This window comes from Sphingobium sp. BHU LFT2, from assembly GCF_018604485.1.
Taxonomy (GTDB): Bacteria; Pseudomonadota; Alphaproteobacteria; order Sphingomonadales; family Sphingomonadaceae; genus Sphingobium; species Sphingobium yanoikuyae_A.
The window spans coordinates 1-55912 of the sequence record NZ_JAFCGW010000017.1; the positions used below are offsets into that span (position 1 = coordinate 1).

Here is a 55912-nt window from a genome sequence, read left to right on the forward strand (position 1 = left end):
ACCCCGGCAGATTCCCGCTGCCCCCCTCACCTCCGGCTGTTCGCCACGTGGCAGGGCCGATGGCCGCTGAGCCATCGCCCTTCCGGCGATTTGAAAGGAGAAAGCCCATGTTCAACCACCGTCTCGCAACCCGCTTTGGCCGCAATGCCCACCAGATCAGCGGGCGCGAACCGCTCGATAATGAAGCCCTGTTTCGCCACGTCCCGTCGATCTTCGCGCGCGAGGCGCATGACAGCAGGTCCGCTCGCTATGTCTACGTGCCGACCATCGACATTGTGGAGGGGTTGCGCCGTGAGGGATGGCTGCCTTTCTTTGCGGTTCAGTCGGTCCCGCGTGACGGCAGCCGCCTTGGTCATGCCAAGCATATGCTGCGCCTGCGCCGGGATGAAGGGATCGGCAAGGCTGAGGCCGCCGAGGTCATCATCGTCAACAGCCATGACGGCACCAGCGCCTATCAGATGTTCGCCGGAATGCTGCGCTTCGTCTGCACCAATTCCATGATCGCGGGCGACCGTTTCGAGGAAGTGCGCGTCCCTCACAAGGGCAATATCCAGCACGACATCATCGAGGGCGTCTATACCGTTGCCGAGGACTTTCCGCGTCTGATTGAGTCCGCCGAGGTGATGAAGGATACCCCCTTGTCCTTCGAGGAGCAGCGACTGCTGGGCGAGGTCAGCCTAGTCGCCCGCTATGGCGAGGATGAAAGCCCCCTCACCCCGGACCAGATCATCGCGCCGCGCCGCCGTGAGGATGTGGGCCAGAACCTGTGGCAGACTTTCAATGCCATACAGGAAAATGTCATTCGCGGCGGCCTGCAAGGGCGTAAGCGCAATGCCGAGGGACGCATTCGCCGTAGCCAGAGCCGTGCCATCAACGGCATCGACCAGAATGTCACCCTCAACCGCGCGCTCTGGACGCTGGCCGAAGGGATGCAGCGCCTAAAAAGTGGCTGAGCGCCCCGCCCTGCCCCGTCATGCGACCCTGCCTCTTTGCACATGCAAAGAGGCAGGGGAAAAATCGCGTCCCCGGCTAGAGCCGGGGACGAATGTTGATTTGTGCTATCGCAGGATAGCCGAAAAGCTGGTTGATCTGCTCCAGCAGCGGGCCTGTGACATCGCGCAGCGCTCCCGCATGGGCGCGATCCACCATGATATCGAGCGTGCCGCCCGCCCGCCGCCCCGGCGGATAGCGCACCGCCAGCGGCGTGCTGTGCTTGGCAAGGACTGGCCCGACCAGCTGCGGCCATTGCTCGGTGATGCCGGAGCGCCCATGGCCCATCTGGCGCATGGCAGGCTTCGTCACGTCGCGCAGGAGATCGCCCAGCGAGGTGGCTTCCCCGCTTTTGGCGCTGCGCCGCGCGAATCTGTCGCTTCCGTCCATCGAGCCAGCATGCCATTTGCGGGCGGGCGCGTCGAGCGACGCGCCCGCCTCGCATTTGTTTGCATGTGCAAAGAGCATGAAATATTGAAATCATTATTTTGGTGGCATATGGTCTGGCTTCCATGGCAGCGATGCCGCATCGGTTGGCGGGGCAGGATGAGCGGAAACATGCAGCCCGACGCGGAAGGGGACGCCATTGTCCAGATCCGTGTCAGCAAGGCATTACGGAACGAAATCGCGCGCATCGCCCTCGATCAGGGCGGTATGACCTTTCGCGCCCTGATCCTCTCCGCGCTCAAGGACAGCTATGGCCTTGATGTTGCGGAGGCCGATTTGCGCGACCGGCGTGGGCGACAGGCCAGCGAAGGAAGGGAAGGGTGAAAAATGGCTGACTATTTTTCGGCGCATCCCGACCATGCGCTGCTGGTTGGAATGATCGGGATCATCATCTTGTCCATTGTCTTTGGCAATCCGGACGGGGAAGGTCGTCGCCGCCGTCACCGGCGCGAAGACCATGAACGCAGAACTTGGGATAGCTGGCGGAACTGATGAGCAAGAAGGACAAGGCGGCTGCTACTGCGCGGCCGATGCAAACCATCGTCATCAACAATCGCAAGGGCGGGGTCGGCAAGACCATGCTTGCGACCCATCTCACGTGGTTCCTGGCCGAGGAGGGCGCGCGCGTCCTGTTCGTCGACCTCGACGCGCAGGGCAATGGATCGCGCACGCTTTCGGGCGAGGGCAGGGGGGGGCTGGCATCCGACCTGTTCGACCCGGAAGCCACCTTCAATCTGGCAGGCGCCGCCGGGATCACCGTGCTCACTTCGGATGAGCGACTGGATATCGTCGAACTGGACGACGTGCAGCAGATGGTGAAGGCGTTCGGTGCCTTCGCATCGCTGTTCGACTATTGCGTGATCGATACACCGCCGACCTGGGGGCCGCTCAACTTCGCAGCCCTGACCGTCAGCGATCATCTGGTCGCGCCCGTCGAGATGAAGGATTATTCGCTCGATGGCGTCGAACAGCTTCTGAAGACCGTGCATGCCGCCGAACAGAAGGGCAGAGGAGGGCGCAAGATCAACTTCCTTGGCCTGCTCGCGAGCCGCTTCAACAGCCATAGTCCGCGCGAAAAGGAGAATTTCGCGGAGATCGTGCGCAGCATGGGGCCGAGCATCATCTTCAATGGCGTCATCGCCCAGCGCGATGGCTATGAAGATGCGGTCGCGGGCGGCGTGCCGGTCTGGACCCTCAAGAAACGCGCCGCAATGGCGGCAGGAAGTGAAATGCGCTACGTCCTCACCATGATCCGCGATCGGGTCGAAGGACGTCAGGTCAAGGAGATACTGCCATGAGCAAGTTCAGGGAGCGGGCCGCTTCGCTGGGCACCGTCCTTCACGCGCGGGCAGGCGACAGCGGCGTGCAGGAATTGCCGGTCAATGATGTGATCGGCGATCCTGAGCAGCCACGCAAGGAATTCGACCCTGAGAAACTGGCGAGCCTCGCCAAGTCGATCGAACGGCGCGGGCTTCTCCAGCCCATCACGGTGCGTTCGCCCAATGCCGATGGCAAATATGTGATCCGTTTTGGCGAACGGCGCTGGCGTGCATCGAGGCTTGCCGGAAAATCGACCATCCGCGCGATCGTGTCGGACACGGGTGACGAGCGCGGCAATCTGGTCGATCAGGTCATCGAGAATGAGCAGCGCGACGACCTGACCACCAGCGAGATGATCGTGGCGGTTGAGCGGCTTCTGGCGCAGGGCCTCAGCAAAGCCGAGATTGCCGAGGAACTGGCCTGCAAGCCCGCCGACATCACCCAATATGTCACCTTGCCGCAAATGGCCGACCATTTGCGCGCATTGATCGATGAATGGCCGCGCCGCGCCCTCTATGACCTTCATGTCGCAAGCCGCAAATTTGGCAGCGATGTCGAGCAGTTTGTCATCGGGCGCGAAGGGCAGGGGGTTACGACCGCAGCAGTCGCGGCTTTCGTACGCGACCTCAAGGCGCGTGAGGCGGCGCCAGTGGCCCCAGTCGGTACTGCATCGGCTGACGCCGCTGCGCCCGTTGCCGAGCCTGTGGCATCTCCGAAAGATGCAGGCGCGTCACCAACGGCCATTCCGGAGAGTGCCGGCAAGGGCAGGAAAGCGAAGGGGAAGGCTCCATCGGTTCCTGACGCAAAGACGCCCGAAGCTCCAGTCCTGAACGTCCTCGTGGGCGGAAGGGCTGGGCGGCTGATCCTGCCGGCTACCGTGTCCGTTCAGTTTGAAGATGGCGCTGAGCCGGTCACTGTCTCGCTTCACGAATTGAGTTTCGGGACGGCCACTGCCTGAGTGAGCCAGGCCCGGGTGGCAGGGCCTCTTACTTTGCACATGCAAAGCCGCCTTTATGGAAAAGCACCGCTGTTGCGGTAGGCGCGCGCAAGGGTCGATCCCTTGCGCGCGCCTTTTCTTTGGTCGGCTGCCTGGAGCTGCCGGCTCTTTGCATGTGCAAAGAGGATGGAAGGCAAGGGAAGCGGATTAAGGTGATGGCGGGATAGGCTTGCAGCCGGCATCGGAAAACATTAAGTCTATTTAATGCCAGTTTTCGGAGTTCGCCTTTCCGACGATCTAGCCCGCCGCTTCGACAGAGTTGCGGCGCAGTCCGGCGGGCGTGCCGCGCTGATGCGCAAGCTGATCGACGAAGCGGTAGGCGGGGCAGGGGAGGGCGGCACGGACGTGCCAGCCCGAACAAGGCGGCCGCACCGTCTCGAAATTCGTCTCGATGACGAGGACATGCGCCTGATCGGGGCGGCGGCTCTGGAGCGCGGTCTGACGCGCAATGGCTGGGCGGCAGAGGTCGTGCGCCATCGGCTGCGTGTCGATGCGCCTGCAGCGCTGCCTGAGCGCCAGGCGATCGCGGATGCGTGGCGGCAAATCAGGCGCGTTGGCCTGAACATCAACCAGGCGGTCCATGCCCTTCACGCGGCGATGATGAAGGACAGCCGGCTTGATCTTGCGCGGGAGGCGGCACGGGTCGCCGCCATGCGCGGGGACGTGGCCGAACAGACACGGGCGCTGGGTAAGGCGCTCAAGGGGGATCTGTCCTACTGGCGAGGAGATGGCGATGGCGGCGAGTGACGAACTGGCTCTGCCCTCGCTGCTGGAGGCATGGCGCGCGCCCACCGGCGGCAAGCGCGTGCTCAAGGGCTCCTCGCTGCGCCTATCGGCGGGGCAGGGGAGGGGGCAAGGGAGCAAGCAGGGCGGAGATGCCGTTCGCGCGCGGCTCGAGCGGATCGTGCGCAAGGCGCCGGAGGTCATGGTGAAGATCTCCGGGAGGCAGCGTGGCGGCGGCCATGTCGCGGCGCATCTGGAATATATCGGTCGGCACGGAAAGCTGGATGTCGAGACCGGCGATGGCGAGCGGATCACGTCGGTCGCGGGCCTGCGCGCGCTCGCTGCGGATTGGGAGGCGCTGGATGATGCCACCAATAGGGGACGCGCCCGGCCGACGTCGATTTCGATGGTGCTCTCTATGCCTGCGGGCATCGATCCCGACACCGTTCATGATGCGGCGCGTGCGTTCGCGCGCGTCGAGCTGGGCGAATGCTTCAGCTATGCGATGGCGCTCCATACCGACACCGATCATCCCCATGTCCATGTGACCGTTGCTGCCGAAGGGCTCAATGGAACGCGCTTCAATCCCCGCAAGGCTGATCTGCACGCCTTTCGCGAGAGCTTTGCCCACGAGCTGCGCGCGCGCGGCGTCGAATGCGAGGCAACCCCCCGTCGGGCACGGGGCCTTGTTCGCAAATCCGATGCGCCCGCTGTCCGGCAGATTGCACTGCGCGAGGAGCGGCGGCCATCAGCGAGGGGAGGTGAGGTCATTCGCACCCATAGGCGCATACGCAGCGATGCGGTGCGCCTCGCCCGTTCCGATACGCCTGACTACCGAGTGCAGGACGATCAGGCGCTGCGCCGTCAGCGCGCTATTCGCGGTGCCTATGAGGAAGCGGCGCAGTTGCTCGAAAGGTCGGGTTCGGCCGACGATCGCGCACTCGCCCAGAGCGTCAGGAGCTTTGTCGGGGATATGCCCATGCCTTTGTCTCGCTCAGCGGCGATGGCGGTCGAGATCGGGCGGCGCGACCGGGCTGTGGTGAAGGATGAAGGGGAGGGGGATCGCCGTGGCCGGGCGTCGCCGGCGGTATCGCCGCCATCGCGTGCGCCGGCCCCTCAGAAGGGGCCGGATCGCGATCGTTGAGGGCTGGTGCCCGGATCAGCCGTTGAGCAGATCCTTGACGGCCTTTGCCGGCGTGAAAGTCAGTTTTTTGGCAGCCGCGATCTGAATGGTCGCGCCGGTCGAGGGATTGCGGCCTTCACGCGCAGGGCTGTCCTTGACCTTGAACTTGCCAAAGCCATTGAGGCTGATTTCCTCGCCCTTGGCAGCGCCCTCTGCAATCGCGGTGAATACCAGGTCGACGATCTTCTTGGCGTCCGCCTTGGTCGATCCGGTTGCGGCCGCGATCCTGTCGGCGATGTCGCTGTTGTTCATGAAAATTCCTTTCGTTGGGGCTTCGCGGCCCGTCTTAGGCGCATTGCAGGGGCTGCGCCAAGCTACTGCGGTCAATGTTGGTTGTGAGGCATGGACAAATTGGACAAGTTTGCTATATTGGGCACAAAGGAAAGGTGATGGCCCAGATACAGATCACGACCAGGCAGGATGCCCGCGATGCGGTTACATCCTTCTTCGATGCGTTGAGCGCGTCAACCCTGCTCCAGCTGGCGAACATGTTGCAGCGCTCCAGTCCCGACCCTGAAGGGCTGGCCCGCAAGGTGCTCGAAGCGGCAAGCGATGTTGGTAAGGTACGCACTATGCCGGGCACGGGTCTGGGCAACCTTGTCAGCGCGCGACAGGGCCGTGCCCGGCTTGATGCCATCACAATCGATGACGATGGCAGCCAGTGGTCAGATGCCGAGACATTGGGGGCAGGGGAGATGGCGGCACATCTGGGTGTTGCGCGGACCTCTCTCGATAACTGGCGCCGCGCGCACAAGATTCTCGCCTTGCGCAAGGGCGTGCGCAACTATGTCTATCCGGTGAGGCAGTTTGACCGACGGGCTCCGCTCGACGGGCTTGACCGCGTTCGCCATTTCTTCGGTGACGATGCTGCGACGTGGGAATGGCTGGTGACGTCCAATCGCTTCACGGGCGATGCGCAGCCGCTCGAATGGCTGCGCCAGGGTAAGATCGACGATGTCGTGCGCGCGGCGGAAGGCGCGCTGGACTATCAGTGAAGCTCGACCTCCGGCGCATCAAGGCGCGTATTGTTCCTGTTGAACTGACAGGCTGGCCGCGCATCATTCCCGAGCGGCATCGGGCCACCCCTGCGGAAGCCGGATTTGGGTCGAGCCGCTTTTCAAGCCCGACGCTTGCCTTTCGGATTCTCTATGCCGCCCAGGACTTTCCTACAGCCCTGGCCGAAGCCGTGATCCGTGATCGGTTCGAGGGGAAAGAGCGGCGCTATCTGTATCGCCCATATCTTGAAGGCCTCGCGGCAACGGAAATCTCCGCATCCGCCCCGCTCTCGCTTGTCGATATGTCAGGGGCGGCTGCCTATGAGATGGGCATTGATACGGACACGAAGGGCAGTCGCAATCATCAGGCGGGGCAGGCCTTTGCGGAGGCCCTTCACAAGCAAACCGCAGCAGACGGGATCATCTTTTCGTCTCGCCTCACAGACAGTCCCTGCGTCGCGATATTCGACCGGGCTTTTTCCGGGCTGAGCGGCACTGTGCCTGTAGATCTGGTCCGTGTCGGTGCGCTCGCAGGTGAGCTTACCAGGCTTGGGGTCATTGTCAGGCGAGGCCGGGGCCGATGATGGTCTGATGCTGTGACAGGGCGCAAGATGGGAATGGGGCAGGGGGATTATGGATAAGGAGGCGGCCTTTGCTCTGGCGAGGCAATTGATCGATGGCCTGCCCTGCCGACGCGAAGTGATCGATTTTTGGGATATGCCGCGGATCGCGGCGAATGCCGACCGCGTAAAATGGACAGATGCTGCAAGCCAGCTCGCGGCACTGGCCCACGAAGTGCCGGTGGATGTTGCCGTCTATTTTCAGATCTGGGCAAGCGATGCGGCTGTTGGCGCAGGCGACCTTGAAAATGGCCTTGCCCTCCTGCCGCTTCCGGATCTTGGAGGACGGGCGAGCCTGCGGGCGAGCAATAGTCTTGATCTGAAATTGTCCCTGGCAAGACCGCCGAGCGCACGAGACATTACGGCGCTGTTCGGGCCAAAGGTTACGAAGTTCGGGAAAGAAAATCTGAGTGGGGTCGAACGCTATATCCAGATTCAGCTGGACGAACGCGCGACACATGGTGTGTCTCCCAGCATAGGCGCATGGACTGCCGATGCACATGAACACAAGGCAGGCTACAGCCTCTTCAATGGCCATGCGAGCTACATTGTCACGCGCCCACCTGGCGGTTGGGACTTCAGCTACTCAAAAGCAGCCGAGAAAGCGTGCCTGGAATTGATCCGCGACGCCGAGAATACTTGGCGGGAAGAGAGTGATCTTCCTCGCGTAGGAGAGGGCTGGGTATCAGAAACGCGGCTATACTATGAATTGAAAGCGGCTTTCTCCGAGATCGACGTGATCCAGCATCACCGGCCAGACTGGCTTGGCCGCCAGCATCTCGACGTCGCGATTCCTGATCTGCGTATCGCCATAGAGTTTCAAGGCGCGCAGCACGACAAGCCCGTGGCCTTTTTCGGCGGGGAGGAAGCTTTTGCCCGGACGCAGGAACGAGATCGCCGTAAACTTGGGAAATGTGCGAAGCAGGGCTGGCGGATGATCTATGTCCGCGAGGGATATGATTTTGCCGGGCTGGTTGCCAATATAATCGCAACGCCCTGAGCCGTCCCATCTGACAGTTTCGCAACCCATAATCTTGAGCCATGATATGACCGAGACATCTGATCCCAGCCCCCAATCAGATCCGCGCTTCAGGTGCTTCGAGCAACCTGGGCATGAAGAAGCCTTTGATCTTTCCGTCACCAAACTCCTCGCACGTCTGCAGGACCGGTCGCGGCAGATGTTCATCGATGAGAACAACATTTTCCGTATGAATCACGGCGGAAACTGGACCCATTCCGCCCGGGCACCCGAGCCGGACACGGCGATGCATATGATATCAGCCGAATGGTCGATCCCATTCAAGGATATAGCGGAAAACGATCTCAGCCTGATTGGGCGAACGATGCTGCCCTTGAGTGAAGAGATGGAGCGGCAGTTCGCCCTGAATATGTATGGGGTCGTGAGCGCGGCAGCAGAGAAGGTCGGCAACGTAGTGGATGCCAAGGCATCGCCCTCATTCGCGGATTCCATGCTCGAACTTTTCCGGAAGATCGAAATCGGGGTCGATCGGGACGGCAACATCAGCATGCCCCATCTCCATGTGGGGCCTGGAATGGCCGAGCGTATTGCCAAGGAACTGGAGAATGTCCCTCCCGAACTTGAGGCTGAGATCGAACGGGTGAAGGCGCAGAAGGTGGAGGAAGCCTACGCGCGCGAGAATGCGCGCAACGCGAAATTCAAGCGCGGTGCGGCGTGAGTGGGCGCGCGCTGCTCGCCATCGGATGCGATGCCTATGCCGAGCTTGATCCGCTGAGCGGAGCTGAAGCGGATGCTGCTGCCATATTTGCGAGCTTAATTCGCCCCGAAGTCGGTGACTATGACGCTGGCCGGTCGAAGCTCCTGCGTTCGCCGACACTTCAGCAGGTGCGCGATACGCTCACCGAAATGCTGTTCGCCAATGAGTCTCTTGATACCCTGACCATCGCGTTCGCGGGGCATGGGGCGGTAAATGGCGGCAGTTTTTACATGGCGATGAGCGATACCCGAGGGCGGGCCTTGTCTGCGACAGCATTATCGTTGGCAGATCTGTTCAGGATGATCGCGGAGGCGGCGCCGAAGCAGACCTATATCGTCATCGATGCATGCGAGTCAGGCGGGCTGATTTCTGATCTCAATGTCATCCTGAAATCCGAAGTCATGGGAGAACTCGGGACACCTGGCGTCACCTTGCTGGCCACGGCCGCTTCCAATCAGGCGGCAATTGAAGAAAATGGCCATGGTGTGGGGACTGCAGCCTTGCTGGCTTGTATCAGCGGTGAGATTCTCTTGCAGGACAGTATGCCTGCGCTGGACCTTGTGGAAATTGGCAGAGCAGTTTCGGCCCGTGTCGGCGCGGCAGGCGAGCAGATGCCGGTCGTCTGGGGGCTCAATCTCTATGGCCCAGCGGGTTTCTGCAAGAACCCGCACGCCGGAACGGGTAATGCGCCGCTCCGTAGCGTGCTGGCGGGCTGGCCTGATGGAAACACGGCCGCGGCCATTCGCCGTAATCTCCGCCATCTGTGGGAGCCCTATGTCGCGATTTCGAAACGATGGGATGCGCGCAGCTTTGTCGATGCACTGACGCCTCTTTTGCGCGGTGCGGGAGATAGTCCCGGCATGCGGACCGATCTTGCGAGACGCGTGACCGAGGCCTGTGCCGCACAGGCAAGGGAGTCCCGCGACCATTTCAGAGAGGTTGAGGTCCGCGCGGCCTGTGCCGTGGCACTCCTTCCATTCGCAGACGATAGCGACGTCCAGATATATCTTGCCAAGGCATGTGAAGAGATCGCCCAGGCCGTCAGAATGGCGGTGGAAGATGCGACCGCGGCCATCGATACCTATAGCTTTGCTCTTGTGACCGGGGGAATGGGCGACCTGTTCAATCTGCCGATCCGAATTGCGAAGCTGATCGGTTGGGCCGGTTTCGCCACGCATGTTCAATTGGATGGTGGTGGACCCGCGCAGGGCGCTAAAAAGATGCTGGCCGGCCTGATCACGCGCATTTTCGAGACATATTCTCTTTCGCTTGTCGCCATGTCCGACGCGCAGGCACCTTATACCCTTACGGCGTTGACTGCCGCAGCAAGGGCAGGCTTGCTGGAGGAAGGTGAGCGGATTTTAGGCCACCTGTTCTCATCCAGCGTACAGTGCGGCGGACGGGTCGCCCGCGCCGATATCGAGCCGTCCAAGATATTGGGTTTTCTGCTGGCCAGAACCCCGCCAGCGACACGGCTTTCAATCGACATGGTGGCCCAGCCTACGGAGCTGGTTTTAGTCCTGATCCGCGCGTCGAGGCTATTTGGTCTGATGGACGAGGTGGATATTTCCCTTTCGCAACTCGATCATCTTGCCTTGAACGCCTATCTGGCCGACGATTTTCGGAGTTTTGGTGACGAAATGATTTCGGGCGGCCTCAATGCCGTCTTCCACATAGGGCATGATGTGTGGAGTGTAGGCGATATTGAGACAGCTTGGCCGCTTCATCCTTCACCGAACCACAAGGGCACGCGATGGACGGCCGTGCTGGCAAGCCTGCTTTTTCCAGACCGTACGCCATGGTTCTTATTACCCGCCCCGGCAATCATAGAAGCAGGCCATCGAGAGGAGGCGGCGAGGAATTTACAGGCCTCACTGTAAGATTACGTGACCCGTGGCAGTGATCGAGCAAAGCCTATTGTCCCAAAGGCTTCCTCGAAGGTCGCGATCACGTCCGTGACTGCTCCTGATAGCATTTGCAGCGATGCATGGCACGGCTTGCCGGCCAATGGCCCCCCAGGGGCAAACAGGATTTCCGCGCTGAATTCCATATCAACGGCGAGCGCTTCCTCATAGCCGGGATTGACCGGCATGAAGCTTCCACGGCCGTTGCGCCGCACGGATCTGATCGTATCCATCGGCAGATTATTCCAGCCCCCGGTGCGAACTGAGATGTCGACCGATGATTGAACGGCAAGGATAAGACGGTGCTTGTCAAAGCGATCCAGTTCTCCGACCGCTACAAGATGCGGATTGCCTCGGGGGTATGGACGCGCACGCTTCACAAGCTCGGTGGCAAGAGGACCAGCGTCCTTCAGTTTCCACAGGCCTTTAGTGAGATCAGCCTTTTTGCCGCCCGCTTTCACAATCGGAAATTCCGTGCGGTCTTCGCGGCCTCCATTTGCTTTGGCACATGCGGTGATGAGATAATCAAGAGCACATCTCAGGTTATGGACCGCATCGCCGACGTAGAGCGCAAGGGCCTTGTCCGGGAAACCCATCCGATCTCCGACAAGGAAGCCATGGGCCGCTAGCCTCTTTGCGGGAACCATCGATACAGAGGTTGGGTGCTTCGCAAAATGTGCTGCCGCGGCCCGGCGGAATTCGTCGATGTGGTAATTTGCCCTTTCGACCTTACGAACGGCATCGGCAAAGTCAGGCTTCTCAGCGGCTCTCATGGTATCAGATGTGATGTTCAGAGCGCGGAACGAACTCGTTCGCGCTCGATTTTTGGCAGCCGCCTGGCGACGGCGATCAGAAGATCGGTGATGGCGCGGTCATCCGGTTCGCCGGTAGCGCTATAGATCTCGTAGAATTCTGTTGAGACATTAATGCGCATTTTCGCGCTGGGCACCTTGCCATGTTTGGCGAGCATAGCGGTCAGGCCGATCGCCAGTTCTTCATAAAGTGGAGCATCTTCCGAGATCTCCGTGAACCACTGGCTGAGCTGTCGTTCCGTCCGACGGCCGTCCCGTGGATCGTCATCGACATATTCCGCCGCAGTCATGCCCTGATAGCCACAGAATTTTGACGGACCAAAGTGCCAGACATCGTTTTCACGATGCGCATACCACGCACGGGCATATGATAGCCGACTTTGCAGATCGGGGCTTGCGTCCAGTTCATGCGAAAATCGAGCAATATTCCGCACTGCCTGTTTGGCTGTCGTAACGAGGGTCGACATCCCATTATCCTTCATCATCTTCAGGTATGAGTTGCACAATAAACTTTCAAAATCTTATGTCAATTGTACGTGAATGAGATGAATAAAAATAGCTGTTTCCCGATATGGGGAGTCCGCCAGTGTCGGCGCGACGGCTGTGACCTTGGCTCGAGCGGGCAGGGCAGGGGGCGAGTAGCGCTAACGTCGCGGGATTAGTGGGGTGGGTGTGAATATTAGCGGCCGTCACTCCCCGGCAGCAAGATGCTGGTTCATATATGATGTTGCCCAAACAAGCAGGATTGCGACCTAATGATCGAACAGCCTATCGATACGATTGATGAAACGGTCCTTCAGGGTCTTATAGAAAATCAGGTTTCCGAAAGTCGTGATCTGGATTTCAAGCGTGAACTGCCGGGCGGCGGCGATGAGGCGACACGGGAGTTTCTGGCCGATGTGACGGCGTTCGCGAACGCCCAGGGCGGAAATATTGTGTTTGGGATGGACGAGGAGAATGGCTTGGCAGCCCGCTTGACGGGTGTCGAGACCGACGATCCGGACGCGGCGATATTGCGTCTCGAAGGGAAATTGCAAACCGGTGTGGAGCCCCGACTTATCGGAGTCAGGAGCAAATGGGTGCCGCTGGCAAATGGTCGTGGAGCGTTAGTGCTGCGTATTCCAGGAAGCCTCAATGCGCCTCACCGGGTTACGTACAAAGGAGGCGCGCGGTTCTTTGGGCGGAACAGCAGGGGCAAGTATGAGCTGGATGTTCATGACCTGCGGCATGCCTTCACGCAATCGGTCCAATTACCCCAGCAGTTTCGTCAGCTTCACGCTGAGGCGGTAGCAGGAGCGCAAGGACTGGATATGCCGTTTGCCATCGAGCAGGCGCCGACGGCAGTTGTATCTGTTGCACCTCTAGGGCTTTTTCGGGAGGAGCGGCGGGTGGCTGTAACACGCGAAAATGCCGTTGTCCCGGTTCGGCTCGGCGCCTTTTCAGCAATGGACACGATCGAAGGGGTGCTGGTGCATGCGCAGGTCAGCGAGACCGGCCGGGTTAAATCCTACGCACTCAGTCACAGGACTGGGCGAACCGACTCTGCATTTGTCATTGGTGGTGTCCGGCAGAACAATGGCGAGGAGTGGCGAACTGTCTGGCCCGCCACATTTGAGCAGGGGCTGCAATCGATGACCAACTCGACCCAAATGCAGATGCGCCAGTTTGGAATTGAAGGGCCTTGGGTGATAATGGTCAGCGTTTTCGGGGCAAAGGGCTTCCGAATGATATTGGGCGACGGCTATCCTACCAATCTGGCATTTCGCGCTAACGTCCTGCTCGGGCAATTGATTGTCGACCGGATAGACAATGATGCGCTGATGCCGATCGCCAATGCATTCTGGCTTATGTTTGGTGTCCATCGACCGGAGGGTCGGACGCTTGGAGCTGAAAGATAGCGCGGTGAACTGGCGTCAGGTGTCGTAGATCATGGCCTGCGTTTTATGACCGGGATTGGCCGTTTTCGGAATGTCCGATGTGGATCGATGATTATGCCGCATGAGATAACGCGGCCCGGACTATAGTACGTAGGTGTCTCATCCCATCATCAAGCCGGATGGCAGGCGCGTTTTTGGGTACCGTAACGTGGCGATATGAGTTCGCGATCTGACGTAGGCGCGAATAAATTTTACTATCGCTGACGTAGCCATCCAAGAGCCGCTGGCCGCCGACCAGGAGCTCCGCAAACTCTAACGTCCGGTAGACATCTTCCCAGGTCCTCGACCTAACCAGTTGACTCAGCAATCGCCGGACTTTCTCGACCTTTGGCAGATTTTCAAAATCGTCCTTCCCCATGGCCTGAGTGATGTTCGGCCTCACTGATGGAAGCGAGCTCATCGTGGAGACACGGTACCTCGTTCCGGCGCCATCGTCCTCGATACGATCGACCGTAACGAGGGCGATGGGCAACGTCGCATGAGATAGCGCCATTCGCACGTTCAGTTCGTCCAGCAGAGTAAAGGCTGCTTCGCGAACGTCATTCTCGGTCGATGCGACGTCAAACTGTTCGCTTGTTAAAAACCATGTGTCATGCTGCCTTGCAAAGACCTTTGCATCGCGGGAATCTGCAAGGGCGGTTAGCCATGTCTGTAGGTCACTGGCCTCTCCATGGAGGCTTACATACCAACCGACTGGGAGATTCCATCCGCCACCCATCATGTCCGTACCTCATCTCGCTGATCACTTGGGCGCTAAATATCAGAGGCGACATACGCCGGCGTCATTGCGCGCGCTGAATTTGAGAACAGCATGTTGAGGAAGCCGTTCCGAGGACAAGATATTTAGGGCGTCTACGGCTTCGAAGGTGCCTTCGCCATCTGTTCGTAGCCAGCAGGCATCAAGTCGCCCAGATGCTTGTATGTGGCGAACGGTTTTTGGGGCGTGGTAGCCGTCTGATGGGCTAGAGCGCCGATCGCCTGCATGGCTGCGCTCTGGTCACCCGCTGACTTGAAAATGAAGTGATAGGCAGTTCCGGAGATCGTCTTGGTGCCGCTCTTGGCTTTGCACGGCAAGCTCGTAACCGACCAATCGTCGGTCGCTATTGCCGCCACAGTTTTCAGGAGGACCGAGCGGACTGGGGCAGGTTTCTTTCCATTCGCATCAAAAGGTTTCAACTTCAGGAATGAGCGGATGCCGACACCATGACCCGTTTTGTGCATATCGACGAACTCGTTCCAATCCATCTTCTTCATAACTTTACATCTCCCCCCCGGCTACCCGCCCTCGCAGAAAACCAAGCTAAATCGGCAGTCGCGACGCGATAGCGACTGCCACCAGCGCAGGCCACCTTTTCCTCACGGGACCATAGATAAGAGCTTGGTGCCGCCTATCGCCAGGTTGTCTGCTCATTGATCGCGCTGATTTCCAGTTGAAGGCCTGGAACGGACGCACCCTTCCGGTCTGATCAGGTTGGGGGAACAGGCCCCAACCCTATTCCTCCACAGATCACCCGCGTCGTAAACCGGCAATATCTGACGCAGTTCCTGCACGGCAGCGCGCGCTATCTGCTGGCCGAGGACGATTTCCTGAGCGAGGATCTCGATTGGGCAGGCTATGCGTTCGAGACGCACACCACCCGCGGATTTCGCTATCGAAAAGTCACGCCCCCGACGCAAACCGGCAAGCTGGACGGCGCCCTCTAGCCTCCCGCCCCAGGCTGGGGGTCACGATCGACCAGATCAACCAGCTTCCATCCCTGCGCCTGCGCCTCGGCGAGGAAAGCGCCCGCATGGCTCTTGCGGACCGCCAGCGCCAATAGCTCCCTTGGTCGGGTGACGCCGACAAAGACATTGGTTGCGGCGGTCAGCGCCACCCCCTCCAATGGCTGAGGGGCGACGCCGAAGGCGCGCGGCAGCACGGTGCTCAGATCGATGCACTGGTCCTTGCCCGCGACGCCCTTCCAAACTTCGCTCTCGACGACGAGAATGCCGTCCACGCTCTTGCCCTTGACCGAATGGATCGAGCCCAGCCGAAGCGTCACCTCCCCGATCCGCACCTGCTTGGTCGAGCGGCGCTCCGGGTCGGCGGCCTGGGTCTTCTCCTCGGCGACGAACGCGCAGAAATCGGCGATGCTCTGCGCCGCTGCTTCGGGGTGCGGAGCGAAGTGCGGCAGGAGCGCTTCGAGGAGGTCCAGCCAAGCGGCTTCGTCCCAGGCGGCTGTCCCGACCAGCACTTGGTCGCGAAGCAGGCGGCGAACCGCGCGCGGCGTCGCCGGGTCGCGATGCCCGAGCGCGGCCCAGATATTCTGTGTGGTGACCGGCCGATCATCGGCCGCCTTGATGTCATGGGCGCGCGCGAGACCCGCCATCGCCGCGGCCAGCATCTCGGCGACCTCCGCGGGCTGGCGGCCGGCGGCATGGTGGAGCGCGGCCTTCTGGAGCTGGCGGCACAGGAGATTGGCCTTGGCCCGCGCGCCACTCTCGCTGCGGTAGTCCGGATGATAATCGACCAGGCTGCGGGGCAGCCATGCGCCCTTCTTCTTAGGGCGATTGTGCCGCGAGGCGACCGCCCAGACATCGCGCGCGCCGCTATCGGCGCCCCAGAGCGCCTCGGCTTCCTCGGCGAAGGCGCCCAGCACCCCGCCGATCGTCGCCTCATCGAACAGGACCATCACGCGCTGGCCCGGCCTTGCACCCACCCCGACGATGGTCTGGGCCTGGCGGACGGTCAGCTGGCTCGCGAAGGCGGCGATCTCGCCTCCGAAGCGCCTGCTGGTGTCGAGCGGAATGCAGCCCGGCCCCGGCTGCCAGTAGACCGGGGCGGCCGCATCGTTCTCATAGAGCGTCTGGTTGCTGTCGCCCAGGCGCTGGAACGCCGCGTCGTCATGCTTGAAGATATGCTCCAGCAGCCGCAGCTGGTCGCCGTGCGTGTCCTGCGCCTCGTCGAGGATCACGAGCGGGAAGCGGTCGCGCAGCCGTGCGGCCAGCGCCGGGGTTTCGGCGAGCGCCCGCCAGGCGAGCGCGGTCATGTCGGCATAGCGATAGAGACCACTCTTCGCCATCGAGGCCTTGAGCTTCGCCAAGGCCTGTCCGCAAGCGGTGTCGGCGCCGTGCTGGCCCTTCAGCCGCTGGACGGCGATGCTGTCGGGCTGGCTTCCCTCCGCATCGAACGCCGGATCGAGGGTCAGCCTGGCGACCCAGCGCTCGACCGTGGCGCCGGCCTTCTTTGCCTGGTTCTTCAGCGCCCAGAATGACGGATAGCGGCGCAGCGCCTCGGCCTCGAACGCATCGTCATCAACCTGGCGGAGGTTCCAGCCAAGGCCGCGCAGATAGGGCAAGGCCAGATACTGGTTGATGAAGGCGGTGACCGTGCCGGTAAAATGCGGATAGGCCATCAGCCGCGCGGCCGTCGGATGGCGTGCGATAAGATCTTCCACTTCAGTGCGCGCGGCGTTGGTGTGCGAGATCACGCAGACGCCGCGCCGCGTGGTCGTCCAGTTGCGTGAGAGCAAGGCGAGCTTCGCCGCCAGCAGCGTCGTCTTGCCATTGCCAGGCGCGGCCTGCACGTCGCAAGCTGCGGCATTGGCTAGGAAGTCCACCTGGTTTTGATCGGTGAAATCGCAGCCGCCAAGCTCGTCGCCGAGCGCGGCGAGCAGCTCCGGGGTTAGCGGCAGTATCTCGAACATCGCCGTCAGGCTCCCGCCGCCTCTTCGCCGGCAACCCCGACCTCGCCATCCTCGTCGCTCTCTTCCTCCGCATCCGCCGGATTGGCCGGGAAAGCGGGCGCGCCCGCGACATAGCCGCCGGTCACATAGTCGATGGCGCGCACCAGATAGGCCGGCAGCCGCTCGCGCATCTGCTCGGCCGTGTCGGTGCGCTGGCGCAGGATCGCGGCGAGCTGCTCGGCGACCTCGGCCTTGGAGGCCTCCTTGTCGTGGACGGGCTGGTAGATCTTCACCGCGATCTCGGTCGCCGACAGGCCCGCCTCGACCCAGCCTGCATAGGTCTTGTCGGCGCTCTCCACGAGTTTGGCGAGAAAAGCGGGTTTGCGGCTGCTGGTCTTGGCCAGGCGGACCGCGCGGTAGACGCTCTGGGCGAGCTCGGGCTGGAGGGCGAGATCGAACTCCAGCGTCCAACTGTCGGCGATGAAGGCGTCGACCGGATCGCCGATGTCGCGCGTGAGCGTCTTCAGCCGCGCGGCGATTTCCTCGGGCTTGAGCTCATTCTCGGTCTTGCGCTCGCCGACCAGCGCCTTGGCCTCGGGCGGTGGGATGTCGCGGTCGGGTATCAGCGCAACCGGGACCGGGATCGCCTCGCCGGCGAGGCGCTGCAGGATCCGGCTGTAGCGGAACAGGCCGCGATGGCCGACATTGACGATCGAAACCCCGTGGGCGCTCAAGGGCCGGCCGAGCTTCTCGGCGATCGCAGGCAGGAGGAGATGTTCGCCATCGCCCTCGACGACGATCAGCGCGCGGGCGAAGAACAAATTGGCCTTGGTGGCGTCGAGGAACCGGCGCAGGAACTCATAATCGTCGACGCCCAGCCGAGTATGGGCGGCGCCGAGCGGAAACGCGCGATGGTCGACGATAATCGTCATGGTCTCGAGGTCGGCGCCTGCGGCCAGCTGCGGGCTGTGGGTGGTGAGCAGGACCTGGACCTGCTGATGGGTCTCGCCCTTGGCCAGGTCCGTTTTGGCGGCGCGCGCGGCGAGCACTTCCATGAACAGGGTCTGGTGCTGGGGATGGAGGTGCGCCTCGGGCTCCTCGATTAGCAGAAACGGCACCTGATCGGGATGCGACTGCAGCAGCAGTAGCTCGGCGGCCATGAACAGGAGATTGTTGTAGCCCAGGCCGCGCTGCACCCGCTCGGCACCGACCTTGGCGTTGAGGTAGAGCTCGAAGCGCTCGAGAATTTGATCGAACGAGCCGCCCGCGCCCAGATCGAGGGTCGCGACAAGCGGGTCGTCGACAAAGGACAGCTTGTCGAGAAAATCGCTGTTGACGCTGCTGGCGACGCCCCCGACCGCCGGATTGGCCCGCACCTCAATGTCGGCGGCGGTCAGAGTGTCGTGCAGTGTGGCGGGCGCGCCAAACGCCGCCGGCTTGTTCTGCGCGCCCATCGCCGGCATCGCGCCAAGGATGCGCGACAGCCGCGAGCGCCTGCCGGCCCGCATCTCGCGTTCGGCGTCGCGCAGCGGCTTGAGATAGGTCGCCTTGAGATATTCGCGCAGCTCGCCGTCGAGCGGCAGGCCTCCGCCCTCAGCGCCCGCGCGGTGCTGGCTGGAGATGATGCTGCCGCCGCCAGGGGAAATGCGCCGCGACCCGCGCAGGCAGACATGCAGTCGCAGCTTGCCCTTCTCATTTGTGCACCATTCGAGAAAGCGGGCTTCCTCGTCGGGGCTGAGATCGTCGAAGGTGCAGCGCACGACGAAGTCGCAATCGCGCGTCCCATCGGCCGCCACATGGAAATCATGCAGGTCGGGGCGGATATAATCGTCGCCGCGCGTCCACAGGACATAGCGAGCCGCATCGATGATCGCGCTCTTGCCGGCGTCATTGGGCCCGACCAGGATGTTGAGGCCCGATGACAGCTGAATATTCAAAGGTCGCGCTGCGCTGAAACACCGAAAGCCGCTCGCATGGATTTCCGAGATGTACATGTTTTCGCCCCCGCGACTCGTCGTCGTTCGCTTTCGCTCTATCGTATCAAGAAGATAGGCTTGTAGCGGCACCGACCGCCAAGGCCAGAGTCTTGGGTCGACGAACGGTTTTCCATGGCCTGTTCAGGTCTCGCCGGATCAGGACTGCGCTTCGCCCAGCGGATCATGGCGCTCGAAATAGGGCTTGATCGTATCGGGCAGGGGCTCGCCGGGGCTGATCATCGTCAGCGCGGTCAGCGCATGGCCGATCACCCTGGCCGGATCGATGTCGTCCTCCTCCGGCGTCGCCAGCGGATCGCGGTCGGCATGTCCGAAGAAATTCTACGGTCTGACGATATTGTCGAGGAGCCGCCGCTGCTCGGCGGCGCTCAGGGTGATGACGAGGTCGGCGGCCTCGCGGACGGCACCCGCCTCGATGCCAGCGATCACCGTCTCCTGGCGAGAGCTATCGTTCTGGAACGCCAGGATTGTCCCAACCCCAGTCTTAGGCAGAAGGTCCGCTGATGGGCGCACTGATGTCCGAGTCGAACGGCAATGTTGGGCGCATTACTGACGATCTGGCTCGCCAGGCAGCAGAAGACCATTTAGCACTTAGATAATTGCGATCGTTAGGAGTGGCTATGTGGAAGTGGCTGAGAAAGCGTCCATTGATTTCAGATGACCAAGCCATCGCTTTGGTCAGTCCATCGCTAGAAGCCTACTCTCTTGCTGTAGCTGTTGCCGAAACAGTGAGAGATTATGTGGGGGCGGTCAAAGCAGGCAAGCTTTCCTACCCTGCGCATCGCCGCGAGGCCGCGAGCGTCGTTGAAGTCTGGGGCGATCTGCGCGTGGAAGCGCTGCACAAGCTGTTCAATTTCGGTCGCAGCGATCCGCTGATGCTGGCCGACATTAAGTGGCAATCCGACCTGTTGACCGCATTTCTGGATGATCGAGTGCATCTGAGGCTGCCGCAGCCTCAGGGCGCGATCGTGCCCGATACAATTCAAGCGGTATGGCAGGTTTACCTGTATCTTGATGCCGCAGGATCGGAAGTAGCGGACCGCGAAACCGACCGCGAGGGCTTAAAGCTGGAGGAGCGGTCGATCTTGGATCGACTGGAGGGCAGCTGTCTCGATGCGCGGCGTCAATGGGCATCAGTGGGTGCGGGGGAACCGAACGGCTCTCTGCCATCGACGATGTTCGAGCTGCTCTATGCGGATGTGACCGCCAAATCCAAATCGATCGCGCTGTCGAAGGTGTTCGGTCCCTATTACGAGGGTGGGATCAAGCATGTGGAGCAGATGCTAGCCCGTCAAGGCGACGGCCTTTCCGAGTTTCAGGCGATGATGAAGCGGGTAATGGGAGCAGACGATCCTGATAGACTTTCCTCGACATGACCATGTGCAAGCGCGTCAATCCCCTGTCCGATAACTTTTATTATCGGTCACAAGATTGACGGGTCGCACGGGTGCATTTAGGGTTGCTGCCATGGCCTCTGATCCGCCCAAAGACGACATCCCTTTGCTAGTGGCGCGACCACAACTGATGTTGCAGGACACGCTGCATGCGGAGATCGAACGCGCTGCAGATTATGCCAGAGCGTCGCGATCTGCCGCGACGCGCCGGGCCTATGAAACCGACTGGCGCATCTTTATCGCTTGGTGTGACGCGCGCGGGATAGAAAGCCTGCCAGCGCGGCCCGTCGCGGTCGCGACCTTTTTGTCCACTGAGGCCGACAGCGGCATCAAACCGGGGACCGTGCGCCGGCGGCTTGCCGCCATTGGCTATTTCCACCGTCAGGCCGGTTTCGATCCGCCGCAGAAACAGGCGGGCGCTGGTGCAATCCAGGATGTCGTGGCCGGCATCACCCGCGAAAATGGCGCGCGCCCCACGCGCAAGCAGCCCGCCGATGCCGATGCGTTGCGCGAAATGCTGCGGACCATCACCACCGATGATCTCAGAGCCGCTCGCGACCGCGCCGTGTTGGCGATCGGCATGGCGGCAGCGCTGCGGCGTTCCGAACTGGTTGCCCTCGCGGTGGATGATGTCGAACTGCTGCCCGAGGGCCTGCGTCTGCTGATCGGCCGCTCCAAGACCGATCAGGCCGGTGAAGGCTATGTCGTCGCCATCCCCGAGGGGCGGCGGATTCGGCCCAAGGCGCTGCTGCTCGCGTGGATCGAAGCGGCGGGGCACAAGGGCGGCCCCCTCTTCCGGCGGCTGACGCGCGGCGGCGCGCTGACCGGCGATCGGATGTCCGATCGTGCCGTTGCACGGCTCGTGCAGCGCTGTGCGGCCGAGGCCGGGTTCGATCCCACTCAATTTGCAGGTCACTCGCTGCGCTCCGGTTTTCTGACCGAAGCCGCTCGTCAGGGAGCGAGTATCTTTAAGATGCGTGATGTCAGCCGGCATAAGTCAGTGCAAGTCTTGTCCGACTATGTGCGCGATTTCGAGATGTTTCGAGATCATGCAGGAGAGAAATTTTTATAGCTTAGCCATCGCCGATTGCTGGCTCCATATGCGCAGAGCCTAATAAATTATTCCACTATAGAAAAGCATTTGATAAGACGCTCGCGTGCAATTTCTATTTTGCCGATCGAAATATCATTTTCATAGTAATTAGTTAGCTCGTCTTTTTTCAAGACACCTATTAAGAACAATTCTCCATAAGTTAGATTTTGGTCATCTGGGTGGCCTATATCAAGCCCATAGAATAACAATTTTGCCAAAAAATATGATACATTGGCAACATTATCTGACGTTCCGCCGTTCTGCAAAAAAAGTTGATATGATTGCTGCCGATGTTCTGACGAGGAGCAAAGTCCTCTTATAACTTTTAAAAACGTCCTTTGACTATAGGTGCACGTGATTATTTTATGAAATTTCGATTTATCGCGCATCGATAGTTTATCACCGGAGGCTGCAAAGTTGATTTATTGATCATGCCAAATCGGGAGTTTCATATTGGCATAGTCAGTTTATTAAATTACGGCTAGCTTGGAATATCAAAATGCGATATACCGGTGTAGCGTCAATGCGGATTCCTTACTTTTACGTATCAGGTAGAGTTTAGACTTTGCCGTAAAAGTGAGGAATTTCTTTTGGATAGGCGCATACTTATACTTGGTGCTTCTGGGCAAGTCGGAAGCAATCTGGCCAAAAAGCTGTCTGAGCGGCCTGACGTTATGCCAATTTCGGCCGTCCGACGAGTTGATGCTGTTGTGACCGGCGAACAATCGAATTCCGTATTTTTAGATTTGGACAGGCCGGAAACGATTGCCCCTGCTCTGGACGGCATAGATTCGATCTTCCTATTGACCGGCTATACGGTCGATATGCTCCGCCAAAGCAAGTCGCTGATCGACGCAGCCAGGAAGATGTCTGTCAAACACATCGTTCACCTCGGCGCCTGTGGCGACGATGATACAGACGTCGCCCATTACGGCTGGCATCAATTTGTCGAGCGCTACATCGAATGGTCCGGTATCCCTTTCACGCATCTTCGTCCCGAAGTTTTTCTCGAGAACCTCCTTGGCTACAGCGGAGTGCGGACCGTCAGCGATGGCGTCATTCGCCATTATGTGGGCTCGGCAAGGCAAGTGTGGGTGGATGTGGACGATATTGCCGAAGTCGCTGCCGTGGTGCTGAGTGAACGCGATCAGCATCTAGGTAAGACCTATCGGCTAGGATATGAACTCCGGAGCCTTCATGAGATCGCTGAAATCATGTCGAGGGTAATGGGCAAGCCTTACCGCTACGAAGCTCGACCGCCGGAGGAATTCCTGAGAAATGTTCTCGAAGCCGGCGCCGAGCCCGCTTACATGGATTGCGCCTATCGCAGTTTCATTCGTCTCGGGACCGAGGGCATTCCAGGGTCTGAGGAGGTTTTCGACAATTTCGAGCAGTTGACGGGGCGCAAGCCGACGTCCGTCGAGGATTTTATTCGCAAGCACGCAGCCGAGTTTGCCTATTGAAAGCAAACCCGGCCACGGGGAGGAGCAGTTACTGCTCCTCCAAGCCTTCTACGATCATCACGGAAAACCGAGCCGCTTGCTTGCGGATTTTCGCAGCCTCTTGATACTCAGGGCTGTCGAACCACTGCATTGCATCGTCTTTTGATGGAAAGCGCAGCACGACTATTCCGTCCAGCGGATCTCCCTCCAATACCGTGTGCTCTCCGTTGAAGGCGAGCGCGGTGCCTTCCGATCGCTCGAAGGTGGGAAGCCCTTTCGCAACATAATCTGCCAAGAGGGCCTCGTCGAACGTCTCATGCTTCAAAAACAGCATATATACGGCCATGGTAATCTCCTGTGAGAAACTAAGTCACGCTGCATCGTAGCGATAGCGATCGAGCCAATGGGCGTAGGGTGGCGGCAATGTCCGCATTCCAGGTTCAGAAACTCCCAGCGCTTTGGCAGCGGCATAGGGCCAGTGAGGATCGGCCAGCATGGGTCGGGCGAGCATGACCAGATCGATCTTGTTCTCGGAGATCGCTTCGTCGGCCATCCTGGGTGAGCTGATATTCCATCCGGTGCTCGTCGGCAGTCCGGTTTCGCGACGCACTTGTTCTGCAACCGGAATGAGAAAACCATTGCCGGAAGCTGGCCTCGAAGCTCCGGTGGTGAACCCCAGACTGACGTCAACAAGGTCGAGCCCCTTGCTCTTGAGACCGTTTAGTACGTCGATGGCCTCGGGAAGAGTCTGTTCATCCTCACCGTCGAAGTTCACGACGCCGAAGCGCGTGGTGAGAGGAAACGCCTCTGGCCAGACGTCCCGCACCGCGTCAAATGTCTCGAGCATGAAACGGCTGCGCCCTGCTGCAGTCCCGCCATACTGGTCGGTTCTCAGATTGGAGTGCGGCGAGAAGAAGTTCTGGGCGAGATAGCCATGAGCGAAATGGAGGTTCAGCCATTCAAACCCGATATCGCGGGCGCGCTGTGCGGCCGCCGCGAACGCGGCGCGCACTCGCTCGATATCACTTAGCGTCATCTCACGCGGGACGCGCCCGAGCCCGCCGCCTTGAGCAACGGCCGACGGCGCTATCGTCTCCCACGACCCTGCATCGCCTAGCGGAATATGATCGTCGCCTTCCCATGGGCGATTGGCGCTCGCCTTTCGTCCGGCATGGGCGATCTGAATGCCCGGCACTGCTCCGTATCGCTTAATCTCCTGAACGATCGACGCAAGCGCCTCGGCCTGCTCGTCGTTCCAGAGACCCAGGCAATTGGGGGTGATTCTCCCTTCAGGCTCGACTGCGGTAGCTTCCACCACGATAAGCCCAGCACCACCGCGGGCTAGGCCTGAGAGATGTGTGCGGTGCCATTCGTTTGCGACACCATCGGTCGCGCTATACTGGCACATGGGCGATACCGCGATGCGATTTCGCAACGTGACGCTTTTCAATTCATATGGATCGAACAATCCCACAGCATATCTCCTGCTAAGTTCGCGATATGCTGTAGGCGTGAAGCGGATTATGCAGTAGTGAGGTTCACTGAGCCACTAGTATACTATTTTGCGATATAGTCGTCTTTGTCAGAGGACCTTTTGCAATTCGGTCAAGAACATCCTCACCTTCGGCGGGATAAGCCGCGTGGTTGGGTAGACGGCCCAAATCGCGAGTGGTTCTGGCTTGCCATCATTAAGCTCTATCCGCTTTAGCCGGCCGGCCGCGAGTTCTTCCCGCACGTCCCACGGTGACAGCAGCGCTATGCCCAGATCAGCGAGACAGGCAGCATGAAGGCCCTCCATTGAGCTTGCAGTAAACGCGCCTGACACTCTCGCCCGCATCGGCTTGTCTCGCCCAGCAAATGTCCAATGCGTGATTTGTGGGAACGTGAGGCATTGGTGCTCCTGCAAATCCGCCATGGAAACGGGCGTGCCATGGTGAGCAAGATAGGCCGGCGTGGCGTAAAGCGCACGAGGGTTGTCGGCTAACTTTCGGGCGATGAGGTTGCTATCGCGCAGGGGCGCGATCCTTATTGCGAGATCGATGCCAAGCCCGACGATGTCGAGCAAGGTGTCTGAGATCGTGAGTTCTATCCGTAAGGCCGGATTGCGCTGCATCATCTGCGGGAGTGCCGGCACGATCATTTTGCGGGAAAAGGCTGCAGATGCTGTCACCCGAAGAAGACCGGTAATGTTCGCGGATGAAGGCGCCAGCGCACGGCGGGCGTCGCCCTCATTCTCCAACATAGCCTGAGCGAAGGGAAGAAATTCCTCGCCCTCTGGCGTCAATGCACTGGCAACCGTTGTACGGTGCATTAGGCGTGCTCCAACGTCCGTTTCAAGCGACGCGAGACGGCGGGAAGCCACCATTGGGGGAATGCCAAGCCGCCGCGCAGCCGCAGCCAGCGATCCAGCGTGAGCGGCTTCAACGAAGACTGCGACATACCGAAGGTCCATTCTACTTTTACCTCACCAATATCGCCAAACGTTACACCCGTGCCACCGGATGGGCAGCTATATCACATCGCAGCATGCGCCTATCAAGTGGCGAGGCGTTCGGTTGTCGGCCGCCGCGAGAGTATTCAGCTCATGGCATCATCATTGCGAGATTCGCGAATTTCCGCGCTGACGTTCCCCGCGATGGCGGTCGCCTGCGGCCTCGCAGTGAGCAATCTCTACTATAATCAGCCGCTCCTCGGTTTGATTGCCCGCGGCTTTCCAGGCTCGTCTGCATCCATCGTTGGCCCATCGACCCAGCTAGGCTACGCAATCGGACTGTTGAGCCTTGTCCCGCTCGGTGACATGTTTGACCGGCGCAAGCTTGTTGTTGTCCAGTTCCTGGCTCTCGCAATCTGCGCGACCTTGGTCGCATCAGCACCCAGCGCCTCCGGGTTGGTCGTTGCCTCCTTTTTGCTGGGGGTTTTTGCGACGGTCGCACAGCAAATTCTCCCATTGGCCGCCCAGCTGGCTCCCGAGAAGGAGCGCGGCGCGATCATGGGTAAAGTTATGGCAGGATTGCTCTGCGGTATTTTGCTCAGCCGCGTCATATCGGGAGCGATTGGCGAGGCTTTAGGCTGGCGCGCGATGTTCTGGCTTGGAGCGAGCCTCTCGCTAGTCGGCGCAGCACTGATGGTAGCGACGCTTCCTGCACAGCGGAAGCCAATCGCAATATCGTATCCCACCCTGCTACGATCATTGAGGCAGATATGGATCGACCTTCCCGAGCTTCGGGTCACTGCGATCTCGCAGGCGCTTCTATTCGGCTCCTTCTGTGTTTTCTGGAATGTCCTGGCCTTTCACCTGCAGGAACCAACGTTTTCGTTGGGACCGCAAGCTGCCGGAATGTTCGGCGTTGCGGGAGCCGCGGGAGTTCTCATTGCACCTTATGCCGGGAAATTTGCCGATAAGAGAGGTCCACGCTCTCTTATAATCGCTGGAGCCTTCGGTATCATGTTCGCTTGGATCATGTTGATCGCATGGTCGCGGATCGCCGGAATGATTGTGGGCGTGGTTCTGCTCGATCTCGCCTATCATTGTACGGTCATAGGAAGCCAGCACATCGTCTATGCCCTGCGGCCTGAAGCTCGCAGCCGCGTTAATACACTGTTTGTCGGTGCCATCTTCATGGGTGGTACTTCGGGGGCAATCATCGCGCAGATATCGTGGAATGCGGGTGGTTGGGTTGCAGTTGGAAGTGCCGGCGTCGCGCTGTGCGCTTCATCGCTCCTCTGGCAATACCAGCATCGTTGAGATTTGAGACCGAGAAACGCCGGTGCGCCCGACATACCTACATGACGGTGACCGCAGCCCAACTTTGGCTTGTTTCATAATAATTCGGAGATTGCGGGCATGGCCACACTGCGCCGCTTAGCCACTACGCGGAACCTGTTGCGAGCAGCAGGTGTGGGCATCATCTGTGTAGCCTTTGCGCTGGCGTTGACGTACCGGCCCTCAATTGCGCCGATCGATCCACCTAATCCGGGCAGCTTTACCGAGGCAGAAGTGGCGCGCGGGGCGGTGCTGGCGACGTTGGGTGATTGCGCCGTATGCCACACCGCGCCCGGCGGAAGTCCATTGGCCGGCGCCCGGGCCCTCGCTACTCCATTCGGCACCCTTTATTCCAATAACCTGACGCCAGACATACAAACTGGAATCGGCACTTGGTCCAAAGTCGCTTTTCGGCGAGCGATGAGAGATGGCGTTGCGAGGGATGGTAGTCATCTTTATCCCGCGCTGCCCTACGAGCACTTCACACATGTTGCCGACGCAGATCTCGATGCGATTTATGCCTTCCTTATGACCCGAAGGCCGGTTCATCAGGCCGCGCCCCCCAATAAGCTGATTTTCCCGACCGGCTTTCGGCCAATCTTGGCCGGTTGGAAGATGATGTTTCTGCACAAGGAGCCTATCTCGAACGATCCTACCAGGACGGACGAATGGAACCGTGGTGCCTATCTGGTAGAGGGGCTTGGTCACTGCGGTGGTTGCCATACGCCGCGAAATATTGCCGGTGGCGAGATAGGATCACACGCCTATAGCGGCGGCGTCGCGGAAGGCTGGCGCGCACCTGCATTAGACAGCAGCAATCCGGCGGTGCGAGCCTGGACTACCGCAGCGCTTTATCGCTACCTGCGGACTGGCGTATCGCCCAACCACGGCGTTGCGGCCGGGCCGATGGGCCCCGTCGTCGAAGGCTTATCCAAAGCGCCTGAAGCCGATGTCCGCGCAATCGCGACATATATTGCTTCAAAGATGGCTGGCCGCTCCGGGCGTATGCCGGTTTCGCACTTTCCCTCAAATTCACAGAGGGATGCCGCCAGTTCGTTCCCCGAAGGAGCCACATTGTTCGCAGGCGCCTGCGCCGGTTGTCATGCTCCCGGAGCACCAATGCTGGGCCAAGGCCGCGCGTCACTCTCTTACAACTCCGCTCTTAGGGATAGCGAGCCGGTGAGCGCCGTGCAGGCAATCTTGCAAGGTATAGAACCACCCGTGGAAGGACGCGGCCCAAAAATGCCAAGCTTTGCATCTAACCTGACTGACCAACAGATCGCACAGGTCGCGAACTATGCGCGCGCCCGCTTTACCGATCAGAAGCCTTGGCGAGATCTTGAGCGCGATGTTGCGCAGGCCCGCAAGGACGGAGCAAAACCATGACTACTGTGCTGAAGGTAAACGGCGTCTCCCGGCGGGTTGACGCCACGCCGGAGACGCCGCTGCTTTACGTTCTTCGCGATGATCTTGGTTTGAATGGTGCGAAGTATGGCTGTGGCCTTGGTCAGTGCGGCGCTTGTACAGTTCAACTCGAAAAAGAGGCCGTTTTTTCCTGTATTACGCCACTGGCAGCGGTCCAGAACCGCGAAGTGCGGACGGTGGAAGGGCTTGGCACAATTGACGCGATGAGCCCGTTGCAACAGGCGTTTGTCGATGAGCAGGCTGTTCAATGCGGGTACTGCATAGCAGGGATGATCATGCGGGCGCAGGCGTTGTTGGACGTCAACTCCAGTCCGGATGACGAAACCATCCGCGCCCACATGATGCCCAATCTATGTCGTTGCGGGACACACCAGCGCATCCTGCGCGCGGTCAGGCGAGCGGCGGATTCCTTAGCAGCCGGACGCCGGTCATGAACGACCTTTATGTTAGTCGGCGCCATGTGCTCGGCGCGGGGGGACTACTCGTGCTATTCTCGATCGCTTCGCCTCTACTTGCCGATCAGGCCGGGGGCGGCGAGGGAGGCGCGGGGCCGAGCGTGTTAAGGCCGGATCTAGCGGGCAGCCTTCGCTCCTCGCCGCGCCTGGAATCCTGGATACAGATCAGCCCTGATGGTCATACAACGGTCTTCTCCGGTAAGGCTGAATTGGGCCAAGGGATTCGCACAGCGCTATTGCAGGTAGCGGCCGAAGAGCTCGACATGCGCCCAGATCAGATCGATTTCATCACTGCGGACACGCGCCGAACACCCGATGAAGGGTTGACCGCGGGCAGTCACTCGATGATGGATGGCGGCACTGCACTGGCGAATGCAGCCGCGAATGTGCGCATGCTGCTTACGCGCGAAGCTGCCAAGATGTGGAACATCGGGCAAAATCAGGTCAGCACCAATGGTGATGGTCACGTAATTGCGGCTGATGGTCGCAAGCTGCCGTATGGCCTTCTGGCGGCTCGTTTGTCGCTGACGGCTGAGGCGGTAGCGAATGCTCCGAGGCGCAAACCTTCGCAGTATCGCACCGTGGGACGGGACCTCGCGCGGGTAGACATTCCGGCAAAGGTGACTGGTGGCGAGGCCTATGTGCAAGACTTGCGACTGCCCGGAATGCTGCATGCGCGGGTCGTCCGTGGCCCCAGTTACGGCACCCGGCTGACCGCACCGCGGATTGATGAAGCGCGAACCATGCCAGGTGTCGTTGCTGTAATCGTCAAGGGCACGTTCATTGCGGTCGTTGCTCGCAAGGAATGGCAAGCGATTCAGGCGATGAGGGTCGCTCAGCAGTCCGCCTTCACGCGAGAAATTGCTCAGCTTCCAGTAGCTCAGGGAGTCCACGCTCTGCGGTCGCTGCCGGCGAAAGAAATACAAGTTCTAGATAATCGCAGCGCGCCCAAACTATCGACCAGAAGTGTTTCTGGTACGTTCAGCCGTCCTTGGTACAGCCACGGCTCAATCGGACCTTCCTGCGCGGTCGCGTGGGCCAAGGATGGCGAACTCACCTTATGGTCACATAGTCAGGGCGTCTTCGACATGCATCGCGCCGTTGCCGAACTCGTAGGCTTGCCCCCCGAAGAGGTTCGTTGCATCCATTCGCCTTCTGCGGGCTGCTACGGTCAGAACGGTGCTGACGATGTCACTGCCGAGGCCGGGATCATTGCAATGGCCCTGCCAGGGCATCCGATCCGGCTGCAATGGATGCGAGAGCAAGAATTTGGGTGGGAGCCTTGCGGATGCGCGATGGTCACCAAAGTCGAGGCAGCGATCGGACCCGACCACAAGATCGTTCATTGGGATTACGATGTGTGGAGCAACTCGCACAACAACCGTCCGGTTCACGCAGGCGGTTACGCCGTAGCTCAACAGGTGGTGCCCTCGTTTGAAATGCAGGAGTCCAAGCCAATTCCGATGCCCGAAGGCGATGGTGATCGCAATGCCAACCCGCTCTACGCCTTAGATAACATGAATATACGATACCACTTCGTCCCTGAAATGCCGTTGCGCGTGTCGGCACTGCGGTCATTGGGCGCACACCTCAACATCTATACGCTTGAAAGCATGATGGATGACCTGGCAATCGAAGCCGGTATTGATCCGCTCGATTTTCGTTTGGCGCATATGAAGGATAACCGGGCGCGGGATGTCATGATCGAAGCAACCCGTAAGTTTGGCTGGGCAAATCGCCCTGAAGGCGATGGTCGGCGGGGCTGCGGCCTGGCTTTTGCCCAGTACAAAAACATCGGCGCTTACTGCGCCCTCGCGATGGAGATCGAAGTCGAGAGGGAAACTGGTGTCATCACAGTACACCGGGTCACTGCAGCGGTCGATGCCGGGCAGCCAGTGAACCCGGACGGGATCCGCAATCAAGTCGAAGGCGGCATCATTCAGTCGCTGAGCTGGGCCATGTTGGAGGAGGTGACTTACGACGAAAGCAAGCGCACTAGCTTCGATTGGGGCAGCTATCCTATCCTGCGCTTTGATCAAATACCGCGATCGATTGACGTTCACGTGATGAACCGGCTGGGCGAGCCTTTCCTAGGAGCCGGTGAGACAGCTCAAGGCCCGGCATCGGCGGCCCTAGCTAATGCCATTCGGGACGCGATTGGGGTCAGGCTGCGTGAGATGCCGTTGACGCCGAAGAAAGTAAAAGGGGCGATCGGATTTATGGCTTGATGAGTAGAGGTTCTAGGCGCCGAGGTGAGGCTTCAGCCCGGCCGGTAAATGCGTGGACACTGTTGGCCGCCCGATAAGGCGGGACGTTCATGAATAGCTCCGAAATCGGGGGAATTCTAGCGTTTCTGTCGCTTGCGAAGAGCGCATGTCAAAAGCCCGGGCGACGTTTCACACTCTGCCTTCGATGAACTGACCCAGGATTTCATTGTATGCGGCGGGCTTTTCAACCATCGCCAAGTGACGAGCTTTGGGGATGACCCTTAGCACGGAGCGCTTGATCGCGGCGTGCAGCCGTTCGTGACAGTCCAGAGTCACTTCGTCCCATTCGGACGTGAGGACCAGCGTCGGAACTGAAATAGAGGAGAGGCTGCCGCGCCCATCCCATGTCTGGAGATTGCCCGTCACACTAAATTCCGATGGGCCGTTCATGACCCCATAGTTGCGCGAGCTCGCGATGTTTTCGAAGGTCCGCAAGAGATACTCAGGAGGCTGGTCGACATGGACAAGAAAGGCATCATAGAACTTTTGCACGATGTTCTGGTAAGCTGGCGACGCGGTCTGCCCTGACGATTCCAGTTCCCGCCGCCTTTGATCGAGATTACCCGGCAATCTGCCCAGCAGCCTCGCAGCGCCATCTGCGAATTCGGCAACGCTTCCCGACGGTGAGGCAAGGATGAGGGAGCGGACGCTTCGGGCATTCTTGCCGCTACGCATATATTCTTGAGCAAGCCATCCGCCATAGGAATGACCGAAGAGCAGGACTTCGCGCAAATCGAGGACGTCGCGCAGCTCGTCGATCTCGCGAACGAAGTAATCCATGGTCCAGAGGGATTGATCTTCCGGTTTGTCCGACCGGCCGCATCCAAGTTGATCGTAGAATATGACAGGCCGGACCCTTGCAAGATCCGCTAACGGTTCAAGATAGTCGTGCCCTGCGCCCGGTCCGCCATGAAGGACCAATAGCGGCGTCCTGTCGCTACTCCCAACCCGGCGCCACCAGACACGTCCTCTGGAAAGAGTGGCAAACCCTTCGGATGTACCTTCGCCAGATGCTTTCAGAACGGACGGCATCAGCAGCGAGGCTGCGCCTCCTGCAATCACTGAACGGCGGGCAAATTGCATTTGGAGAGCCTTGATCCTTTGATGAGCGAGGAGCACCGCTACAATCGATCCGGGACACCTTGTTTCGTGGCAGCGCGCGTGCTCAAACCATTGCACCGTCGTGTTGACTTCCAGCTATCTCGCAAAACGAGACACCAGGTATGCCGCAGTGCGGTGTAGCGGTAGCCGTTTGCCACTGCATAGGCAGCTTGAAAGGCTAGATTTTATGAACGGCTCAGAACTCGACGATATCCTGGCGTTTCTGTTCGTTTATGAAGAACGCAGCTTCACAGCGGCGGCAAAAATACTAGGACGCGACGCGTCTGTCCTCTCGCGCCGTGTGACAGGGCTTGAAGCACGTCTTGGAGTCCGTCTCATCGAACGCTCGACCCGGCACATCGCCGCGACGGAGGCTGGTGACCTCTATTACCGGCGTATGAAAGCCGCAGTGACGGCTATGGAAGAAGCGGAGGTGGAAGTCGCGGATGCCAGTGCGGCGGCGACCGGTACCTTGCGCGTGGCCATGCCGGCAACGTTCGGAAGACGCTGGATCGCGCCTCATCTCCCGGAGTTTCTCACCCAATGGCCGGCCCTTCGACTGGAGGCTGAATTCTCGGACCGTTATGTCGATCTCATTGAAGAGCGGTTCGATCTGGCGATCCGGATTGGCGAACTTAATGACAGCCGGATGGTCGGGCGAACCCTTGCTCCCAACCACCGCATTTTGGTGGCCGCTCCTGCTTATCTCGAGGCAAAAGGATCACCTGTTCGCCCTAAGGACTTGAGCGAACATGTCTGTCTCGCCAACTCGCGTTTCCACGCCCATCTGGACTGGGCGCTCGTCCGGGGGGCGCAAACCGAGACGGTGCGTATTCAGAGCCGAATGACCACAGACGATTCCGATAGTCTACTCGCTGCTGCCGTGGCGGGCCTCGGGATAATGGTGTGCGCTACGTGGCTTTGCGCAACCGAGCGCGCGGAAGGACGGCTCGTCCAAGTGTTGCCGGAATGGAGCTATGGCAAAAGCGGCAATATTCATCTGATCCGCCCCTCGGCCCGCTATACTGCAGCGAAAACCCGTCATTTTGCCGACTGGCTGGCTGGCAAGCTGGCTGCCGCGCCTTGGAGATGAACTCATTCATGCGCCCGGTGCAAAAGACATCTTCGAACTACTCCCATTATAACTGTTGAGCGCATCGCTTAGCTAGGTCTCGAACAGCCCGCAGAACAGAACTGCGGCTCTGCTGGAGCCTAAAGCACATGCCCAACCATGCCCATGCCATCATTCTCGCGAGCCGTCCCGAGACGATTGCGTCAGTCGACAACTTCGCAGCGGTGGATCTGCCTATCCCAAGTCTGGCCGAGGGCGAGGTTCTGACGCGCACACTTTGGCTGTCGCTCGATCCCTACATGCGCGGACGAATGGTCGATGCCCCCTCTTACGCCGCACCGGTCGGTGTCGGAGAGCCGATGACGGGCGAAACGATCGGGGAAGTTATTGAGTCCCGGGATTCTACCATCAAAGTTGGCCAGATCGTGCTGGGGGCGCGGGGCTGGGCGACACATCTGGCGTCTCCCGCCTCGCAGCTTACTGTGCTGCAGCCGGGCGCGCCTTGGCAAGCCTATCTTGGGGTTCTTGGCATGCCCGGAGCAACTGCCTTCGCAGGACTGCGCGATATCGGACGCCCCAAAGCCGGAGAAACCATTGTTGTCTCCGCTGCTTCTGGAGCAGTCGGCTCGGTCGTCGTGCAGCTGGCACGCGAAGCGGGTGCGCGGGTGGTCGGCATCGCCGGCGGCGCCGATAAATGTAATTGGGTTCGTGACGTCCTGGGTGCGGATGCCTGCATCGACTACCGCGCTGAGGCGGACCTGGCCGCAGCCTTGCAGGCTGCCTGCCCATCGGGCGTCGACGTCTACTGGGAGAATGTCGGCGGCGACATACAGAAGGCCGTATTCCCGCTTCTGAACGATTTTGGCCGAATGGTCATGTGCGGAATGATCGCCGAATATGACGGCCACACCGCGCCCGGGCCGAACCTCATGGCGGCTGTCACCAAAAGACTGTTGATCCAGGGTCTGATCGTGCTCGACCGGGCTGCCAATTTCCCGGAATGGCGGGCGCTTGGAGCGCGGCTGATTGCCGAAGGAAAGCTGCACTATCGCGAGCAGATCGTAGAATGCCTCGACCAGGCCCCTGCCGCACTGATCGATCTCTTCAATGCGCGCAACGACGCCAAGATCGTCGTCCGCGTTGGCGAGCCCTCGCTCGCCTGAACCCCATGCATTTCGACAAGGAGGAACTGCCGTGTCTAACTACCGTACCCTCAATCCGGCTGACGGAAAGCTGGTCCGCGAGTATGCCCAGCATTCGTCGGACGAGCTCGAGGCCGCACTTACCTTGGCAGATTCGGTTTATCGTTCGGCGGAGTGGCGCGATGAAATGCCGCGTCGGCTCGACGTCTTGCGGCGCCTGGGAGATCTCCTCACGCGTGATGCTGACCGCGTCGCGACGATCATCACGACGGAAATGGGCAAACCCAAGGCCGAGGCGCTAGGCGAGGTCCAGCTCTGCGCCCAGATTGCCCTCTACTATGCTGAAAACGCAGAGCATGTCCTTGCCCCGAAAAAGATCGAGTCACCCCTGGGTGAGGCATGGATCGAAAATCATCCGGTCGGGGTTCTCATCGCCGTCGAACCATGGAACTTCCCGATCTATCAGCTGATCAGGGTTGTCGCGCCCGCGATCGCGGTCGGTAACACTGTCCTCATGAAGCACGCGCAGACCACACCGGAATGCGGCGTCGCATTTCAGGAACTGTGCCGTGAAGCGGGAGCCCCCGAAGGCGCTGTCGTCAACATCTTTGCAAGCAACGAGCAGATATCCGATCTGATCGGCGATCCCAGAATTCAAGGTGTGGCACTGACAGGTTCCGAACGCGCCGGTGCTGCCGTTGGCGCCCGCGCGTCGCAGATGCTCAAGAAGGCTGTGCTGGAACTCGGCGGTAACGATGTCTTCGTTGTCCTCGATGACGCGGATGTTGAGAAGGCCGCCAAAGCTGCGGTCTCTGCCCGCCTCTTCAATGCCGGACAGGCATGCACGAGCGCCAAGCGCTTCGTTGTGCAGAAAGCGGTCGCGGAGCGCTTCACAACACTGGTACGCGAAGGCATGTCGGCTCAGTGGCTCGGCGATCCGTTCGATCCGCACACGACCATGGGGCCCCTTTCGTCCGAAGGTGCCCGTGATACGCTCGAGCATCAGGTGAACACCGCGATCGAGCACGGTGCGCGATTGCTCCTCGGTGGCAAGCGGCTCGACCGTCCCGGCTTTTTCTTCGAACCGACACTTCTGACCGACATGACGCCCGATAATCCGATGTACGGTGCGGAATTTTTCGGCCCGGTAGGCCAGATTCACATCGTCGACACCGACGAAGATGTCGTGACACTGGCCAATGACAGCCAGTTTGGTTTGGGCGGCGCGATATTCTCAAATAATGAGCAACGCGCGCGCCGCATCGCATCGCGCATTGAAAGCGGGATGATGCACATCAACACGCCTTCGACCTCCCGGCCCGAACTGCCCTTCGGTGGCGTCAAGCGGTCTGGCTTTGGCCGGGAGCTGGGGGAGCTTGGGCTTTCCGAATTCGTCAACAAGAAGCTGATGGTGGTCGCGCGCTAAGCGCGACCCTCCCCCAACGGAGTTGAGAAGATGGCGACGCAGGTCAGCGATGATGTCGTGCAACTACGGCAAGCGGGCGTAGAGGAACCGCCGGCAACCACCAGTTCCGGCAAGACGCGGCGTCGCCATGTTTCGCGCCGCACTTTGCTCGTGTCGGCCGCTGCCTTGGCAGCAGCGATCGGGGGAGCCTTGTGGATCAGTGCCGCACCATCCACGGAAACCACCGACGATGCCTATGTTGCGGCTGACGCAACCACTGTGGCGCCCAAGGTCCGTGGTCTTGTAGGGGAGGTGCTAGTCCGCGACAATCAGGCAGTGCATGCCGGTGACCCGCTCGTCCGGATCGATCCCGAAGAGTTCGATGCCCGCGTCGAAAGCGCCAGGGCGGATCTGGCTGATGCCATAGCCGGCGTCGCTGCGGCACGTGCCGCTCTGATCAGTCTGGAAGCGGAAATCCGGGCGGCGCAGGCTAATGTCGTCGCGGCGGGGACTACGATCCGCTCCACCCGGGCCGAAGCAACGCGCGCAGAAGCGGATCGCAAGCGATACGAGGCGCTGGTGGCGAGTGGAGCGGTTGCAGCCCGCGACGCCGACACCTATCGCACCGCCGCCATCGGTGCCGAGCAAGCTGCCGCGCGCGAAGCCGCTAACCTTGCGGTATCGCGCCGGGACGCGGATGTAACACGATCCCGCCGTGCAGCTCTTGATGCCGCCCTCAGCAAGGCACTCGCAGCTGAGACCAGGGCACAGGCTACGCTCGATCTGGCGCTGCAGGATCAGCGACATGCTCTCATTCGCGCGCCGATCGATGGCACGGTCGGCAATCGGCAAGTCCGCGTGGGCGACTATGTGCAGGCAGGCAGCAGGCTGATGACGCTCGTGCCAATGACGGCGCTCTACGTCACTGCAAATTTCAAGGAGACGCAGACCCGCCACATGCGGGTCGGACAACCCGTCACGATCGAGATCGACGCGATGGACAAGCCTCTGACGGGCCATGTCGATAGCCTCGCGCCCGGATCGGGCTCGACATTCTCGCTGCTTCCTTTCGAACCAGGTACAGGGAATTTCACCAAGATCGTCCAGCGCGTACCGGTCCGCATTCGCTTCGATGGCGCGCAAGGGCTTGCCCCCTCCTTGCGTCCAGGCCTTTCGGTCACCGCGAAAGTGCGGGTTGCATCATGAACGCTATCCTTGCCATCCTGCGAGAAGACTGGTCGGCAAATCCGAGCGGGTTGCCGCGCCAGGCCAAGCTTTTCGTTCTGGGCATCATGGCGCTTGGACTGTTCATGGCGCTGTTCGATATCCAGATCGTGGCAGCCTCCCTCAAGGATGTCCAGGCAGGCCTTGCCGCGGGCCCCGACGAAGTAAGCTGGGTACAGACGGCCTATCTCATGGCAGAGCTCGTGATGGTGCCGCTCTCTGCCTATCTCGCTCAGGCCATGTCCACGCGGTGGCTATTTGTAAGCTCGGCCACGCTTTTCACGGTTTCAAGTCTCTTGTGCGGCTTGAGCTGGAGCATCGGCTCGATCATCGCGTTTCGAGCTCTCCAAGGTTTTACCGGCGGCGCCATGGTGCCGCTCGTCTATTCGGTCGGGTTCATGATGTTCACCGGCAAGGATCGGGCGCTGGTGCCCGCCGTTCTCGGCGCGGTCGGGGTTTTTGGTCCCACACTCGGCCCCAGTGTCGGTGGCTTCATCACCGATACGATAGGTTGGCGCTGGCTCTTTTTCGTGAACATCGTGCCCGGCTTCGGGATGGCGGCCATTTCCGCCATGGTTCTTAGGGTCGATCGCGCAAATCCAACGATGTTTGGCCGTATCGACTGGAGCCATTTCGTTGCCATGGCAGTGTTCCTTGCCGGTCTTGAATATGTGCTGGAAGAAGGCCCGCGCCATGACTGGTTTGGCGATACGGGCATCGCCATCGCCGGATGGGCATCTTTGGTCGGCTTTGCTCTGTTCGTCGAGCGCTGCTTCTTCTCGGCCAATCCGCTTGTGAGCCTGTCACCACTAAGGCGCCCAACTTTCGTCATCGCCAGCCTGTTCAATTTCATCATCGGCATCGGAATGTACACGTCGATCTATCTGGTGCCGCTCTATCTTGCGCGGGTTCGGGGATATGACGCAATGCAGATCGGCAGTACCGTCTTCGTCGTCGGTATCGCGCAGATGACGAGCCTTGCACTTTCAACATGGCTTAGCCAGCGTATCGATGTCCGCTGGATGTGTGCGGCAGGTCTGGGACTTTTTGCGGGAAGTCTGTGGTCGACATCGATCCTGTCGAGTGATTGGGGCTTCTGGGAATTCGCAACGCCCAATCTGTTGCGCGGCCTGGCGATGATGTTGTGCATCGCGCCGAGCGTGACATTGGCCCTGTCAGGTTTTGCTCCCACCGAACTTCGTTACGCCTCGGGGCTGTTCAATCTCCTGCGTAATCTGGGCGGAGCGGTAGGAATCGCGCTTGCCAACACCATGTTGCAGGACCACAGCCGCATCGCGCAGCTGCGCTTCGGCGAGGCGCTGGCGCAGGGCGGCGGAGCCGCTCAGGAATGGGTTAGGCGCACCGCTGGAGCCCTGCATGCGGCAACGCCCGACCCAGCCCATGCTATGTTGATGGCGCGTGGCCTGTTCGGCCGGCTCGCTGGTCAGGAAGCGCTGACACTAGCCTTCAACGATGTCTTCCGGGTGATGGCCTGGCTGTTTGTTGCCGCCCTCATTCTCGTCCCCTTTTGCCGGCTGCCCGCCAATGGCGCCCCAGCCCCGACGGATAGCCATTAAGGAGTATTGCCATGCGCAATATGCTACTTTTGAGCGTTTCAGCCCTCCTCGCTGGGTGCGCGGTCGGACCCGAGTATCACCGGGCGGATATGGCGCTCAGCTCCGGTTTTCACGCCGGAGCCATCTCCGCTGAAGATGGACGCGACTGGTGGTCGCATTTCAACGATCCCCTGCTCGACAAACTTGTGGCGCAGGCCCTTGCGCAAAACCTCGACGTGGCTGCTGCTGCGGCCCGTATCGCACAGGCCCGAGCTGCGGTGACCCGGGCCAATGCCGATCTTTTGCCCAGTGTGTCTGCAACCGGCTCAGCGCAGCGTGATCGCACGTCGGCAGATACGCCAAACGGCGCGGTAGCGGACAGGTTGATGTTCCCACTCAGCTACTCGCTGTACCAGATCGGGGCCGAAGCAGCTTGGGAAGTCGATCTTTTCGGCGAACTGGGCCGCAGACAGGAGGGCGCGCGAGCACAAGCGGCGGCAGTCGTGGCCGACGCAAACGCTGTCCGTCTGAGCGTCGCGGCGGAAACCGCGGACACCTATCTCCAGCTTCGCGGTCTGCAATCGCGCCTCGCGGTCGCTGAACAGCAGCTTGCGAATGAAAAGCAGCTGTCGCGGCTCATCGAGGAACGGGTGGCGCAAGGCCTTACTCCGCCGCGCGAGTTAAACAGGGTATCGGGCGAGGTGCAGGAACTGGACGCGAACTTGCCTCCGCTTCGCGCAGCCATCTCAGCGCAGATCAATCGTTTGTCAGCGCTGACCGGAAGGCAGGCAGGCCCGATGTATGAGGACCTCCAGCTGCCGGGCGATATTCCGCTCGCTCCCGACCCTGCGGGAGACGCCGATCCTGCGGCGCTCATGCGACGCCGTCCAGACCTGGTCGCCGCAGAGCGCCGGGTTGCTGCCAGCAATGCCCGGATCGGCGAAGCGATGGGCGAGTATTACCCTCACTTCTCTCTTGGCGGCCTTCTGAGCACCGCGACGTTGAGCACCGGAAATCTCTTCGCTGACCGGACGACGCAGGGGACCGGTTTCGCCGGGTTGCGGTGGCGCCTGTTCGATTTCGGGAGGGTCGACGCCGAGGTGGCTCAGGCAAAAGGAAAGAATGCAGAAGCTCTCGCCCAATATCGCGGTGCGGTGTTGCACGCCACGGAGGAGGTCGAGAACGCTTTGAGCCAACTGGCTGAAGGACGAATGGAGATCGCCGCGCGCGAACGGGAAATTTCAGCTCTGAGCCAAGCTCGAGACCAGGCTCGCCAAGCCTACTCGGGCGGGGTGATTGCTCTTGTGGAGGTCCTCGACGCTGATCGTGCGTTGCTGAACGCCTCCGACCGCCTCGCAACTGCCCGTGCTGCGGCTGCCCGGGCCTCGGTCGCCGCCGTTCGCGCCCTCGGTGGCGGGTTCGGTACCCCCTCTCATGTCAACGGAGTTCAATCATGACCAGCCCGCACATTCTCATGGTGGCGACATCCGCCGCTCAGATCGGCCGCGCGAAACATACCACGGGCCTTTGGCTGGAAGAATTAACCTCGCCCTATTACGCCTTTGTCGATGCAGGCGCGCAGGTGACCGTCGCTTCGATTGCAGGTGGTGCGATCCCGGTCGATCCCAACAGTATTGACGCATCGAACCAAGACCATCCCAGCGTCAAACGATATGGTGTCGATCTTGTGTTGCAGGAGCGACTTTCTTCGACATCCGCTTTCGCCGTACTCGACTCCGAGGATTTCGACGCCCTCTTCCTACCGGGCGGGCACGGTACGATGGCCGATTATCCCGGCAACGCAGCTCTTGCCAAACTTGTCGCCCGTTACGACGCTGCCGAGAAGTTGATCGCCGCCGTCTGTCACGGCCCCGCAGGGCTGGTGAGTGCCCGGAAAGCCGATGGATCTTCCGTTTTGCAAGGACGCAAGGTCACTGGTTTCACCGACAGTGAGGAACGGGCCGTTGGTCTCGCCGACATCGTACCGTTTCTTCTCGAGACCCGGTTGCGAGATCTCGGCGCTGAATTTCACCGAGGTCCCGATTTCGAGCCCTTCGTGGTGCGCGACCGCAATCTCATCACCGGACAGAACCCGGCGTCTGCCGCGCCGGCTGCTGCCACGTTGCTGGAAGCCTTTCGCGACCCCGCCTGAAAATCTTGGAAAGGATAACTTCATGCGTCTTCCCCTGATCGCACCCGCTGAAATGGACCCGTCTCAGCGCGCCCTCTACGATGATATCATGGCCGGCATCGGCAAACGCTTTACTGCGTTCCAGACTACCGATCCTGCGACAGGAGCGCTGATCGGTCCGTGGAATGCGATGCTGCACGAGCCTGCAAGCGGCGCCCCGATGTGGGCACTTAGCCGCGAAACGGCAGCGGCATCCCTTCTTCCTGCAAAAGTGCGTGAGGTCGCGATCCTGGTGGTGGGCGCGCATTTCAACGCGGCTTATGAGCTCTATGCCCATGCGGCCGTGGGTAAAAGCGTGGGCCTGACCACCGAGCAGATCGCCATGCTATGCGCAGGCCAGAGACCACATGATCTGGCCCCGCAAGAAGCGGTTGCCTTTGATGCCGCGCATTGCTTGCTTAATGGCGGGCCGCTGCCGGCAGCGCTCTATCATGAGCTCATCGCAGTTTTGGGCCGGCGGGAAACCAATCAGCTTTTCTTCCTTATCGGCATATATTGCTCTGTCTCGATGCTCTTGAACGCCCACAACGTCCCGGCCCCGGAATTGGCGTGAAAAAAATTCACAGCCGCGATGGAATAATTGGCGCGGCTCATCGTCCTGACCCTGACCACGCCAATCCAGGAGGATGTGGATGCATAGTTACAAATACATCGCCACGACGGGTGGTTTGCTGATTGCCAGCCTGGCAGCCGCGACTGCCCTGGCTGCTGTGGCCGATGACGAAGCGCCTTATCTCGCTGATATCAAGGTTGCGATGGACACCATGATGAGCGCGATGGATGCGCCACCGTCAGGGGATGTCGATCGAGATTTTGTCGCGATGATGCTCCCACATCATCAGGGTGCGATCGATATGGCGGTCGCTCAGCTGCGCTACGGCAAGAACCCTCAGCTCAAGCGTATCGCGCAGGAAATCATCGTCGACCAGCAACAGGAAATTGCAGCCATGAAAATGGCGCTCGGTGATCCCCTGCCCGCCCCCGGGCCGGTACCCACCCAACCATTGTCGGCTTCTGACAAGAAGCCTTCACCCCATCACAATATGTCCATGCATGAGGAACATCGCCCATGACCCGTCTCACCTTGGCCACGGCCCTGGCCATGTCGCTATGTTCCGTTCCGGCCTTTGCGCAGCAAGCACCGTGGAGCGAGCAGGACGTCGGCATCTCGCACCATGATCGCATCTACGCCGCCGAGCAGTTCTCCAACACCGTCTCGGTGACGGATCCAGTCGACAACAAGCTGCTCGGCGTCATCAAGCTCGGCGATCCACAGCCGATGAATTTCTCGCCGCTCTACAAGGGCCAGGTGCTCGTGCATGGGCTGGGATTCTCGCCCGATGGGAAGACACTGGCCGTCGTTTCGATCGGATCGAACTCGGTGAGCTGGATAGACACGGCGACCAACAGCGTGAAGCACACGACCTACATTGGACGCAGCCCCCATGAAGCGTTCTTCACGCCCGATGGCAAGGAAGTCTGGGTCACTGTGCGCGGCGAAGACTATATCTCTGTCCTCGATCCGGCGTCTTACGAAGAGAAGGCGAGGCTCAAGACGCCGGGCGGCCCGGGTATGACGATCTTCTCCCCCGATGGAAAGTACGGGTATGTGTGCTCGTCTTTCAATCCGGAACTGGTGGTATTTGATGTCGCGAGCCACCGGAAAGTCGGCTCGGTTACCCAGCCAAGTCCATTCTGCCCCAACATTGCGGCAACACCAGATGGCAAGCAGGTCTGGTTCACGCTGAAGGACGTCGGGAAAACTGTGGTATTCGATGCCAAGCCGCCATTCTCTATTCTCAAGGTTCTCGACACCGGTCCAATCACCAACCACGTCAATTTTGCCCGCACGAAGCGTGGCATCTTTGCCTACGTAACCGTGGGCGGCCTCAATGAGGTCAAAGTCTTCGATGTTCATAGCTTCAGCCAGATGGCGGCGGTGCCAGTGGGAAAGCTTCCTCACGGCGTTTGGCCGTCTGGCGATGGAACACGGATTTATGTCGGGCTAGAGAATGACGACAAGCTTGCTGTGATAGATACGAACACGAACAGGCTTTCCGCCAACGTCCCTATCGGCCAGGCGCCCCAGGCCATCGCCTATGTACCGAATGCCGTCCGTGAAGGCGCTGCCACCGACAGTCTTCAGCCCTTGGGGCAGGCAGGCAAAGCTCTCCAGTTGACCCTCGCCCCCACCGGCGCAGTCGGTACGCCGACCAGCATCAGCCTCTTCGATCAAGGCCTCATCCAGATCGTTCAAGGTTCCGTCACCGGATTGAAGCCCAAGCAGAAATACACACTCGCGCTGGCGACCAATGCAAATGGCTCCGGGCCGCTTCAACCCCTTGCGGCGTTCATGACCAACCCTGCCGGGTCCGCCATCGTTAATGCGGCCGGCCCGATACAACAGGTTATCCAGGGGCAGGAAGGTGCGCGTCGCTGGCTGGTGATCGCGGAGAACAGCGGCGATACCCCGGGCGTCGTTGTACAAGTCCAGAAAGACTGAGCGCTGTGGACCCGCTTGCGGTAGCGATAGAGCCGTTGATCCCGGGCCTGCGCCGATACGCGCGGGCCTGGCTTCGCGGCGATGCCGCTACCGCTGACGATCTTGTCCAGGATGCCTTGGAGCGGGCAGTTGGAAGCTGGCGGTCAAGGCGCGGAAACAATCCTCGCGCCTGGGTCTATGCCATCCTGCATAACCTCCTTGTCGACCATTCGCGCAAAGCGAGAAGACGACCCTCAATGCCTATGGACGCAGTGAAGGAAGCAGACATAGCCGACGCGCCTCGACAGGAAGCCGGACTTCATCGCGAAGATGTGTTGCGCGCGCTCGACGATTTACCCGAGGAACAGCGAGCGGTAATCCTTCTCGTCACACTGGAAGACATGTCTTACGCCGAGGCAGCGGCAACGCTGGCCATCCCTGCCGGGACCGTCATGTCGCGTCTCGCCCGGGCACGTGATCGGCTCGCCGCCCATCTCGACCTTGGCGTTCGGCCTCGATTAAGGAGAGTGCAATGACGGCGCCTATCGGTGAAGACGATCTGATGGCGTGGATCGACGGGCGCCTGCTGCCCGAGCGGCGCGTGGCCGTCGAAGAGTATCTTGCCCGTCACCCCGAACAGGCGCGCAAGGTTCGCGAGCAATCTGAACATCGCCGCCTTATCTCTGAGGCATGGGGACCGGTCGCCGAGGAGCCAATCCCGGCCTCCATGCGGATCACGTCCATCCGCAAGCGTCGAGGACCGGGCTGGCTCGCGCCACTTGCGGCATCGCTGCTGCTCGGGATCGGCTTTGCTTCGGGCTGGTCGGTGAAACAGGCGACTATGCCGCCACGTGCAGGCATCGCCGCCCTGGCCAATGAGGCCGGTGACAACTTCCGGGTCTTCGCCGCCGACACTGTCCAGCCCGTCGATATGGGCCCCGAAAGAAGGGTTGCACTGAGCGATTGGGTCTCCCGGCGCCTTGGCTCTCGTATTCAGGCCCCGGAGCTGGAAAGCGCCGGTTATGCCTTTGTGGGCGGGCGTCTGGTGGCGACATCTCATGGACCAGCGGCGCTCTTCCTCTACCGTTCGGCAGATGGAGCACCTTTGGGCGTATTCATCCGTCCGATGAAGATCGAAAAGAATGCCGACATACAAGTCCACGAAATCGGCGGTCTTCGTGGTTTGACATGGTCGCGTCGCGGGATGGGCTTTAGCGTGACCGCGCCTGAAGGATCAAAATCCCTCGATGGGTTGGCCGATACGGTGATGAGGACTGCGACATGAACCGCCCAGCTTTTGAAGTCATCCGAACAGATGTTCTTGAGATCGCCTGTCTCCAGGGCGGACCGAAAGATGGCTATCCTCTTATGCTGCTGCATGGCTGGCCTGATGATGTCACGGGGTGGAAGGACGTGACCCCCGCTCTGGAAGCGGCCGGCTATCGCTGGATCGCACCGTGGCTGCGTGGCTTTGGTGAGACCCGATTTCGATCGGAACGTTCGCCACGGGACGGGAGCACAGCGGCATTGGCACGCGATGCGCTCGATCTGGCCGATGCCTTGGGTTTCGAGCAATTTTCAGTGGTCGGACACGATTGGGGCGGCCGCGCCGCCTATGCAATGGCCGCACTCGCACCTAAGCGTCTCCATGCTCTTGCGGTCCTAGCCATCGGCTATTCCCCGCGCGGTCGCTTTGAGGTTCCTTCCTGGGATCAATCGGCCCGGTGGTGGTACCAGTGGCTGATGACCTGCGAGGCGGGGGTGAAGAAGATCGAGGCGGATCCCATCGCATTCGCGCGGTGGCAGTGGGACAACTGGAGCCCTCCCGGTTGGTTCGACGAAACCGACTTCGTGCAAGCAGCGCAAAGCTTTCGTAATCCCGACTGGCTGGCGATAACGTTGCATGGATACCGGCATCGGTGGCAGAGCGAGCCTCTCAATCCGCGTTACTCCAGCGACAGAGCGCGAATCGAGGCGACGGAAAAGCTGGGTGTTGCGACGCTCATGATCCAAGGCGGCGAGGATCACTGCGATCCGCCCAGTGAATCCGAGGACCAGGCAAGCTTGTTCCTAGCGCCATACCAGCGACTGGTCCTGGACGGAGTCGGACATTTTCCCGCTCGTGAGGCACCCGCTGCCGTCACGGACGCACTCTTCAAATTTTTCAAAGAAAGAACACGATAACAATGAACGGACTTGTGACCGAGACAGGCGTGCTCGCTGCGGGGAAGTGGCGCAAGACGCGTACTCTCGCCTGGATGGTGGCACTCGCCATCGCGGTGGTGCTCCCTCTGCCCCTGCAGGCCGTTGCGAAAGGCGTCTTCAATGCCGGGCCGGCCATGGTCGCTGTCGTGGGTTGGTTGGTTCTGTTGGCAGCGTACCTGATCTACGCGGGACTGGTTACCAAAGTCGAGAAACGCCCCCCTGGAGAGGTCGCTCTCGGTAGCCTTCCGCGCGAAATTGGTATCGGAGCCGCGATCGGGATCGGGATGTTCCTCATCGTAATAGCCTCACTACGCATCTTTGGCCTCTATGAGATAACGCCGGGCGCCTGGACTGACTGGTGGGCCGATATCCGCAACGCTTTCTTGAGCGGATTGCTGGAAGAATTGATCTTTCGCCTGATCGTGTTTCGCCTGTTGCTGCAAGCCTTTGGTCGGTGGCCGGCGCTTGTGGCATCTGCGGCCATCTTCGGTGCTGTCCATCTAATGAACGCACACGCATCCTGGTTTGCCGCGCTTGCCATTGCCATCGAGGCTGGACTCGTGCTGAGTGCAGTTTACCTCGCTACCGGTCGTGTCTGGACATCGGTAGGGCTTCACGCAGGATGGAATTTTGCGGAAACCGCGCTTTTTGGCGCTGCGCTTTCGGGACAGGCAGCTGAGGGAAGTTTGTTTGAAAGCCGTCCTCTCGCAGGTTCAGTGGAAATCCTCACCGGCGGCAGCTTTGGGCCCGAGGCTTCCCTTTCCGCGGTCATCGTGGGACTTTGCGTTTTTGCCATTGTGATGCGGCAAGCGGTGTATCGCCTCCCCTCTGCTACCACACCCTAACAGGCTAAGCCCCAACTCAGGATTTGCGTAGGATCACATCCGCCATTTTGTTGAAGGGGGCTTCCAACCCATGCTTTTCGGCCAATCGTGCTATTACGCCGTTGCGGGCATCCGCTTCGGTGGGCCGGCCGGAAAGCCGATCAGCATGGATCGAATTGATCGAATCTGCCGGCGATGAGCGATAGCCCGCCACCACTTCCTCGACGAGGGTATCGCTCAGTTGTGCGCCCTCCGCTCGCCCGACAAGAATGCACTCCCGAACGAGACCCCGCATCAATTCGGCGATCTCCTCGTCGGCCGAAATAGCTGCGGGCTTGAGAGTCAGGGCATTGACGGCACCGGCGCAATTGATCGCAAGTTTCTTCCATGCCGCGCTCGTCCAGTCGGTACTGGTCGCGACCTCTATCGGACTGTGCGCAAACAGATCGACGAAGGCTAAGCCGGCGGCCCCCTCCGGCACGAGAATGCTTCCATTGCGCCGTTGAACGACATTTCCCGGGCTATGCCGCTCTGCTGGAATATCGACGATCGCAGGTAAAAGCTGCTCACGCGCCAGTTGAGGAAACCGAACCATGTGTTCGACACCATTTTGAAGGATGGCAACCCGCGTATCTTTCCGAACCAATCTTTCCAGCCATACTGATGCGCCGATGGCGTCGTAAGTTTTGGTGGCGATCACGACCCAGTCGACGGGCGTCGCGTCACTCGGATCCGTTACTACCCGCGGATCGCTTTCAAGGAGCTGATCGGGGGTCTGGACACTGAGATGATCAAACGGCGTTCGAGCGCACAAGGTGACGTCTGTCTTATCGCTATCGATCAACCAAGCAGCGATAGTCGATCCGATCGCGCCAGTACCCACAATTGCAACCGTTTTCATATGTTTGTTGTTCCGTAAGGTAATATTAATTGGGCGAATATGGTTCGAAAGCGGGCATTAAATATTCGTAATTAATGCAAAAAAGAAGGATATTTAGGAAATTCGGTCTCGCGTTCTGTCTTTTACCTTATGGCCCGGAGTCTTTGCGTTATTCGCTTGCTGCCTAACTCCGCGTTTCAAACTGAGGTCGTGCTCGGCTCTGACGCGCACCGGTACAATATATCTTCCGTTCGCAAGGTGAAGAGCCATTTGCTTTCGCGCGTACCGCATGACGCGATCGGCCGTATCGGTAGAGCCAGGAAATGCAGCACGCACGACGGTATCCATAGCCCGCAGCTGACTCAGAGCGGCTCGTTCACTGCCATTGCCGCGCTTGGTCGCTGATGTCGTTCCGCTAGATAAGGCGGGGGCATCAGGGGCTTTGTTGCTTCCCCGATCGACCTTTCCTCTTGATGACAAAAGTTCGCGTATTAGCCGGGGTTCGCGTGCGTCGCGCTCCACGTACCAGTTCCCGACCAGCGCCATGTCGTAATAATGATTGTCGGCAATGGCCGAGGCGATCTGCGCATGTGTCGGGGATTTGGCGGCGAATTCTCCAATGGCCTTCAGTGCCTTCTGGACGCTTTCCTGGCCCCTACTCCGGACATGCCGGTCATCGGAATATGACCACGCCCAGTCCGCGCCAGCATAGGCACGATTGACCTCTCGAACTGCTTCGGGATCGATACCTGCTCGAATGGCGACTACGCCGAGCCCGCGATCCAGCGCCTGGCCGGACAGACGCTCCGACCCTTCCGGAGGTGCCGGCAATGAGCGATTGGCCGTCGCAGGCTTGTCCATGGTCCGGGGCATCGGATCGCCAGGATGGGAGGCACCTGCCTCCTGCTGAGATCGGCCTCTTGCGTCTCTTTGCGGCGCAATGCTGTTCCGGGACTTGCTCTCGGTGATGCGGTCGAGTTCCTGGAGATCACGCTGCGTGGGCTTATATCCGCGCACTTCCACACCCTGCTCCATGCCCTCGAGCCAGACTGCGCGCCGGAAGCCATCGCTACCGGCGACCTGGATACGGTCCCATCCTCTATGCAGGGCAACCGCGACAAGATCCTTGACCACCTCCCGGCTTTCATTGTCGGTGACGAGCCGATCGCCCCGATCACGGAAGGCAGGCTTTTCCGCGCTCGCCGTGCTGAAATAGGCCGGCTCGCCGTTCCATCGCGAGGATTGGTAATAATAGCGGCGCTGAATGGCGTCGGGCATGTTGCCAGCCTCGAATGAGGGGCCACGCTGCTGGCTGGTATCGCCCGGACCAGCGGCATGCGCCTCCGGAGCGTTCGGCTCCCGGCGGAAGCGGCGCGCCAGATCGGTCCAGATGCGATTGCGCCGACCCTCGTCGCTGTCTGCCATTATCCTGTCTCCTTCATGCTGCCTCCCGGCCGCTCACCGCACGGCCGATCATCTGGTCGACGAAAGCCCTCGCCTCGCTTTCAGTCGCTCCCACGCGCGGAACCTCTATGTCGTCTAATGACAGCGCATCGGCGGGGATCACGATGCCACCGGAAATTTCCGCATCGGTCATGTCCCGATCCGACTGAGTGGATTCCATTTCCGGCTCAACATCTGCGGGGACAGGGCCAACGCTGTTGGCGGTATGGCTGGGCGCGTTGGCCAATGAGGGCGTCTCTTCTGGCCGGGGGACTGCGGTGCTGGCCGAGGGCAACGGATGCGCCGCGATTTCAGGCGGTGGCATGATCCGCCGCTTGAAGGCCGACATCTTGTAATAAAGCAGCTTGCGGGCGCGGATCGGTGCAATGCCGCCGCGCAGGATCATCATGTCGCTGCGGGCCATCTGCATCAGCTCCTGCGGCATCATGAGCGCGCGGCGCTGATCGCTTTCGGTTATGCTGCGATTGGCGATCAGGCCGTGGATGGTCAGGCTCCGTGACCGCGCCTTCAGGCCATAGAAGCCGAGCCGTTCCGACAGTTCCTTGGCGACATCGAGTTCCTTGGGCGTGAAGGCGACCTCCACGCCGCAATTGGTGATGATGGAGCGCGCCACCTGATCGCCGTACAGCGCCCTCAGCTGGGAACGGGCCTGGATCACCGGCAGGAGCCTGAGCCCGTAGCCGGCGATATAGGAAAAACTGTTGGCGATCGTCATCGCGCGGCCGAGCTGGGCAAATTCGTCCAGAACCGCGAGCACCTGGACCTTCAGGCTGCTGTCGTTCTCAGGAAGCGTCCGGGTGTTGAGATCGACCAGCTGCTGTAGGAGCAGATTATAGACCGGCGCGACCCGCTCCATATTGTCCGGCGATACCCCCAGATACAAGGATATGCGCCGCCGCCGCAGGTCGCGCAGATCAAAGTCGCTGGCGGTTGTCGCGGCATCGACATAGGGGTTAAGCCACAGGCTGAGCTTGGACGTGATGGTCTGGCGAATACCGGCAAATGTGTTGTCCGAGCCCGCCGTGAAATCCGCGATGGCATTGACGCATGCTGCCGATAGCCTGACCCCCTCGCCTGCCGCCGCCTCGATAAGCCTTGGCAGGTTCGCCTTGGGATCGCCTTGTGTCATCGTGCGGTAGATTTCGCCGATGGTGAAAGGCTGGTGCGGCATCGCGGCGACATAGGCGCCCGTCCCGATGAACCCGGTCCGCGCGGATTCCGCCCAGAATGGATCTCCCCGCTCCGGATTGGGGAACAGCATGACGGCAATCTTCTGCAATTCGTCGATGACCGAAACCTGGTCCTCACGGTCAATATAGCCAAGCGGGTTATAGCGCGCCGTGCGGCCATCTGTGGTCAGGGGGTCGAACAGCCAGACCTCCTGGCCGCCGGCCTTGCGGAATCCTGCCGTCAGGCCCCAATTTTCCCGCTTCACGTCGAGCACGACGACCGAATCCGGCCAGTTGAGCAGATTGGGTATGACGATGCCCACGCCCTTGCCCGATCGCGTCGGGGCTTCGAGCAGGATATGCTCAGTTCCGCCAAAGATGAGGAAGCGGCCGCCCTTCTTGCCGAGGATCACGCCATGCTCGGCGCGCAGCCCTTCGCGCACGATCTCCCCTTCGCGGGCAAAGCGCGCGGCGCCGTGAAGAGGATCGCGCCTGCGCAGAATGACGAGAAGGGCGATGGCGCCGACAAGACCGGCCACGCTATATCCCCGCAAGAGCCAGGTCTGAAGTGCGGGATCGCCCCGATAATACCAGAGCCAGGCGGGCAGCACGCTCCAGTCGAGCCCGGCGCGAAGCTGATGTAGGCCAGCAAGCGCGATGAGGATCGCGATGGCGCTGGCGATCAGCAAGGCCGCCAGTGTACCGATACCGATGAGGACGGCCCTAGTTGCTGACAACATCTCCCTCCCCTTGCGGCGCGAAATAGACCTCGTCGACCATGAAGCGGCCCGCCTCCTTGCGGGTCTGGACGATCACGTCGATCAGCATGCGCAGCAGCCCGCGAATATCGTCGCGGGCGAGATCCCGCCCGCCCTCCGATTCCTTCACCAGAAGCGTCAGCTGCTCGATCGCGCCGGCGGCCGATCCCGCATGGACTGTCGTAATAGAGCCGGGATGGCCTGAATTGACGTTGCGAAGATAGAAGAAGGCGGTCCCGTCGCGCAGCTCCTGGAGCAGAACCCGGTCGGGCCGCATCCGCAGCGCGCTTTCCAGCAACTGCTTGGGACCGACCCTGGCGAGCCCCTGACCGTTATTGGCATAGACGAGATGTACGGTGTTCCGGTGCGGTACCACCAGTTCGCGGGTATCCTCTATGGTAAGCAGCCGTTCCTGTTCGGGGATGAGCTTCACCAGCGCCTTGGCCAATGTCGTCTTGCCCGAACCTGTCGCGCCGCTGACGAGGATATTCTTGCGGGACTGGACCGCCAGACGGAAGAAATCGGGCCATTGCGCCTTGTCGCGCATGGCCAGCAATTCGCGGTCCGCATTGGAAAGCCCCTTCCCGCCCACGCGGGTTGCGCCGAACAGACCGCCCTTGGCCAGATCGTCGATGCCAAGCGTCACCATGGATGGCTTGCGGATGGTGAAGCTGGGCGCACCGGCAGGCGCGACCGGAGGGATCACGATCTGACATCGCTCGCCGCCCGGTAATATGGTGGAGCAGATCGGGGCGGATGGCATGATATCCTGCCGCGTATGCGCTGCGGCCGCAGTGGCGAGCGTGGCGAGCCATTCCGGGGTCAGCGCGGGAACGTCGATCCAGTGCCAGCCATGTCGGTCCTCGATACCGACCTCACCGGGACGGTTGATGACGAGTTCGGTGACGTCAGGCGGCTTGAGCAGTGCGGCGATCGGCTCCAGATAATGCAGCAGGACCGCAATGTCCGCCATCACGGTTTCCGGCGAAGCTGGAGGCCATAGACATCGGCAAAGTTGAAATCCTTCGCGACGAAAATGCCGACTTCCTCGCCTTGGTTTTTCTTGAGGACCGGCTTGATCTGGAGGCTGTTCTGAAGCGCGATGCCTGCGGCGTCGGAGGGCACGCGCACCGTGTTGTCGGCCTGGCTTGCCCCTGCAATCCGCTGTCCCGCGATATAGGACGCATCATCCACCAGCGACATCAGGAGGGCGCCGCCGAAGCGTGCCCAGAAGAAGGTATCGACAGCGCCCGCCAGCCCTGCCCGCCCGAGCGCATCCGAACCCGGCGATGCCAGATCGATCCTGACACCCTGGGGCGTTACGGCCCGCGTCCATAGCACGAACAGCCGGTTCTGGCCTTGCTGGAGGCCACCGCGATATTCCCCGAGGATCTTCGTGCCCTTCTCCATCAGGATGACACGGCCATTTTCCGAAAACACATCGCGCGGGACGAGGCAGGAGACATAACCGGGCTGGGCCGAGTTCATCGCCGTTTGCAGGATGCACGGGATGAGCGTCCCTGCGGTGATGAGGAAATTGCGGTTCGGCAGCATCGACGCGCGCGCTTCACCGATGGCGGATGACTGACGCAGCAGGTCGAGCGCACTGGGCGTCGCTGACCCGCCATCTGCTTCTCCCGGCAGATCGGCCGCGCGGGCAACAGCGCTACCGGGCTGGCTCATGGCGGCTGCGTTCGGAAGTGCCTGCCCCCCAAAGGCAACCAGCGTGGACCGACGGCTATTGTCGGCCAACGTAACAGCCGGATTCTGGCTGCCGGTCGTTTGCCCGCTGGTTGCCGCGCCAGGATCGATGGCAGGCACGGCATGGCCATCGGCAGGCGGGACCAGCTGGGGCGGTCCAGCCCCGGCAGCGCGGTCTTTGTCGCGTGGGGCCTCATAATTGACCAGTTGCCGCGCGCGCGCATCGGGCCGGTCCGCGTTCACGCCTTTTACCAGGGCCGTGTCGGCATTGGCATCGCGCTTCTCGCCCGAATTCACCCAGATGATGCCGACCATCATGGCCGCACCGGCAAATGCAATGGCGCCGTTGCGCCGGGCAGGCGTCATTGCAGCGACCGGCGTAATGCCGCGATCGATCTCTGCCGCCTCCGGCGTAACATCGAGCGTGGGGCGAGCATTGGCTGCGGGTGAGGATATGTCTGTCATCAGTCGTTCCTCTCGCGCATGGTGCGATCGACGTGGGAGGATCCGGTATTGGTGCCATGGTCGAGGCCCCATGCGGGCGGCGCCTGATTATAGATGCACAGCACTTCGGAGCCGCGCCTCAGCCGGAATTGCTGCGCCACCATATGCACGACCGCGAATTCATCGCGCACGTCGAAGGGGACAAGCGATTCAGAGCCATCCTCGCGCACCAGATAGATGGCGGGGATTTCCTGGTTGGCGGGAAAACGCAGCACGGTGAACTGCCCGTTGTCGGAGACCTCGGACGGTTGCAGTGCGGCCGCCCCCTGCACCTTGTAGGCAAGATTGCGTGTGCCCTCGAGGACGCCCCGGTCCAGCGCACCCTTGATCGCCGCGCCCTCCAGCGCGGCAAGGCGCATCGCGTCCTGCGCCGCGCTCAGCCGGACCGCCTTGGCACGCTCATCGGCGGGATAGCGGAAACGGACCTGAAAGAAGGTGTCGGGTGTATTGCGCGAAATCGGTCCCGCACGGGCGCTCAGCTCGAAGGTATAGTTCCGCAACACGCCGCCGCGCGCGGCAGTGACGATCAGGTTCGTCGCTCCCGCCTTCTCGCGCGGCTTCAGGAACAGGATATGTCCTGCGACTGCCACTTCCCATGACACCGTATCGCCCAGCGCCACATGCTCGATGGTTTCGTCTTCACTGAGCAGTATCTGGGTTGCCGACCGGAACGCCCCGACGATCCGGTAGACTTCCTGTTCGTCATAATTGACCCATCTGACGCGAGGATCGGCAGCGACAGGATGCGGGGTTTCCGCCGCGTGGAGGGCCGTTGTCGCGCAAAGCGAGGCCGCTATTGCAAGCGCGCGCGCGATCATTGGACCACCTCCGGGTCCGCACGATAGGTCACGACCTGAAAGCCCAGCGGATTGCGGTAACGGTCGCCTTCTTCCATCGGCGCATTGGTGTAGGTAAAGCCGATGGTCGCGATCCAGTCGCTCGGCGTGGTTTCCGTCTCGTTGCGGACGATCCGGGTGAAACGGACATTGGCGACTTGGCCATTGATGAAGCTGATGTTGCGCACGCGCGCCTCCACCGTGACGCCCTCCCCCCACTGGCGCCGAGCGCTCTGCGGGTTCGATGGACTGGCCGCCTGCTGCCATCTCTTCTGTTCCGACGCGGCGGAGAGGATTGCGACCTGACGAAAGCTCTCTTCGGCCGCAGGCGCCAGCCAGCTTTCGCGTGTGCGCACATACTGGGCGAGGAAATATTTTGAGACGGCCTCTTCATACCGGATCGGCCTCGCATTGGTGATGGCAGTCTGCACATCGACCGCGCCGGTCGTCTGGTTCACCCGGATGACATAAGGGATCACCGTTTTGAGCGGCGAAAGCATGGCCACCGCCAGCACCGCCGCACTCGCCACAAGGCTGGCGCTGCCGGCGATAATCCATGCCGCGCGACGCGATTTGACAGCGTCGCGGACCCTGTCCTGATCCCAGCTGCGTGCCTGACTGAAATAGGCGGCAAGCCCTTCGGTCTCGATGCCATCGGCCATCATGCTTTCTCCCGGCAGGGCGCGAGCGAGGCGAGCCGTTCGGCTTGCGCACGTGCGGAGGGTGCGGCCGCGCCCTGCTTGGACGCAGCATCGCCGGAAGATTGTCCAGACGGCTGAGGTCCGGGAAGCACCGTGCCATGGACATTCACGTCCCGCAGATGCTTGCCGTCGCAGACCGGAAGGCGGGCCAGCCTGTTACCGGCGCATCCCGCCAGCCCCGGCAGAATAATCGCGGAAAGCACGAATGCGCCGCTGGTTTTCGCGAATGTCATCAACGCTCCTCTCATGATGCCGTGACCGATCCACCAGATCTGGCCGGAGCCGGGGTTCTTGCCGTCATGCGCTTCGCGCCCTGGCCGATGGACCGTCCTGCCCGTCCGGCGCGGGCATATCCGGCGGTCATGTTGCCCACGAAATCGCCGACGCCGAGCGCCGCGCCCATGGTGATGCCCGCCGCGATCTGCGGCGCGAGAAGGAAGAAGAACGTGCCCAGGATCAGATAGGCGGCGAACAGGGTGGCCCCGACCGTGACATCGGCAATGCCGCTCGCCTGGCTAAGCGCGGTGCCGCCAAGATCGGTGATTAGAGTCGTCATCGCAATGATGACCGCGATCAGCACCAGATAGTTGAAGGCCTGATTCAGCCATCCGAAGAACATGCGCCGCGTCGGCTCGAACAGCGCGAGGGCAATGAACATCGGGCCAAGCGCGATGACGATCGCGAGGGCGACCTTGGCGAAAATGGTGATGGCAAAGCCGATGGCGGCCGAAAGGCCCGCCAGCACATTGAGCGCGAGCGCGACCAGATAGAGAACCAGCTTCCACGGGTTTACGTCATAATAGGTCGCGGCCTCTTCGCGGATGCGCAGGATCAGCTCGTCCGCCTGCGCATAATAATCATCGAACGCAGCGCCCACGCTGTCGATCGTCTTTCCCGCCAGCGCCTGCGCGATAGCATCGGGCATCGAGTGGAACAGCGGCTGCGTGATCCACTCGGAATAGGCCACGCTGGTTGCAGCCAGATAGAGGATGCACAGCTTGGCCATGCGATAGAACAGCTCGCCCCATGGCTCGGAGATCACCCCGCGCATGACGGCATAGCCGTAAAGGACGATATAAATCGTCAGGCCCACCGCCAGCGGTCCCCGAATGACATCCACCATGTTGCTCAGCCGTTCGTTCAGGAACAGGTCGAGCTTGCCATCGATATTGGTGTAGATGCTCTCGAAGAGCGTGCTGGCCACCCCTGCCCCCTATTTACCGAGTGATCCGCGCGCCTTGCGCAGGATGTCGAGGTCGGAGGCGTTCGAGCATTCCTGCGGAATGTCGTGCGTGCCGTTGGCGCAGGCCTTGAGAATCTGGGCCAGTTCGTCGGGATGGGCGGAGAGATAATCCTTGCCCCGTGGTTCCTGCGAGCAGGCCGCGAGCGACGCGAGCGCGACGGTAATGGCGATCGCCGCCAGTCCCGCGCGCATCATTTGCCGAGGCTTTCGTGAGCCTGCGCGAGAATGCGCTCGGATTCCTGTTGGGCGCGCAGCTTCTCGCCGGCGGCCTGTCGCATCGCGAGCGCCTGCA

58 protein-coding genes (1 of these 58 cut by a window edge) are annotated in these 55912 nt (G+C 60.7%); 35 read left to right on the forward strand and 23 right to left on the reverse strand.

The genetic code is table 11. From position 1 onward, the window contains the following. The first annotated feature begins 107 nt into the window (after window positions 1-107). Complete coding sequence (locus tag JQK15_RS22330) at window positions 108-953, forward strand: DUF932 domain-containing protein (RefSeq protein ID WP_214868056.1); 846 nt, start codon at window positions 108-110, stop codon at window positions 951-953. A gap of 76 nt (window positions 954-1029) precedes the next feature. On the opposite strand, the gene JQK15_RS27060 is transcribed toward JQK15_RS22330, so the two are convergent. Further along, window positions 1030-1458, reverse strand: coding sequence for a DciA family protein (locus JQK15_RS27060; RefSeq protein ID WP_251007966.1), 429 nt, complete (start codon window positions 1456-1458; stop codon window positions 1030-1032). Window positions 1459-1548: 90 nt separating this feature from the next. On the opposite strand from JQK15_RS27060, the gene JQK15_RS22340 reads away from it, so the two are divergent. From JQK15_RS22340 to JQK15_RS22365, 6 genes are all read left to right on the forward strand, one after another. After that, complete coding sequence (locus JQK15_RS22340; protein ID WP_251007967.1) at window positions 1549-1761, forward strand: hypothetical protein; 213 nt, start codon at window positions 1549-1551, stop codon at window positions 1759-1761. A gap of 3 nt (window positions 1762-1764) precedes the next feature. After that, window positions 1765-1929, forward strand: coding sequence for a hypothetical protein (locus JQK15_RS22345; RefSeq protein ID WP_214868060.1), 165 nt, complete (start codon window positions 1765-1767; stop codon window positions 1927-1929). Next, entirely contained in the window at window positions 1929-2735 is an 807-nt protein-coding gene (locus JQK15_RS22350; protein WP_251007968.1) for a ParA family protein, read from the forward strand. Before JQK15_RS22345 ends, JQK15_RS22350 begins: the two co-directional genes overlap by 1 nt. Continuing rightward, window positions 2732-3715: a ParB/RepB/Spo0J family partition protein gene (locus JQK15_RS22355; RefSeq protein ID WP_214868061.1), complete on the forward strand. Its 984-nt coding sequence runs from the start codon at window positions 2732-2734 to the stop codon at window positions 3713-3715. Before JQK15_RS22350 ends, JQK15_RS22355 begins: the two co-directional genes overlap by 4 nt. Before the next feature lie 243 nt (window positions 3716-3958). Continuing rightward, a complete protein-coding gene (locus JQK15_RS22360; RefSeq protein WP_214868063.1) occupies window positions 3959-4501 on the forward strand; it encodes a mobilization protein in 543 nt (180 codons plus the stop codon). Beyond that, window positions 4488-5621, forward strand: a complete 1134-nt coding sequence (locus JQK15_RS22365; protein ID WP_214868065.1) for a relaxase/mobilization nuclease domain-containing protein — start codon at window positions 4488-4490, stop codon at window positions 5619-5621. Before JQK15_RS22360 ends, JQK15_RS22365 begins: the two co-directional genes overlap by 14 nt. Before the next feature lie 15 nt (window positions 5622-5636). Here the strand turns inward: JQK15_RS22365 and JQK15_RS22370 are convergent, their stop codons facing one another. After that, the gene (locus JQK15_RS22370) at window positions 5637-5912 is read right to left on the reverse strand and encodes an HU family DNA-binding protein (RefSeq protein ID WP_214868067.1); all 276 of its coding nucleotides are present in this window, start codon (window positions 5910-5912) and stop codon (window positions 5637-5639) included. Window positions 5913-6049: 137 nt separating this feature from the next. Here JQK15_RS22370 and JQK15_RS22375 point away from each other — a divergent pair, with 137 nt between their 5' ends. From JQK15_RS22375 to JQK15_RS22395, 5 genes are read left to right on the forward strand one after another with little or no spacing between them, the layout of a single operon-like run. After that, the gene (locus JQK15_RS22375) at window positions 6050-6655 is read left to right on the forward strand and encodes an antitoxin Xre/MbcA/ParS-like domain-containing protein (RefSeq protein WP_214868069.1); all 606 of its coding nucleotides are present in this window, start codon (window positions 6050-6052) and stop codon (window positions 6653-6655) included. Further along, complete coding sequence (locus JQK15_RS22380; protein ID WP_214868071.1) at window positions 6652-7239, forward strand: RES family NAD+ phosphorylase; 588 nt, start codon at window positions 6652-6654, stop codon at window positions 7237-7239. The genes JQK15_RS22375 and JQK15_RS22380 overlap by 4 nt, the downstream gene beginning before the upstream one ends. A 49-nt stretch (window positions 7240-7288) precedes the next feature. After that, a complete protein-coding gene (locus JQK15_RS22385) occupies window positions 7289-8275 on the forward strand; it encodes a putative endonuclease domain-containing protein (RefSeq protein WP_214868073.1) in 987 nt (328 codons plus the stop codon). Between the two features lie 46 nt (window positions 8276-8321). Next, a complete protein-coding gene (locus JQK15_RS22390) occupies window positions 8322-8972 on the forward strand; it encodes a hypothetical protein (protein WP_214868074.1) in 651 nt (216 codons plus the stop codon). Continuing rightward, window positions 8969-10891 carry a caspase family protein gene (locus tag JQK15_RS22395; RefSeq protein ID WP_214868076.1) on the forward strand — a complete coding sequence of 641 codons (1923 nt, stop codon included), beginning with the start codon at window positions 8969-8971 and terminating at the stop codon, window positions 10889-10891. Before JQK15_RS22390 ends, JQK15_RS22395 begins: the two co-directional genes overlap by 4 nt. Before the next feature lie 2 nt (window positions 10892-10893). Here the strand turns inward: JQK15_RS22395 and JQK15_RS22400 are convergent, their stop codons facing one another. Continuing rightward, a complete protein-coding gene (locus JQK15_RS22400; RefSeq protein ID WP_214868083.1) occupies window positions 10894-11511 on the reverse strand; it encodes a hypothetical protein in 618 nt (205 codons plus the stop codon). 194 nt (window positions 11512-11705) lie between these two features. Further along, entirely contained in the window at window positions 11706-12194 is a 489-nt protein-coding gene (locus tag JQK15_RS22405; RefSeq protein ID WP_214868085.1) for a hypothetical protein, read from the reverse strand. A gap of 288 nt (window positions 12195-12482) precedes the next feature. Here JQK15_RS22405 and JQK15_RS22410 point away from each other — a divergent pair, with 288 nt between their 5' ends. Beyond that, complete coding sequence (locus JQK15_RS22410) at window positions 12483-13625, forward strand: AlbA family DNA-binding domain-containing protein (RefSeq protein ID WP_214868087.1); 1143 nt, start codon at window positions 12483-12485, stop codon at window positions 13623-13625. A gap of 91 nt (window positions 13626-13716) precedes the next feature. On the opposite strand, the gene JQK15_RS22415 is transcribed toward JQK15_RS22410, so the two are convergent. The 4 genes from JQK15_RS22415 to JQK15_RS22430 form a co-directional block, all read right to left on the reverse strand. Next, the gene (locus JQK15_RS22415) at window positions 13717-14385 is read right to left on the reverse strand and encodes a hypothetical protein (protein WP_214868089.1); all 669 of its coding nucleotides are present in this window, start codon (window positions 14383-14385) and stop codon (window positions 13717-13719) included. A gap of 131 nt (window positions 14386-14516) precedes the next feature. Further along, window positions 14517-14918: a hypothetical protein gene (locus JQK15_RS22420; RefSeq protein ID WP_214868091.1), complete on the reverse strand. Its 402-nt coding sequence runs from the start codon at window positions 14916-14918 to the stop codon at window positions 14517-14519. 446 nt (window positions 14919-15364) lie between these two features. Beyond that, window positions 15365-17350: a UvrD-helicase domain-containing protein gene (locus JQK15_RS22425; protein ID WP_214868093.1), complete on the reverse strand. Its 1986-nt coding sequence runs from the start codon at window positions 17348-17350 to the stop codon at window positions 15365-15367. Window positions 17351-17355: 5 nt separating this feature from the next. After that, entirely contained in the window at window positions 17356-19323 is a 1968-nt protein-coding gene (locus JQK15_RS22430; RefSeq protein ID WP_214868095.1) for an ATP-dependent nuclease, read from the reverse strand. A 240-nt stretch (window positions 19324-19563) separates the two neighbouring features. On the opposite strand from JQK15_RS22430, the gene JQK15_RS22435 reads away from it, so the two are divergent. From JQK15_RS22435 to JQK15_RS22450, 4 genes are all read left to right on the forward strand, one after another. Continuing rightward, a complete protein-coding gene (locus JQK15_RS22435; RefSeq protein WP_214868097.1) occupies window positions 19564-19827 on the forward strand; it encodes a hypothetical protein in 264 nt (87 codons plus the stop codon). 116 nt (window positions 19828-19943) lie between these two features. Then, a complete protein-coding gene (locus JQK15_RS22440; RefSeq protein WP_214868099.1) occupies window positions 19944-20699 on the forward strand; it encodes a hypothetical protein in 756 nt (251 codons plus the stop codon). Between the two features lie 91 nt (window positions 20700-20790). Next, window positions 20791-21789, forward strand: coding sequence for a site-specific integrase (locus JQK15_RS22445; protein ID WP_353047252.1), 999 nt, complete (start codon window positions 20791-20793; stop codon window positions 21787-21789). A 611-nt stretch (window positions 21790-22400) separates the two neighbouring features. Next, window positions 22401-23273 carry an NmrA family NAD(P)-binding protein gene (locus JQK15_RS22450; protein WP_214868108.1) on the forward strand — a complete coding sequence of 291 codons (873 nt, stop codon included), beginning with the start codon at window positions 22401-22403 and terminating at the stop codon, window positions 23271-23273. 28 nt (window positions 23274-23301) lie between these two features. Here the strand turns inward: JQK15_RS22450 and JQK15_RS22455 are convergent, their stop codons facing one another. From JQK15_RS22455 to JQK15_RS22465, 3 genes are all read right to left on the reverse strand, one after another. Continuing rightward, window positions 23302-23598 carry a DUF1330 domain-containing protein gene (locus tag JQK15_RS22455; protein ID WP_214868111.1) on the reverse strand — a complete coding sequence of 99 codons (297 nt, stop codon included), beginning with the start codon at window positions 23596-23598 and terminating at the stop codon, window positions 23302-23304. A 24-nt stretch (window positions 23599-23622) separates the two neighbouring features. Continuing rightward, window positions 23623-24726, reverse strand: coding sequence for an NADH:flavin oxidoreductase/NADH oxidase (locus JQK15_RS22460; protein WP_214868113.1), 1104 nt, complete (start codon window positions 24724-24726; stop codon window positions 23623-23625). A gap of 108 nt (window positions 24727-24834) precedes the next feature. Continuing rightward, a complete protein-coding gene (locus JQK15_RS22465) occupies window positions 24835-25704 on the reverse strand; it encodes a LysR family transcriptional regulator (protein ID WP_214868115.1) in 870 nt (289 codons plus the stop codon). Here JQK15_RS22465 and JQK15_RS22470 point away from each other — a divergent pair. From JQK15_RS22470 to JQK15_RS22485, 4 genes are all read left to right on the forward strand, one after another. Beyond that, window positions 25663-26997, forward strand: a complete 1335-nt coding sequence (locus JQK15_RS22470; protein ID WP_353047253.1) for an MFS transporter — start codon at window positions 25663-25665, stop codon at window positions 26995-26997. The genes JQK15_RS22465 and JQK15_RS22470 overlap by 42 nt on opposite strands. 99 nt (window positions 26998-27096) lie before the next feature. Next, entirely contained in the window at window positions 27097-28401 is a 1305-nt protein-coding gene (locus tag JQK15_RS22475; RefSeq protein WP_214868117.1) for a c-type cytochrome, read from the forward strand. Next, complete coding sequence (locus JQK15_RS22480) at window positions 28398-28874, forward strand: (2Fe-2S)-binding protein (RefSeq protein ID WP_214868119.1); 477 nt, start codon at window positions 28398-28400, stop codon at window positions 28872-28874. Before JQK15_RS22475 ends, JQK15_RS22480 begins: the two co-directional genes overlap by 4 nt. Beyond that, window positions 28871-31123: a xanthine dehydrogenase family protein molybdopterin-binding subunit gene (locus JQK15_RS22485; RefSeq protein ID WP_214868127.1), complete on the forward strand. Its 2253-nt coding sequence runs from the start codon at window positions 28871-28873 to the stop codon at window positions 31121-31123. The genes JQK15_RS22480 and JQK15_RS22485 overlap by 4 nt, the downstream gene beginning before the upstream one ends. A gap of 168 nt (window positions 31124-31291) precedes the next feature. On the opposite strand, the gene JQK15_RS22490 is transcribed toward JQK15_RS22485, so the two are convergent. Further along, window positions 31292-32245 carry a proline iminopeptidase-family hydrolase gene (locus JQK15_RS22490; RefSeq protein WP_214868129.1) on the reverse strand — a complete coding sequence of 318 codons (954 nt, stop codon included), beginning with the start codon at window positions 32243-32245 and terminating at the stop codon, window positions 31292-31294. A gap of 205 nt (window positions 32246-32450) precedes the next feature. Between JQK15_RS22490 and JQK15_RS22495 the strand changes: the two genes are divergently transcribed. From JQK15_RS22495 to JQK15_RS22560, 14 genes are all read left to right on the forward strand, one after another. Further along, the gene (locus JQK15_RS22495; protein ID WP_214868131.1) at window positions 32451-33356 is read left to right on the forward strand and encodes a LysR family transcriptional regulator; all 906 of its coding nucleotides are present in this window, start codon (window positions 32451-32453) and stop codon (window positions 33354-33356) included. A gap of 128 nt (window positions 33357-33484) precedes the next feature. Beyond that, on the forward strand, window positions 33485-34498 hold the full coding sequence (locus JQK15_RS22500) for an NADP-dependent oxidoreductase (RefSeq protein WP_214868133.1): 1014 nt from the start codon (window positions 33485-33487) through the stop codon (window positions 34496-34498). Between the two features lie 31 nt (window positions 34499-34529). Continuing rightward, complete coding sequence (locus JQK15_RS22505; RefSeq protein WP_214868135.1) at window positions 34530-35903, forward strand: NAD-dependent succinate-semialdehyde dehydrogenase; 1374 nt, start codon at window positions 34530-34532, stop codon at window positions 35901-35903. Window positions 35904-35933: 30 nt separating this feature from the next. Next, the gene (locus JQK15_RS22510) at window positions 35934-37088 is read left to right on the forward strand and encodes an HlyD family secretion protein (protein WP_214868137.1); all 1155 of its coding nucleotides are present in this window, start codon (window positions 35934-35936) and stop codon (window positions 37086-37088) included. Next, complete coding sequence (locus JQK15_RS22515; protein ID WP_214868139.1) at window positions 37085-38683, forward strand: DHA2 family efflux MFS transporter permease subunit; 1599 nt, start codon at window positions 37085-37087, stop codon at window positions 38681-38683. The genes JQK15_RS22510 and JQK15_RS22515 overlap by 4 nt, the downstream gene beginning before the upstream one ends. A gap of 11 nt (window positions 38684-38694) precedes the next feature. After that, the gene (locus JQK15_RS22520; RefSeq protein ID WP_214868141.1) at window positions 38695-40119 is read left to right on the forward strand and encodes an efflux transporter outer membrane subunit; all 1425 of its coding nucleotides are present in this window, start codon (window positions 38695-38697) and stop codon (window positions 40117-40119) included. Next, a complete protein-coding gene (locus tag JQK15_RS22525; protein ID WP_251007970.1) occupies window positions 40116-40814 on the forward strand; it encodes a type 1 glutamine amidotransferase domain-containing protein in 699 nt (232 codons plus the stop codon). Before JQK15_RS22520 ends, JQK15_RS22525 begins: the two co-directional genes overlap by 4 nt. Before the next feature lie 22 nt (window positions 40815-40836). Next, window positions 40837-41406 (forward strand): carboxymuconolactone decarboxylase family protein, encoded by a 570-nt coding sequence (locus tag JQK15_RS22530; protein WP_214868143.1) that lies wholly within the window; start codon window positions 40837-40839, stop codon window positions 41404-41406. 79 nt (window positions 41407-41485) lie between these two features. After that, the gene (locus JQK15_RS22535; RefSeq protein WP_214868145.1) at window positions 41486-41926 is read left to right on the forward strand and encodes a DUF305 domain-containing protein; all 441 of its coding nucleotides are present in this window, start codon (window positions 41486-41488) and stop codon (window positions 41924-41926) included. Continuing rightward, complete coding sequence (locus JQK15_RS22540; RefSeq protein WP_214868147.1) at window positions 41923-43356, forward strand: YncE family protein; 1434 nt, start codon at window positions 41923-41925, stop codon at window positions 43354-43356. Before JQK15_RS22535 ends, JQK15_RS22540 begins: the two co-directional genes overlap by 4 nt. A gap of 5 nt (window positions 43357-43361) precedes the next feature. After that, window positions 43362-43871 (forward strand): sigma-70 family RNA polymerase sigma factor, encoded by a 510-nt coding sequence (locus tag JQK15_RS22545; protein ID WP_214868149.1) that lies wholly within the window; start codon window positions 43362-43364, stop codon window positions 43869-43871. Then, a complete protein-coding gene (locus JQK15_RS22550; protein WP_214868151.1) occupies window positions 43868-44620 on the forward strand; it encodes an anti-sigma factor family protein in 753 nt (250 codons plus the stop codon). Before JQK15_RS22545 ends, JQK15_RS22550 begins: the two co-directional genes overlap by 4 nt. Continuing rightward, window positions 44617-45519, forward strand: a complete 903-nt coding sequence (locus JQK15_RS22555) for an alpha/beta fold hydrolase (protein ID WP_214868153.1) — start codon at window positions 44617-44619, stop codon at window positions 45517-45519. The genes JQK15_RS22550 and JQK15_RS22555 overlap by 4 nt, the downstream gene beginning before the upstream one ends. A gap of 2 nt (window positions 45520-45521) precedes the next feature. After that, window positions 45522-46385, forward strand: coding sequence for a CPBP family intramembrane glutamic endopeptidase (locus JQK15_RS22560; RefSeq protein WP_214868155.1), 864 nt, complete (start codon window positions 45522-45524; stop codon window positions 46383-46385). 16 nt (window positions 46386-46401) lie between these two features. Here the strand turns inward: JQK15_RS22560 and JQK15_RS22565 are convergent, their stop codons facing one another. From JQK15_RS22565 to JQK15_RS22615, 11 genes are all read right to left on the reverse strand, one after another. After that, on the reverse strand, window positions 46402-47265 hold the full coding sequence (locus JQK15_RS22565) for a 2-dehydropantoate 2-reductase (RefSeq protein ID WP_214868157.1): 864 nt from the start codon (window positions 47263-47265) through the stop codon (window positions 46402-46404). 93 nt (window positions 47266-47358) lie between these two features. Continuing rightward, the gene (locus JQK15_RS22570; protein ID WP_214868159.1) at window positions 47359-48669 is read right to left on the reverse strand and encodes an LPD7 domain-containing protein; all 1311 of its coding nucleotides are present in this window, start codon (window positions 48667-48669) and stop codon (window positions 47359-47361) included. 13 nt (window positions 48670-48682) lie between these two features. Next, on the reverse strand, window positions 48683-50617 hold the full coding sequence (locus tag JQK15_RS22575) for a type IV secretory system conjugative DNA transfer family protein (protein ID WP_214868161.1): 1935 nt from the start codon (window positions 50615-50617) through the stop codon (window positions 48683-48685). Further along, window positions 50601-51608: a P-type DNA transfer ATPase VirB11 gene (gene virB11 / locus JQK15_RS22580; protein WP_214868170.1), complete on the reverse strand. Its 1008-nt coding sequence runs from the start codon at window positions 51606-51608 to the stop codon at window positions 50601-50603. The genes JQK15_RS22575 and virB11 overlap by 17 nt, the downstream gene beginning before the upstream one ends. After that, window positions 51608-52801, reverse strand: a complete 1194-nt coding sequence (gene virB10 / locus JQK15_RS22585) for a type IV secretion system protein VirB10 (protein WP_214868172.1) — start codon at window positions 52799-52801, stop codon at window positions 51608-51610. The genes virB11 and virB10 overlap by 1 nt, the downstream gene beginning before the upstream one ends. Continuing rightward, window positions 52801-53658, reverse strand: a complete 858-nt coding sequence (locus JQK15_RS22590; protein WP_214868184.1) for a TrbG/VirB9 family P-type conjugative transfer protein — start codon at window positions 53656-53658, stop codon at window positions 52801-52803. Before JQK15_RS22590 ends, virB10 begins: the two co-directional genes overlap by 1 nt. Beyond that, complete coding sequence (locus JQK15_RS22595; protein ID WP_251007971.1) at window positions 53655-54341, reverse strand: VirB8 family type IV secretion system protein; 687 nt, start codon at window positions 54339-54341, stop codon at window positions 53655-53657. The genes JQK15_RS22590 and JQK15_RS22595 overlap by 4 nt, the downstream gene beginning before the upstream one ends. Then, window positions 54338-54610: a hypothetical protein gene (locus tag JQK15_RS22600; RefSeq protein WP_214868185.1), complete on the reverse strand. Its 273-nt coding sequence runs from the start codon at window positions 54608-54610 to the stop codon at window positions 54338-54340. Before JQK15_RS22600 ends, JQK15_RS22595 begins: the two co-directional genes overlap by 4 nt. Before the next feature lie 11 nt (window positions 54611-54621). Further along, entirely contained in the window at window positions 54622-55581 is a 960-nt protein-coding gene (locus JQK15_RS22605; RefSeq protein ID WP_214868187.1) for a TrbL/VirB6 family protein, read from the reverse strand. A gap of 9 nt (window positions 55582-55590) precedes the next feature. Continuing rightward, window positions 55591-55815 carry an EexN family lipoprotein gene (locus JQK15_RS22610; protein ID WP_251007972.1) on the reverse strand — a complete coding sequence of 75 codons (225 nt, stop codon included), beginning with the start codon at window positions 55813-55815 and terminating at the stop codon, window positions 55591-55593. Next, window positions 55812-55912 carry the final stretch of a TrbJ/VirB5 family protein gene (locus JQK15_RS22615; protein ID WP_214868188.1) on the reverse strand. The gene runs 607 nt beyond the window's last position, so the window shows 101 of its 708 coding nt (coding positions 608-708); its start codon lies off the right edge, out of view — the gene reads right to left on this strand; its stop codon occupies window positions 55812-55814. The genes JQK15_RS22610 and JQK15_RS22615 overlap by 4 nt, the downstream gene beginning before the upstream one ends.

What these genes read in the sequence shown, in the direction of transcription:
- JQK15_RS22550 (WP_214868151.1), top strand. Translation starts at nt 43,868, where the DNA reads ATGACGGCGCCTATCGGTGAAGACGATCTGATGGCGTGGATCGACGGG.
- JQK15_RS22415 (WP_214868089.1), bottom strand. Translation starts at nt 14,385, where the DNA reads ATGATGGGTGGCGGATGGAATCTCCCAGTCGGTTGGTATGTAAGCCTC.
- JQK15_RS22535 (WP_214868145.1), top strand. Translation starts at nt 41,486, where the DNA reads ATGCATAGTTACAAATACATCGCCACGACGGGTGGTTTGCTGATTGCC.
- JQK15_RS22375 (WP_214868069.1), top strand. Translation starts at nt 6,050, where the DNA reads ATGGCCCAGATACAGATCACGACCAGGCAGGATGCCCGCGATGCGGTT.
- JQK15_RS22525 (WP_251007970.1), top strand. Translation starts at nt 40,116, where the DNA reads ATGACCAGCCCGCACATTCTCATGGTGGCGACATCCGCCGCTCAGATC.
- JQK15_RS22390 (WP_214868074.1), top strand. Translation starts at nt 8,322, where the DNA reads ATGACCGAGACATCTGATCCCAGCCCCCAATCAGATCCGCGCTTCAGG.
- JQK15_RS22610 (WP_251007972.1), bottom strand. Translation starts at nt 55,815, where the DNA reads ATGATGCGCGCGGGACTGGCGGCGATCGCCATTACCGTCGCGCTCGCG.
- JQK15_RS22515 (WP_214868139.1), top strand. Translation starts at nt 37,085, where the DNA reads ATGAACGCTATCCTTGCCATCCTGCGAGAAGACTGGTCGGCAAATCCG.
- JQK15_RS22330 (WP_214868056.1), top strand. Translation starts at nt 108, where the DNA reads ATGTTCAACCACCGTCTCGCAACCCGCTTTGGCCGCAATGCCCACCAG.
- JQK15_RS22420 (WP_214868091.1), bottom strand. Translation starts at nt 14,918, where the DNA reads ATGAAGAAGATGGATTGGAACGAGTTCGTCGATATGCACAAAACGGGT.
- JQK15_RS22355 (WP_214868061.1), top strand. Translation starts at nt 2,732, where the DNA reads ATGAGCAAGTTCAGGGAGCGGGCCGCTTCGCTGGGCACCGTCCTTCAC.
- JQK15_RS22410 (WP_214868087.1), top strand. Translation starts at nt 12,483, where the DNA reads ATGATCGAACAGCCTATCGATACGATTGATGAAACGGTCCTTCAGGGT.
- JQK15_RS22385 (WP_214868073.1), top strand. Translation starts at nt 7,289, where the DNA reads ATGGATAAGGAGGCGGCCTTTGCTCTGGCGAGGCAATTGATCGATGGC.
- JQK15_RS22480 (WP_214868119.1), top strand. Translation starts at nt 28,398, where the DNA reads ATGACTACTGTGCTGAAGGTAAACGGCGTCTCCCGGCGGGTTGACGCC.
- JQK15_RS22430 (WP_214868095.1), bottom strand. Translation starts at nt 19,323, where the DNA reads ATGTACATCTCGGAAATCCATGCGAGCGGCTTTCGGTGTTTCAGCGCA.
- JQK15_RS22570 (WP_214868159.1), bottom strand. Translation starts at nt 48,669, where the DNA reads ATGGCAGACAGCGACGAGGGTCGGCGCAATCGCATCTGGACCGATCTG.
- JQK15_RS22345 (WP_214868060.1), top strand. Translation starts at nt 1,765, where the DNA reads ATGGCTGACTATTTTTCGGCGCATCCCGACCATGCGCTGCTGGTTGGA.
- JQK15_RS22370 (WP_214868067.1), bottom strand. Translation starts at nt 5,912, where the DNA reads ATGAACAACAGCGACATCGCCGACAGGATCGCGGCCGCAACCGGATCG.
- JQK15_RS22565 (WP_214868157.1), bottom strand. Translation starts at nt 47,265, where the DNA reads ATGAAAACGGTTGCAATTGTGGGTACTGGCGCGATCGGATCGACTATC.
- JQK15_RS22400 (WP_214868083.1), bottom strand. Translation starts at nt 11,511, where the DNA reads ATGGGTTTCCCGGACAAGGCCCTTGCGCTCTACGTCGGCGATGCGGTC.
- JQK15_RS22465 (WP_214868115.1), bottom strand. Translation starts at nt 25,704, where the DNA reads ATGGACCTTCGGTATGTCGCAGTCTTCGTTGAAGCCGCTCACGCTGGA.
- JQK15_RS22490 (WP_214868129.1), bottom strand. Translation starts at nt 32,245, where the DNA reads ATGCAATTTGCCCGCCGTTCAGTGATTGCAGGAGGCGCAGCCTCGCTG.
- JQK15_RS22540 (WP_214868147.1), top strand. Translation starts at nt 41,923, where the DNA reads ATGACCCGTCTCACCTTGGCCACGGCCCTGGCCATGTCGCTATGTTCC.
- JQK15_RS22510 (WP_214868137.1), top strand. Translation starts at nt 35,934, where the DNA reads ATGGCGACGCAGGTCAGCGATGATGTCGTGCAACTACGGCAAGCGGGC.
- JQK15_RS22360 (WP_214868063.1), top strand. Translation starts at nt 3,959, where the DNA reads ATGCCAGTTTTCGGAGTTCGCCTTTCCGACGATCTAGCCCGCCGCTTC.
- JQK15_RS22600 (WP_214868185.1), bottom strand. Translation starts at nt 54,610, where the DNA reads ATGACATTCGCGAAAACCAGCGGCGCATTCGTGCTTTCCGCGATTATT.
- JQK15_RS22555 (WP_214868153.1), top strand. Translation starts at nt 44,617, where the DNA reads ATGAACCGCCCAGCTTTTGAAGTCATCCGAACAGATGTTCTTGAGATC.
- JQK15_RS22405 (WP_214868085.1), bottom strand. Translation starts at nt 12,194, where the DNA reads ATGTCGACCCTCGTTACGACAGCCAAACAGGCAGTGCGGAATATTGCT.
- JQK15_RS22455 (WP_214868111.1), bottom strand. Translation starts at nt 23,598, where the DNA reads ATGGCCGTATATATGCTGTTTTTGAAGCATGAGACGTTCGACGAGGCC.
- virB10 (WP_214868172.1), bottom strand. Translation starts at nt 52,801, where the DNA reads ATGACAGACATATCCTCACCCGCAGCCAATGCTCGCCCCACGCTCGAT.
- JQK15_RS22575 (WP_214868161.1), bottom strand. Translation starts at nt 50,617, where the DNA reads ATGTTGTCAGCAACTAGGGCCGTCCTCATCGGTATCGGTACACTGGCG.
- JQK15_RS22445 (WP_353047252.1), top strand. Translation starts at nt 20,791, where the DNA reads ATGGCCTCTGATCCGCCCAAAGACGACATCCCTTTGCTAGTGGCGCGA.
- JQK15_RS22495 (WP_214868131.1), top strand. Translation starts at nt 32,451, where the DNA reads ATGAACGGCTCAGAACTCGACGATATCCTGGCGTTTCTGTTCGTTTAT.
- JQK15_RS22485 (WP_214868127.1), top strand. Translation starts at nt 28,871, where the DNA reads ATGAACGACCTTTATGTTAGTCGGCGCCATGTGCTCGGCGCGGGGGGA.
- JQK15_RS22435 (WP_214868097.1), top strand. Translation starts at nt 19,564, where the DNA reads ATGGCCGATCACCCTGGCCGGATCGATGTCGTCCTCCTCCGGCGTCGC.
- JQK15_RS22500 (WP_214868133.1), top strand. Translation starts at nt 33,485, where the DNA reads ATGCCCAACCATGCCCATGCCATCATTCTCGCGAGCCGTCCCGAGACG.
- virB11 (WP_214868170.1), bottom strand. Translation starts at nt 51,608, where the DNA reads ATGGCGGACATTGCGGTCCTGCTGCATTATCTGGAGCCGATCGCCGCA.
- JQK15_RS22475 (WP_214868117.1), top strand. Translation starts at nt 27,097, where the DNA reads ATGGCCACACTGCGCCGCTTAGCCACTACGCGGAACCTGTTGCGAGCA.
- JQK15_RS22595 (WP_251007971.1), bottom strand. Translation starts at nt 54,341, where the DNA reads ATGATGGCCGATGGCATCGAGACCGAAGGGCTTGCCGCCTATTTCAGT.
- JQK15_RS27060 (WP_251007966.1), bottom strand. Translation starts at nt 1,458, where the DNA reads ATGCTCTTTGCACATGCAAACAAATGCGAGGCGGGCGCGTCGCTCGAC.
- JQK15_RS22520 (WP_214868141.1), top strand. Translation starts at nt 38,695, where the DNA reads ATGCGCAATATGCTACTTTTGAGCGTTTCAGCCCTCCTCGCTGGGTGC.
- JQK15_RS22340 (WP_251007967.1), top strand. Translation starts at nt 1,549, where the DNA reads ATGCAGCCCGACGCGGAAGGGGACGCCATTGTCCAGATCCGTGTCAGC.
- JQK15_RS22590 (WP_214868184.1), bottom strand. Translation starts at nt 53,658, where the DNA reads ATGATCGCGCGCGCGCTTGCAATAGCGGCCTCGCTTTGCGCGACAACG.
- JQK15_RS22560 (WP_214868155.1), top strand. Translation starts at nt 45,522, where the DNA reads ATGAACGGACTTGTGACCGAGACAGGCGTGCTCGCTGCGGGGAAGTGG.
- JQK15_RS22425 (WP_214868093.1), bottom strand. Translation starts at nt 17,350, where the DNA reads ATGTTCGAGATACTGCCGCTAACCCCGGAGCTGCTCGCCGCGCTCGGC.
- JQK15_RS22440 (WP_214868099.1), top strand. Translation starts at nt 19,944, where the DNA reads ATGTGGAAGTGGCTGAGAAAGCGTCCATTGATTTCAGATGACCAAGCC.
- JQK15_RS22350 (WP_251007968.1), top strand. Translation starts at nt 1,929, where the DNA reads ATGAGCAAGAAGGACAAGGCGGCTGCTACTGCGCGGCCGATGCAAACC.
- JQK15_RS22365 (WP_214868065.1), top strand. Translation starts at nt 4,488, where the DNA reads ATGGCGGCGAGTGACGAACTGGCTCTGCCCTCGCTGCTGGAGGCATGG.
- JQK15_RS22530 (WP_214868143.1), top strand. Translation starts at nt 40,837, where the DNA reads ATGCGTCTTCCCCTGATCGCACCCGCTGAAATGGACCCGTCTCAGCGC.